The 56,892-nt window shown below is 72.5% G+C and carries 52 protein-coding genes (1 of these 52 cut by a window edge); 23 read left to right on the top strand and 29 right to left on the bottom strand.

Annotated features, from left to right (window positions below):
* Positions 1–68 precede the first annotated feature (68 nt).
* From ACI3ET_RS05775 to ACI3ET_RS05755, 5 genes are all read left to right on the top strand, one after another.
* A complete protein-coding gene (locus ACI3ET_RS05775) occupies positions 69–398 on the top strand; it encodes a PadR family transcriptional regulator (protein ID WP_405032025.1) in 330 nt (109 codons plus the stop codon).
* Between the two features lie 2 nt (positions 399–400).
* Entirely contained in the window at positions 401–787 is a 387-nt protein-coding gene (locus tag ACI3ET_RS05770; RefSeq protein WP_405032024.1) for a DUF1048 domain-containing protein, read from the top strand.
* Between the two features lies 1 nt (position 788).
* A complete protein-coding gene (locus ACI3ET_RS05765) occupies positions 789–1,571 on the top strand; it encodes an ABC transporter ATP-binding protein (RefSeq protein ID WP_405032023.1) in 783 nt (260 codons plus the stop codon).
* Positions 1,568–2,329, top strand: a complete 762-nt coding sequence (locus ACI3ET_RS05760) for an ABC transporter permease (RefSeq protein ID WP_405032022.1) — start codon at positions 1,568–1,570, stop codon at positions 2,327–2,329. The genes ACI3ET_RS05765 and ACI3ET_RS05760 overlap by 4 nt, the downstream gene beginning before the upstream one ends.
* Before the next feature lie 83 nt (positions 2,330–2,412).
* A complete protein-coding gene (locus ACI3ET_RS05755) occupies positions 2,413–3,063 on the top strand; it encodes a histidine phosphatase family protein (protein WP_405032021.1) in 651 nt (216 codons plus the stop codon).
* 9 nt (positions 3,064–3,072) lie between these two features.
* Here the strand turns inward: ACI3ET_RS05755 and ACI3ET_RS05750 are convergent, their stop codons facing one another.
* Entirely contained in the window at positions 3,073–4,455 is a 1,383-nt protein-coding gene (locus tag ACI3ET_RS05750; protein WP_405032020.1) for a glucose-6-phosphate dehydrogenase, read from the bottom strand.
* Between the two features lie 55 nt (positions 4,456–4,510).
* Positions 4,511–5,221 (bottom strand): VIT1/CCC1 transporter family protein, encoded by a 711-nt coding sequence (locus ACI3ET_RS05745; protein ID WP_405032019.1) that lies wholly within the window; start codon positions 5,219–5,221, stop codon positions 4,511–4,513.
* 81 nt (positions 5,222–5,302) lie between these two features.
* Between ACI3ET_RS05745 and ACI3ET_RS05740 the strand changes: the two genes are divergently transcribed.
* A complete protein-coding gene (locus tag ACI3ET_RS05740) occupies positions 5,303–5,818 on the top strand; it encodes a hypothetical protein (RefSeq protein WP_405032018.1) in 516 nt (171 codons plus the stop codon).
* 40 nt (positions 5,819–5,858) lie between these two features.
* On the opposite strand, the gene ACI3ET_RS05735 is transcribed toward ACI3ET_RS05740, so the two are convergent.
* The 3 genes from ACI3ET_RS05735 to ACI3ET_RS05725 form a co-directional block, all read right to left on the bottom strand.
* Positions 5,859–8,489, bottom strand: a complete 2,631-nt coding sequence (locus tag ACI3ET_RS05735; protein WP_405032017.1) for a DUF4153 domain-containing protein — start codon at positions 8,487–8,489, stop codon at positions 5,859–5,861.
* Positions 8,490–8,494: 5 nt separating this feature from the next.
* Positions 8,495–9,169 (bottom strand): response regulator, encoded by a 675-nt coding sequence (locus ACI3ET_RS05730; protein ID WP_405032016.1) that lies wholly within the window; start codon positions 9,167–9,169, stop codon positions 8,495–8,497.
* A 141-nt stretch (positions 9,170–9,310) separates the two neighbouring features.
* Positions 9,311–10,306, bottom strand: a complete 996-nt coding sequence (locus ACI3ET_RS05725) for a lactonase family protein (RefSeq protein WP_405032089.1) — start codon at positions 10,304–10,306, stop codon at positions 9,311–9,313.
* A gap of 69 nt (positions 10,307–10,375) precedes the next feature.
* Between ACI3ET_RS05725 and ACI3ET_RS05720 the strand changes: the two genes are divergently transcribed.
* Positions 10,376–12,094, top strand: coding sequence for an NAD-dependent malic enzyme (locus ACI3ET_RS05720; protein WP_405032015.1), 1,719 nt, complete (start codon positions 10,376–10,378; stop codon positions 12,092–12,094).
* 24 nt (positions 12,095–12,118) lie between these two features.
* On the opposite strand, the gene ACI3ET_RS05715 is transcribed toward ACI3ET_RS05720, so the two are convergent.
* The 7 genes from ACI3ET_RS05715 to ACI3ET_RS05685 form a co-directional block, all read right to left on the bottom strand.
* Positions 12,119–13,093 (bottom strand): hypothetical protein, encoded by a 975-nt coding sequence (locus ACI3ET_RS05715; RefSeq protein WP_405032014.1) that lies wholly within the window; start codon positions 13,091–13,093, stop codon positions 12,119–12,121.
* A gap of 151 nt (positions 13,094–13,244) precedes the next feature.
* Positions 13,245–14,447, bottom strand: coding sequence for an MFS transporter (locus tag ACI3ET_RS05710; protein WP_405032013.1), 1,203 nt, complete (start codon positions 14,445–14,447; stop codon positions 13,245–13,247).
* Between the two features lie 61 nt (positions 14,448–14,508).
* Positions 14,509–15,096 (bottom strand): class F sortase, encoded by a 588-nt coding sequence (locus ACI3ET_RS05705; RefSeq protein WP_405032012.1) that lies wholly within the window; start codon positions 15,094–15,096, stop codon positions 14,509–14,511.
* 55 nt (positions 15,097–15,151) lie between these two features.
* The gene (locus ACI3ET_RS05700) at positions 15,152–15,817 is read right to left on the bottom strand and encodes a hypothetical protein (RefSeq protein ID WP_405032011.1); all 666 of its coding nucleotides are present in this window, start codon (positions 15,815–15,817) and stop codon (positions 15,152–15,154) included.
* A gap of 206 nt (positions 15,818–16,023) precedes the next feature.
* Positions 16,024–17,988 carry a cation:proton antiporter gene (locus tag ACI3ET_RS05695; RefSeq protein ID WP_405032010.1) on the bottom strand — a complete coding sequence of 655 codons (1,965 nt, stop codon included), beginning with the start codon at positions 17,986–17,988 and terminating at the stop codon, positions 16,024–16,026.
* Between the two features lie 94 nt (positions 17,989–18,082).
* A complete protein-coding gene (locus ACI3ET_RS05690) occupies positions 18,083–18,343 on the bottom strand; it encodes a hypothetical protein (protein ID WP_405032009.1) in 261 nt (86 codons plus the stop codon).
* Positions 18,340–19,161: a hypothetical protein gene (locus tag ACI3ET_RS05685; protein ID WP_405032008.1), complete on the bottom strand. Its 822-nt coding sequence runs from the start codon at positions 19,159–19,161 to the stop codon at positions 18,340–18,342. The genes ACI3ET_RS05690 and ACI3ET_RS05685 overlap by 4 nt, the downstream gene beginning before the upstream one ends.
* Before the next feature lie 43 nt (positions 19,162–19,204).
* On the opposite strand from ACI3ET_RS05685, the gene ACI3ET_RS05680 reads away from it, so the two are divergent.
* Entirely contained in the window at positions 19,205–20,197 is a 993-nt protein-coding gene (locus ACI3ET_RS05680) for a hypothetical protein (protein ID WP_405032007.1), read from the top strand.
* 27 nt (positions 20,198–20,224) lie between these two features.
* Here ACI3ET_RS05680 and ACI3ET_RS05675 read toward each other — a convergent pair whose 3' ends face one another.
* Positions 20,225–20,842: a biotin transporter BioY gene (locus ACI3ET_RS05675; RefSeq protein WP_405032006.1), complete on the bottom strand. Its 618-nt coding sequence runs from the start codon at positions 20,840–20,842 to the stop codon at positions 20,225–20,227.
* A 295-nt stretch (positions 20,843–21,137) separates the two neighbouring features.
* Here ACI3ET_RS05675 and ACI3ET_RS05670 point away from each other — a divergent pair, with 295 nt between their 5' ends.
* From ACI3ET_RS05670 to ilvA, 3 genes are all read left to right on the top strand, one after another.
* On the top strand, positions 21,138–22,157 hold the full coding sequence (locus ACI3ET_RS05670; RefSeq protein WP_405032005.1) for a 6-phosphofructokinase: 1,020 nt from the start codon (positions 21,138–21,140) through the stop codon (positions 22,155–22,157).
* Positions 22,158–22,228: 71 nt separating this feature from the next.
* Complete coding sequence (locus ACI3ET_RS05665; RefSeq protein ID WP_405032004.1) at positions 22,229–23,419, top strand: M20 metallopeptidase family protein; 1,191 nt, start codon at positions 22,229–22,231, stop codon at positions 23,417–23,419.
* On the top strand, positions 23,416–24,690 hold the full coding sequence (gene ilvA, locus ACI3ET_RS05660) for a threonine ammonia-lyase IlvA (protein ID WP_405032003.1): 1,275 nt from the start codon (positions 23,416–23,418) through the stop codon (positions 24,688–24,690). The genes ACI3ET_RS05665 and ilvA overlap by 4 nt, the downstream gene beginning before the upstream one ends.
* 129 nt (positions 24,691–24,819) lie before the next feature.
* Here ilvA and ACI3ET_RS05655 read toward each other — a convergent pair whose 3' ends face one another.
* Positions 24,820–26,997, bottom strand: a complete 2,178-nt coding sequence (locus tag ACI3ET_RS05655; RefSeq protein WP_405032002.1) for an MMPL family transporter — start codon at positions 26,995–26,997, stop codon at positions 24,820–24,822.
* 62 nt (positions 26,998–27,059) lie between these two features.
* Between ACI3ET_RS05655 and ACI3ET_RS05650 the strand changes: the two genes are divergently transcribed.
* The 3 genes from ACI3ET_RS05650 (at position 27,060) to moaA (ending at position 29,359) form a co-directional block, all read left to right on the top strand.
* The gene (locus tag ACI3ET_RS05650) at positions 27,060–27,536 is read left to right on the top strand and encodes a MarR family winged helix-turn-helix transcriptional regulator (RefSeq protein ID WP_405032001.1); all 477 of its coding nucleotides are present in this window, start codon (positions 27,060–27,062) and stop codon (positions 27,534–27,536) included.
* A 299-nt stretch (positions 27,537–27,835) separates the two neighbouring features.
* Positions 27,836–28,360 carry a MogA/MoaB family molybdenum cofactor biosynthesis protein gene (locus ACI3ET_RS05645; RefSeq protein WP_405032000.1) on the top strand — a complete coding sequence of 175 codons (525 nt, stop codon included), beginning with the start codon at positions 27,836–27,838 and terminating at the stop codon, positions 28,358–28,360.
* The gene (moaA, locus tag ACI3ET_RS05640; RefSeq protein WP_405031999.1) at positions 28,361–29,359 is read left to right on the top strand and encodes a GTP 3',8-cyclase MoaA; all 999 of its coding nucleotides are present in this window, start codon (positions 28,361–28,363) and stop codon (positions 29,357–29,359) included.
* Between the two features lie 6 nt (positions 29,360–29,365).
* Here moaA and ACI3ET_RS05635 read toward each other — a convergent pair whose 3' ends face one another.
* From ACI3ET_RS05635 to ACI3ET_RS05585, 11 genes are all read right to left on the bottom strand, one after another.
* Complete coding sequence (locus ACI3ET_RS05635) at positions 29,366–29,605, bottom strand: MoaD/ThiS family protein (RefSeq protein WP_405031998.1); 240 nt, start codon at positions 29,603–29,605, stop codon at positions 29,366–29,368.
* 57 nt (positions 29,606–29,662) lie between these two features.
* Complete coding sequence (locus ACI3ET_RS05630; RefSeq protein WP_405031997.1) at positions 29,663–30,088, bottom strand: TA system VapC family ribonuclease toxin; 426 nt, start codon at positions 30,086–30,088, stop codon at positions 29,663–29,665.
* On the bottom strand, positions 30,085–30,342 hold the full coding sequence (locus ACI3ET_RS05625; RefSeq protein ID WP_405031996.1) for a CopG family transcriptional regulator: 258 nt from the start codon (positions 30,340–30,342) through the stop codon (positions 30,085–30,087). Before ACI3ET_RS05625 ends, ACI3ET_RS05630 begins: the two co-directional genes overlap by 4 nt.
* Positions 30,343–30,405: 63 nt before the next feature.
* A complete protein-coding gene (gene mobA, locus ACI3ET_RS05620) occupies positions 30,406–31,023 on the bottom strand; it encodes a molybdenum cofactor guanylyltransferase (protein WP_405031995.1) in 618 nt (205 codons plus the stop codon).
* Between the two features lie 48 nt (positions 31,024–31,071).
* Positions 31,072–32,208 carry a ThiF family adenylyltransferase gene (locus ACI3ET_RS05615; RefSeq protein WP_405031994.1) on the bottom strand — a complete coding sequence of 379 codons (1,137 nt, stop codon included), beginning with the start codon at positions 32,206–32,208 and terminating at the stop codon, positions 31,072–31,074.
* 16 nt (positions 32,209–32,224) lie between these two features.
* Complete coding sequence (locus ACI3ET_RS05610) at positions 32,225–32,611, bottom strand: cupin domain-containing protein (RefSeq protein WP_405031993.1); 387 nt, start codon at positions 32,609–32,611, stop codon at positions 32,225–32,227.
* Positions 32,608–33,345: a respiratory nitrate reductase subunit gamma gene (narI, locus tag ACI3ET_RS05605; protein WP_405031992.1), complete on the bottom strand. Its 738-nt coding sequence runs from the start codon at positions 33,343–33,345 to the stop codon at positions 32,608–32,610. Before narI ends, ACI3ET_RS05610 begins: the two co-directional genes overlap by 4 nt.
* Complete coding sequence (gene narJ, locus ACI3ET_RS05600; protein ID WP_405031991.1) at positions 33,342–34,121, bottom strand: nitrate reductase molybdenum cofactor assembly chaperone; 780 nt, start codon at positions 34,119–34,121, stop codon at positions 33,342–33,344. Before narJ ends, narI begins: the two co-directional genes overlap by 4 nt.
* A complete protein-coding gene (narH, locus tag ACI3ET_RS05595) occupies positions 34,121–35,812 on the bottom strand; it encodes a nitrate reductase subunit beta (RefSeq protein ID WP_405031989.1) in 1,692 nt (563 codons plus the stop codon). Before narH ends, narJ begins: the two co-directional genes overlap by 1 nt.
* Positions 35,813–35,850: 38 nt before the next feature.
* The gene (locus ACI3ET_RS05590; protein WP_405031988.1) at positions 35,851–39,597 is read right to left on the bottom strand and encodes a nitrate reductase subunit alpha; all 3,747 of its coding nucleotides are present in this window, start codon (positions 39,595–39,597) and stop codon (positions 35,851–35,853) included.
* Positions 39,590–40,465, bottom strand: a complete 876-nt coding sequence (locus tag ACI3ET_RS05585; RefSeq protein WP_405031987.1) for a helix-turn-helix transcriptional regulator — start codon at positions 40,463–40,465, stop codon at positions 39,590–39,592. Before ACI3ET_RS05585 ends, ACI3ET_RS05590 begins: the two co-directional genes overlap by 8 nt.
* Before the next feature lie 269 nt (positions 40,466–40,734).
* On the opposite strand from ACI3ET_RS05585, the gene ACI3ET_RS05580 reads away from it, so the two are divergent.
* The 6 genes from ACI3ET_RS05580 to ACI3ET_RS05555 all read left to right on the top strand — a co-directional run bounded on the left by ACI3ET_RS05580 (position 40,735) and on the right by ACI3ET_RS05555 (position 48,025).
* The gene (locus ACI3ET_RS05580) at positions 40,735–42,105 is read left to right on the top strand and encodes an MFS transporter (protein WP_405031986.1); all 1,371 of its coding nucleotides are present in this window, start codon (positions 40,735–40,737) and stop codon (positions 42,103–42,105) included.
* Positions 42,102–43,499, top strand: a complete 1,398-nt coding sequence (locus tag ACI3ET_RS05575) for an MFS transporter (protein ID WP_405031985.1) — start codon at positions 42,102–42,104, stop codon at positions 43,497–43,499. Before ACI3ET_RS05580 ends, ACI3ET_RS05575 begins: the two co-directional genes overlap by 4 nt.
* A 78-nt stretch (positions 43,500–43,577) precedes the next feature.
* Entirely contained in the window at positions 43,578–43,880 is a 303-nt protein-coding gene (locus ACI3ET_RS05570) for a DUF2249 domain-containing protein (RefSeq protein WP_405031984.1), read from the top strand.
* Complete coding sequence (locus tag ACI3ET_RS05565; RefSeq protein ID WP_405031982.1) at positions 43,880–44,317, top strand: hemerythrin domain-containing protein; 438 nt, start codon at positions 43,880–43,882, stop codon at positions 44,315–44,317. Before ACI3ET_RS05570 ends, ACI3ET_RS05565 begins: the two co-directional genes overlap by 1 nt.
* A 10-nt stretch (positions 44,318–44,327) precedes the next feature.
* Complete coding sequence (locus tag ACI3ET_RS05560; RefSeq protein WP_405031981.1) at positions 44,328–45,242, top strand: hypothetical protein; 915 nt, start codon at positions 44,328–44,330, stop codon at positions 45,240–45,242.
* Entirely contained in the window at positions 45,239–48,025 is a 2,787-nt protein-coding gene (locus ACI3ET_RS05555; RefSeq protein WP_405031980.1) for a multicopper oxidase domain-containing protein, read from the top strand. The genes ACI3ET_RS05560 and ACI3ET_RS05555 overlap by 4 nt, the downstream gene beginning before the upstream one ends.
* 7 nt (positions 48,026–48,032) lie before the next feature.
* Here ACI3ET_RS05555 and ACI3ET_RS05550 read toward each other — a convergent pair whose 3' ends face one another.
* Positions 48,033–48,899 carry a glycosyltransferase family 2 protein gene (locus ACI3ET_RS05550; RefSeq protein ID WP_405031979.1) on the bottom strand — a complete coding sequence of 289 codons (867 nt, stop codon included), beginning with the start codon at positions 48,897–48,899 and terminating at the stop codon, positions 48,033–48,035.
* 129 nt (positions 48,900–49,028) lie between these two features.
* Between ACI3ET_RS05550 and ACI3ET_RS05545 the strand changes: the two genes are divergently transcribed.
* Positions 49,029–49,727: a response regulator transcription factor gene (locus tag ACI3ET_RS05545; protein ID WP_405031978.1), complete on the top strand. Its 699-nt coding sequence runs from the start codon at positions 49,029–49,031 to the stop codon at positions 49,725–49,727.
* Positions 49,728–49,758: 31 nt separating this feature from the next.
* Here the strand turns inward: ACI3ET_RS05545 and ACI3ET_RS05540 are convergent, their stop codons facing one another.
* A complete protein-coding gene (locus ACI3ET_RS05540) occupies positions 49,759–51,501 on the bottom strand; it encodes an alpha-amylase family glycosyl hydrolase (RefSeq protein ID WP_405031977.1) in 1,743 nt (580 codons plus the stop codon).
* Between the two features lie 114 nt (positions 51,502–51,615).
* Between ACI3ET_RS05540 and yczE the strand changes: the two genes are divergently transcribed.
* Positions 51,616–52,317, top strand: coding sequence for a membrane protein YczE (gene yczE, locus ACI3ET_RS05535; protein WP_405031976.1), 702 nt, complete (start codon positions 51,616–51,618; stop codon positions 52,315–52,317).
* Positions 52,314–53,540: a multidrug effflux MFS transporter gene (locus tag ACI3ET_RS05530; RefSeq protein ID WP_405031975.1), complete on the top strand. Its 1,227-nt coding sequence runs from the start codon at positions 52,314–52,316 to the stop codon at positions 53,538–53,540. Before yczE ends, ACI3ET_RS05530 begins: the two co-directional genes overlap by 4 nt.
* A 181-nt stretch (positions 53,541–53,721) precedes the next feature.
* Here ACI3ET_RS05530 and ACI3ET_RS05525 read toward each other — a convergent pair whose 3' ends face one another.
* Both ACI3ET_RS05525 and fdhF read right to left on the bottom strand, forming a co-directional pair.
* Positions 53,722–54,117 carry a formate dehydrogenase subunit delta gene (locus tag ACI3ET_RS05525; RefSeq protein WP_405031974.1) on the bottom strand — a complete coding sequence of 132 codons (396 nt, stop codon included), beginning with the start codon at positions 54,115–54,117 and terminating at the stop codon, positions 53,722–53,724.
* Positions 54,114–56,892, bottom strand: the 3' portion of a protein-coding gene (gene fdhF / locus ACI3ET_RS05520; RefSeq protein ID WP_405031973.1) for a formate dehydrogenase subunit alpha. Its footprint extends 80 nt past the window's final position; 2,779 of the gene's 2,859 nt are visible here — the last part of the coding sequence; its start codon lies off the right edge, out of view; its stop codon occupies positions 54,114–54,116. Before fdhF ends, ACI3ET_RS05525 begins: the two co-directional genes overlap by 4 nt.

Raw genomic sequence — 56,892 nt, 5'->3', positions numbered from 1 at the left:
CGCCCTCGCGCTGCTGAGCGTTACCGTGGAGCAGTAGTCACTGTCACTGAGTAGCAGGAGGACGGCCCGTGGGCAAGCAGGCGACGGAGATGCTCAAGGGAGTCCTTGAAGGCATCGTCCTGGCCCTCCTGGCCCACGCGCCCACCTACGGCTACCAGATCACGGCGTCGCTGCGCGACCAGGGGTTCTCCGACATCGCGGAGGGCACCGTCTACGCCCTGCTCGTGCGGGTCGAGCAACGTGGACTGGTCGACGTGGAGAAGGTCCCGTCGGGGAAGGGTCCGCCGCGCAAGGTGTACTCCCTCAACGCTCAGGGGCGCGACTACCTCGACGAGTTCTGGAGGACCTGGAGCTTCCTCACAGAGCGTCTTGACCAGCTCCGCGAAGGAGGCGGGTAGACATGGCCGCAGGGTGGATCGAGCAGCTCACGGGGTCGCTGCAGGACAAGAGGCGCTACCGGCAGTACCGGGAGCGCGTGAAGCAGCTCCCGGGGAGCGACCGCACGGCGGTCGAGGCGCTGGAGCGCTACCTCACCTACCGGGGGGCGATCACCAAGGGGAACGTCCTGATGTCGATGCTGGACGACCTCGTCGACCTGTTCGAGCAGAGCGCGGCAGACGGACGCACGGTGCGCGAGGTCGTCGGGCAGGACCCCGTCGAGTTCGCCGAGACGTTCCTCCGCAACTACGAGGAGGGTCAGTGGATCGCCAAGGAGCGGGAGCGGCTGACGAGAGCCATCCAGGGCGCCGAGGACACCGAGCCCGACCGCGGCGAGGACGGGCGGTGAGATGACGGCCACCCAGCTCTCCCAGCCCGCGATCAGCGTCCGGGCTCTGGAGAAGTCGTTCAAGGAGCTGGACGTGCTGCGCGGGGTGGACCTCGACGTGGCTCGTGGCAGCATCGTCGCCCTGCTGGGCTCCAACGGGGCCGGCAAGACCACCCTGGTGAAGATCCTGTCGACGCTGCTGCGGGCCGACGCGGGGACAGCCCGGGTCAACGGTCTCGACGTCGCCGCGCAGGCGGCCGACGTGCGGAGGTCCATCAGTCTCACCGGCCAGTTCGCGGCGGTCGACGAGATCCTCAGCGGACGGGAGAACCTCGTCCTCGTCGCCCGGTTGCGGCACCTCAAGGACCCGGGCGCGGTCGCGGACGAGCTGCTCCGACGCTTCTCCCTGACCGAGGCTGCCGCGCGGAAGGTGTCCACGTACTCGGGCGGCATGCGCCGCCGGCTCGACATCGCGATGAGCCTGATCGGGAACCCGCCCGTCGTCTTCCTCGACGAGCCGACGACGGGCCTCGACCCCCAGGCGCGCAGCGAGGTGTGGCAGACGGTCAAGGGACTCGCGGAGAGCGGCACGACGGTGCTGCTGACGACGCAGCACCTCGAGGAGGCCGAACAGCTCGCCGACCGCATCGCGATCCTCCACGACGGCCGGATCATCGTCGACGGCACCCTCAGCGAGCTCAGGCGGCTGCTCCCGCCCGCCAGGGTCGAGTACGTCGAGAAGCAGCCCACCCTCGAGGACGTCTTCCTCGCCCTCGTCGGGAACAACCTGGAGGAGGGACGATGAGCACCCGCTTCGTCGGAGACACGGCCGTCCTGCTGGGACGGTCCCTCCGCCACATCACGCGCAGCGTGGACACCATCATCACGACCGCGATCATGCCGATCGCCTTCCTGCTGCTCTTCGTCTACGTGCTCGGTGGCGCGATCGAGACGGGCACCGACTCGTACGTGACCTACCTGCTGCCCGGCATCCTGGTGATCACGATCGCCTCGGGCATCTCCTACACCGCCTTCCGTCTGTTCCTGGACATGAAGAGCGGCATCTTCGAGCGGTTCCAGTCCATGCCGATCGCCCGGTCGTCCGTGCTGTGGGCGCACGTGCTCACGTCGCTGGTCGCCACCCTGATCTCGCTCGCGGTCGTCGTGCTCGTGGCCCTGCTCATGGGGTTCCGCACCGGGGCAGGAGTGCTGGAGTGGCTCGCGGTCACCGGCATCCTGGTCCTGCTCACCCTGGCGCTGACGTGGGTCGCCGTCATCCCCGGCCTCACCGCGAGGTCCGTGGACGGCGCGAGCGCGTTCTCCTACCCGCTCATCCTGCTGCCGTTCGTCAGCTCGGCCTTCGTGCCCACCGACACCATGCCCGGGCCGGTGCGCGCCTTCGCCGAGCACCAACCGGTCACGTCCATCGTCGACACGGTCCGCAACCTCTTCGCCCAGCAGCCCGTCGGCACCGAGATCTGGACCGCCCTCGCCTGGTGCGTCGGCATCCTCGTCGTCGCCTACAGCCTGGCCATGATCACGTACCGGCGCCGGGTCTCCTGACGCCCCGCTCTGCGGAGCCCGGCCCCCCGACGAGGGTTTCCCCGACCCAGCGGTCCGGAACCCGACGGGCACGTACTGTGCGGATGGTGACCGACACCCCCTCCCCCGCCAAAGGACCGACGCCGCCGCTCGTCGGCCCGGCGATCCCCCGCGGTCGGCTGGTCCTCATGCGTCACGGCGAGACGGCGTGGTCACGCACCGGCCAGCACACCGGCCTCACCGACCTCCCCCTGCTCCCCGAGGGCGAGGAGGCGGCCCGCCAGATCACGCACGTCCTGGAGGGTATGCAGTTCGTGCACGTCCGGTCCTCGCCGCTCCAGCGGGCACGGAGGACCGCCGAGCTCGCCGGCCTGGAGGTCGACGAGCTGGACCCGGACCTCGTGGAGTGGGACTACGGCGCCTACGAGGGGCGCTCCACCAGTGACGTCCGCGCCGAGCTGGGCTACCACTGGACCGTCTTCGAGCACGGCGTCCTGCCCGGCGAGACACCCGGGGAGACGGTCGAGGAGGTGTCCGCCCGCGCCAGCCGCGTGCTGGACCGCATCTGGCCACGACTCTTCGACGGGGACGTCTGCCTGGTGGGGCACGGCCACGCCCTGCGCGTCCTGGCCGCGGTCTACCTGCGGCAGGCTCCCCGCTTCGGGGCGCACCTGACCTTCGAGGTGGGTGCCGTGGCGATCCTCGCCCACCACCACGAGGACCCCGTCGTCGAGGCGTGGAACCGCCGCCGGTGAGCTGGCGCCTCAGCGGCGCGGCACCCGACCCCAGCCGTCCGGACCGGCCGAGCCCGCGGCATACTCCTGCAGCGGCACCTCGTGCGCGCGCCAGGCGGCGAGCACCGGCTCGACGATCCGCCACAGCTCCTCCGCCTCGTCGCCACGGATCGTCAGCAGCGGGTCGCCGTCGAGGATCGCGCCCAGCACCTCGCCGTAGGGCAGCATCCGTGGTTTGCCGAGCTCGGCGTGCAGCTCCTTCTGCTCCAGCTCGAAGGGGTTGCCCTCGGCGTTCATCGACAGCCCGACCGTGACGGCGCCCGGCTTGAGCTCGAGCACGAGGGTGTCGGGGTCGCGCGTGTCCTCGAGCCCGACCGGCACGTGCGACGGGGGCCGGAAGGTCACGACGACCTCCTTGCGCGGGCTGCCGAGCGCCTTGCCGCTGCGCAGCACGAACGGCACGCCGGCCCAGCGCGCGTTGTCGAGCTGGACGACGAGCTCGGCGAGCGTCTCGGTGTGGCGCGTGGCGTCGACACCCTCCTCGGCGGCGTAGTCCGGCACCTGCCGGCCCTCGATCGACCCTGCGGTGTAGCGCGCCCGGCGCGAGGCGTGCGCCGGGTCGTGCCCCCACGGGTGGACCGAGCGCAGCACCTGGGCCTTGAGGGAGCGGACCTCCTCGGCGGCCATCGTCGCCGGCGCCTCCATGGCGAAGAACGCGAGGATCTCCAGCAGGTGGGACTGGATCATGTCCAGCAGCGCCCCCGCCCGGTCGTAGTAGCCGGCGCGCCCCTCCAGGGCCAGGCTCTCGTCGTAGACGATCTCGACCTTCTCGATGTGGTCACGCGTCCAGATCGGCTGCAGCAGACGGTTGGCGAAGCGGATGCCGATGAGGTTGAGGATCGTGTTGACGCCGAGGAAGTGGTCGATCCGGAAGATGTCGTTCTCCGGGACCACCCGCAGCAGCTGGCGGTTCAGCTCGCGCGCGGTGGTGAGGTCATTGCCGAACGGCTTCTCCAGCGCCAGCCTCGTGCCCACCGGGACCCTGATCTTCTCGAGCAGCGCGCAGACCTGCACGGTGACCGCCGGCGGCAGCGCGAAGTAGAGCACGGCCGGCGCGCCCACCTCGGCGAGCAGCGCCCGCAGCTGGTCCTCCTGGAGCAGGTCGGTCTGCAGGTAGCGCGAGTCCTCGACGACCGGCCGCGCGACCTCCTGGTCGAGCTCGGCCTCGGCGAAGGCCTCGCGCACCTTGCCCTGCCAGTCGTCCTGCCCCAGCTCGACCCGGTCCGCGCCGACGACGCGCACGCGCCTCCCGGGCTCGGCCGCGAGGAGGGTCCCCAGCCCGGGCAGCAGGAGTCGACGGGTCAGGTCGCCGGAGGCGCCGAGGATGACGAGGGTGGTGGGTGCGTCTGCCATGGCGCCAGTGTGTCAGGCACCGTGCGGGTATGCCGTGCGCGCCGGCCCGTGCGCGTCAGACGACGGCCACGCCCACGAGCGTGCCGATCCCGTAGGTGATCGCCATCGCCAGCGCCCCGCCCAGCATGTTGCGCGCGATCGCCGGCAGCTTCGCGGAGGCGCCGAGGTGGGCGCTGACGGCGCCGGTGAGCAGCAGCGCCACCAGGACCGCGGCGACGGTCACCGCGACCTGCCACGCCGCGGGCGGCAGCAGGATCGCGAGCAGGGGCAGGACGGCGCCGAGGGTGAACGCGACCATCGAGGCCCAGGCGGCGTGCCAGGGGTTGGTCAGGTCGTCCGGGTCGATGCCCAGCTCGGCCTCCGCGTGGGCGGCGAGCGCGTCGTGGGCGGTGAGCTGCTGCGCGACCTCGTGCGCGAGGTCGTCGCTGATCCCCTTCGCGCGGTAGATCCCGGCCAGCTCCTCCAGCTCCTCCTCGGGCTTCTCCTCGAGCTCCCGGCGCTCCCTCTCCAGCAGCGCCCGCTCGCTGTCGCGCTGGGTGCTGACGGAGACGTACTCACCCACCGCCATCGACATCGCGCCGGCCGCCAGGCTCGCCAGACCGGCGACGAGGACGGCCGTGCGCGAGGGGGTCGCTGCGGCGACGCCGAGGACCACGCCGGCCGTGGAGATGATGCCGTCGTTGGCGCCGAGCACTCCCGCCCGCAGCCAGTTGAGGCGGGCGGACGTCGTCCCGGTCGGCTCGTCGTGGGTCAGGTCAGCGGTCACCTCTGCAGTCTGCCGCTGCGGGGGGAGCGCCGGCCAGTGCGGGCAGGCTGCCCTGACCCCCACGGGTAGGCTCGAGGGGAGATGCAGGAGCTGTGGACGGTCCGGAGCGAGTTCTTCTGGGAGGCACGCGGCTTCGTCGTCGCCTACCTCTTCCTCTTCGTCGTCGCGATGCTGCGCGGCCAGGCGACCTACTGGCTCGCGCGGGTCGTCACCCGGCAGACGCTGCGACGGACCTCCCCGACCGTCGGCTGGCGGGCCTCCGTGCACCGGTGGCTCAGCGGTGAGGGGGTCGCCCGCGGCACGACGTCGCTGCAGCGCTGGGGCGTGGGGATGGTCCCGCTGTGCTACCTCACCGTCGGCTTCCAGACGCTCGTGCTGGCGGGGGCCGGGGTCCTGCAGATCCGGTGGCCGGTCTTCACCCTCGCCCAGGTGCCGGGCGCGCTGGCGTGGGCGCTGATCTACAGCACGATCGGGTTCGCGCTCTGGGGCGCGGCGCTGGCCGCGCTCGCGGGGCAGCCGCTGGCGCTCGCCGCCGTGGCCTCGGTCGCCGTGGTGGTCGTCGCGACCCGTGCGGTCCTGCGGCGCCGACGCGCCTGACACCCGGCCGCGAGGGCCAGCCCTCCTCGCCGACCCCGCGCTACTCGCCCACCTGGGCCGGGCACCCGTCCGGCAGCCCGGGCGGACCCGCGTCGCCCCCGCCCACGGTGCCCACCCCATACCCGCCCGCCTCGCCCGCCTCGTGAGCCCGCGCCCGGCCGAGGTTCCACGCCAGCCAGTCGTCGGGGTCGGGCAGGCCCTGCCCGGCGACCACGCACTCCGCGAGGTCGGGGGGCAGCCGCTCCACGACCACCGGGGTGGCGTCCGGCCCGAGGGTCGAGAGGTAGGCGAGGTCGAGTCGCCCGGTGGCCTCGTACCGCTCGACGTTCTGCCGCGCCACCCACGCCTCCGGGTTCGCGAGCCCGACACCCAGGAGCAGCGCGGCCCCTGTCGCCAGGGCCGCGCGCGGCAGCCAGCGGCCCGACAGCCGCACCCCGGCGACCATGACGAGGACGACGAGCACTCCGAGCCACACCTCGAACGCGTCGACGAGGACGCGCAGCACCGTGAACCCGTAGGCCTGCTGGTAGACGGCCATCCGGTAGAGCGCCGAGGCCACGACGACGAGCGTGAGGACGCACAGCGTGCCGAGCACGGCGCGCAGCACCAGCCGGTCGCGGGGGGTGGTCCGCGGCGCGACCCGCACGGCGATCGCGATCGTCGCCAGCGTCAGCGCCGTCGCGACCGTGAGCTGCGCGAACCCCTGGTGGACGGACTCCGCGTAGCTCATCCCCGTGGTCCGGCGGACGTAGTCGTGCCCGCCCCACATGGCCGACGCCTGCGCGGCGAGGAAGACGACGTACACCGCTACCACCACCCCCACCGGCACCAGCCACTCCCACGCCCGGGAGACCGGCCGCCCCGCGGGCAGGGTCACCCGCTCGACCCGCGGCGGGTTGAGCGCGAGGTAGCAGGCGGCGAGCACGACACCGCCCACGAAGAACCAGACGAACGCGCGCAGGACGAGGCTGTCCGCGAGCTGCACCTCGGGCACCACCCGGGAGACCCACGACCCGAACACGGCGTCGCCCGAGGCGAACAGCCCACCGAAGACGACCAGCGCGACGAGCGAGACCGCCGCGGTGCGCAGCACGGGCCAGAGGGTGCGGTGCCGGCTGGTCGCGGCCAGCGTGCGACCCAGCAGCGGCAGCCCCCGCAGCCCGCTCAGCACCCACGAGGCCGCGCCGGCGACCATCGGCAGCACCCCGCGGGCGTCGGTGAGCGACGTGGTCACGAGCGCCGCGACCGCCAGCAGCGCGAGCACCGGGAGCCACTCCGCGGCCCGCAGCACGACCAGGGAGCCGAGCCCGACGCTCAGGACCGTGGCCAGGGCGGTCCAGCGGCGGTGCCGGTGCACGGACAGCGACAGGACCAGCGCCCCCGCGACGAGCAGCACGAGCAGGGTCCCCAGCCCCGGGTTGCGGTACGGGAAGACCGCTGCCGCGAGCGCCCCCACCGCCACCGAGGCGAACAGCGGCACCGGGGCCGTGCGCGGGCCCCGGTCCGGCCACCAGTCGCCCAGCGGGTCGGTCGCCGCCGGCGCGGTCCGGGCGGCGGGCGTCGCCGGCACAGGCACCTCCGGGTATGTCGTACTCGCCGGGTCGGGGGTGGCCGCCACGGCCCGGCCGACGGTGGTGGGGACGGGGCTCGCCACCTCCCGTGCGGCGGGGTCCACGGGCAGCAGGGCCCGGACACGGGCGCCCGGGGCGCCGTCCTCGCGGGCGACGGCGGCGATCGAGCCGCCGTGCAGCCGGCACACCCAGCTGGCGATCGCGAGCCCGAGGCCGGTGCCGCCGCTGCTGTCGTCGCCGACGCCGAACCGGGTGAAGAGCCGCTCGGCCTGCTCCGGGGGGATGCCGGGGCCGTCGTCCGAGACCTCCAGGGACCAGCGCCCGTCCGCCTCCGTGGCGGCGCGCACCCGCACGAGGCCCCCGGCAGGACTGTGCCGCACGGCGTTGTCGAGGAGGTTGGCGACGAGCTGGGCGATCCGCGCCTCGTCGGCCTGCACCTGCAGGTCGGGAGGCTCGGCGACGCGCTCGACGCGGACCGGCCGGCCACCGACCGTCACCTCGGCGACGAGACGGTCCAGGAGGCTGCCGACGTGCACGGTGGCCAGGCGCAGGGGTTCGGCGCCCCCGTCGACGCGGCTGAGGTCGAGCAGGTCGGAGACCAGGGAGCTGAGCCGCTCGGACTGCTGCAGCGCGGTCTGCAGGGCCTGGTCGTCGGGGCGCACGACGCCGTCGACGAGGTTCTCCAGCAGGGCCCGCTGCGCCGCCAGCGGCGTGCGCAGCTCGTGCGAGACGGTGGCGACCAGCTGCCGCCGCTCCTGGTCGGCGGTGCCGAGGTCGGCGGCCATCGTGTTGAACGCCCGAGCCAGCCGACCGACCTCGTCGGGAGAGGTCGCCGTCACCCGCGCGGAGTAGTCACCGGTGGCCATCCGCCCGGCCGCCCGCGTCATCTCGCGCAGCGGCGAGGTCATCCCCCGCGCCAGCCACAGCGTGACGAGCAGGCTCGCGGCCAGCGTGACGGGGAGGGTGAGCCAGCCGGGCACCCCGGCGCGTGACCCGACCTGCATCGTCACGACGGCGGCCAGGATGCTCCCTGCGACGAGGAGGCCGATCTTGACCCTGATCGAGGCGATGCCGTCGAGGGGAGGGGACGTGTGCGGCATACCCCTCAGCCCTCCAGCGCGTAGCCGACGCCGTGCACGGTGCGCACCCGGTCGGCCCCGGTCTTGGCGCGCAGCGACTTGACGTGGCTGTCCAGGGTGCGGCTGCCACGGGCGTCGGCCCAGCCCCAGACCTCGGTCATCAGGGCCTCGCGGGTGTGGACCTCGCCGGGCCGTTCGGCCAGCACCGCGAGCAGGTCGAACTCCAGCGGCGTGAGGTGCACCTCGGCGCCGGCGACGTGGACGCGGCGGGTGGCACGGTCGACGACCAGGTCGCCGGCGACGAGACCGCCCTGCGGGGTCGCGGCCAGCTCGGCGGCCCGGTCGACGCGGCGCAGCAGGGCGCGGACGCGGGCCACCACCTCGCGCATCCGGAACGGCTTGGTCACGTAGTCGTCGGCACCGACGCCGAGACCGACGAGCACGTCCGTCTCCTCGACGCGGGCGGTGAGCATCAGGACGGGGACCGGCCGGCGCGCCTGGATCCGCCGGCACACCTCCAGCCCGTCGAGCCCGGGCAGCATGACGTCGAGGACCACGAGGTCGGGCTCGTGCTCGTCGAAGGCGGTCAGCGCACCGGGTCCGTCCACCGCTCGGACCACGGCGAAGCCCTCGGCGGTGAGACGGTCGGTGAGCGCCTGGTTGATCGTCGGGTCGTCCTCGACGACCAGGAGCGTGTGCATGCTCCCGAGCCTAGGAGCGCGGGCGGGGGGACCGTGCGCCGCCGGTGTGGAGATCCTGTGAAGGTCCGGGTCAGGAGCACGGCGGTGAGAGTGTGGGGTCAGCGGCGGCGGGGGAACGCGGTGGGCGTGGCAGAACGCGGGTCAGACCACGCAGGTCGGTGCCGCCCAGGCCAGCGAGTGACCGGTCTGCTCCAGCTGGCCCTCGTCGACGGCCAGGACGTCGACCGAGCCCTCCCGCTCCGCCGCGACGAGCAGCCGATGGCCCTCGTGGCCCGGGACCCAGCCGACGAACCGCGGCCAGTGCGCGGTGACGACCTGCTGCCGCATCGTGAGCGTGCCGTCGTCGGCGACGGCGTAGACGGAGACCGTGTCCGCGCCGCGGGTCGAGACGTAGAGGTGCGAGCCGTCGGGCGACACCACGACGCCGGCGGTCGTCTCCTCCGGCTCGGGCCCGTCGGGGTCGGTCGTCACCGACTGCACCACCTGCCAGCCCGAGCCGTCGTGGCGCAGCACGTGCACCAGCTGGTCGAGCTCCCCCACGACCCACGCCAGGTCGTCGCGACCCGGCGCCAGCGCCAGGTGGCGCGGCCCGGTGCCCGAGAGGAGGACGACGTCACCCGTGTGCCGGAGGGTGCCGTCCTCGATGCTCACCTCGTGGACCCTGTCGGTGCCGAGGTCGCACACCAGCAGCCGCCGCGCGTCGAGGAAGACCGCCTGGTGCGCGTGCGGCGCGTCCTGCCGCTCGTGCGGCCCGTCGCCCTCGAACTCCAGCGAGTCGACCAGCTCCAGCAGGTCCCCGTCCGCCGCTACCAGCCCGATGCTGCCCCCGACGTAGTTGCTCACCACCAGCCACCGTCCGTCCGGGCCCACCGCCACGTGGCAGGGTCCCTCCCCGCCGCTGGCCGCGCTCGCGACCACGCCCTGCCCGGGACGCACCCGCGCGACGGCACCGCCGCCTCCCTCGGAGACGGCATACAGCACGGGGTCCTCGCCCTCCCCCCGCACCAGCCAGGACGGGTCCGGAGGGCCCGCGAGCGGCTCGGCGTCGCCGAACCCGCGGACGAGGTCGTAGCTGACGCGGGCCAGCCCGGAGGATCCCTCCGGCTGGTCGGTGGTGTAGCCGCCGAGGTAGAGCATCACCCTGCTCACCCTGCCACACGGCGCTGCGGTTGCCGCCGGGCCGTCCGACCCGCGAGAGTGGACCCCATGGTCAGCGCCGAGTACGAGCAGGACACCACCCAGGGCAGTCCCACTCTGCGGATCCGGTCGCGCGGACGTGCGGTGCTGTCCAACCCGATGACCAACCGCGGCACGGCCTTCACCGCCGAGCAGCGCCAGGCCCTGGGCCTCGACGGGCTGATGCCGACGGGCTTCACCACGATGGAGAGCCAGACCCGGCGCGTCTACGAGCAGTACCGCAGCACCAACACGATGCTCGGCAAGTTCCTCAACCTGCAGGCGCTGCGGGACCGCAACGAGATCCTCTTCTACCACCTGCTCTCGGCGCACCTCGAGGAGATGCTGCCGGTCATCTACACGCCCACCATCGGCGAGGCGATCGAGCGGTTCAGCCACACCTACAACCGGCCGCGCGGCGTCTTCCTGTCGATCGACCGGCCCGAGCTGATCGAGACGTCGCTGGGCAACTACGGCCTCGGCGCCGACGACGTCGACCTCGTCTGCGTCACCGACTCCGAGGGCATCCTGGGCATCGGCGACCAGGGCATCGGTGGCATCCAGATCGCGATCGGCAAGCTGTCGGTCTACACCGCCGCCGCCGGGATCCACCCCCGCCGCGTCATCCCGGTCGTGCTCGACGTGGGCACGGACAACCTCGGGCTGCTCTCCAGCGACTTCTACCTGGGCGAGCGGCACAGCCGCGTGCGCGGGCAGCGGTACGACGACTTCGTCGAGGACTTCGTCACCGCGGTCAAGGAGCTCTTCCCCCGGGCGATGATCCACTGGGAGGACATCGGCACCGCCAACGCGCACCGGATCCTGCACCGCTACCGCGACGAGGTGTGCAGCTTCAACGACGACATCCAGGGCACCGCAGCCGTCGTGCTCGCGGCCATCCTCGCGGCCGTCGACGTCACCGGCATCGACCTCGACGACCACCGGATCGTGGTCTTCGGCGCCGGGAGCGCGGGCATCGGCATCGCCGGGCTGGTGCGCGACCAGATGCTGCGGACCGGGGCGTCCGAGACGTTCGAGGAGGCGTGCGCACGGTTCTGGCCGATCGGCATCCAGGGCCTCTACGTCGACGACGACCCGCGCCTGCTCGACTTCCAGAAGCCCTACGCCCGCACCCGGGCCGAGGTCGACGCGTGGGACGTCACCGACCCGAGCCACATCGGGCTGCTCGACGTCGTGCGCAACGTCAAGCCGACGATCCTCATCGGCACCTCGACCAGGGGCGGCGCCTTCACCCGCGCGGTCGTCGAGGAGATGGCCCGCAACAACGCCCGGCCGATCATCTTCCCGCTGTCCAACCCGACCAGCCGGGCCGAGGCGACGCCGACCGACGTCCTGGAGTGGTCCGACGGACGCGCGCTCATCGCGACCGGCAGCCCGTTCGGTCCGGTGGACCACGCCGGCATCCGGCACACCATCGCGCAGTCCAACAACGCCCTGATCTTCCCGGGGCTCGGTCTGGGCGTGGCCGCGTGCCGCGCCACCCGGATCACCGAGGCGATGATCGCCGCCGCGGCCGAGGCCCTGGCCGGGCTGGTCAACGCCTGGCGCCCCGGCGCACCGCTGCTGCCCGGCATGAGCGACCTCCGTCTCGTCTCGGCGACGGTGGCGATCGCGGTGGCCAAGCAGGCGACCGCGGACGGGGTTGCCGAGCAGCCGCTGACCGACCCGATCCAGCAGGTCTACGAGCGCATGTGGCAGCCCCGCTACCCCGAGGTCGAGGTCATCTGAGCGTCCGGCGGTCCCGACCGGCCCTCACTCGTCGCCCAGCGTCGTCTGCTCCCACTCCTCCATGGCCATGACCGTCGACGGGTCGGGGGGAACGAGGTTCAGCGACCGGCCCCACGCGTCGATCGTGGCCACCATCGTGGCCTCGTCGCCGGACGCCTCGACGCGGCGCATCCGGCCGGCCGCGTCGAGCCACACGTGGTAGAAGAGGGCCTCGGGCCACAGGCTGGAGAAGGAGGACGTCTCGCCGTCGGTGCCGCCCAGCGAACTCTCCTCGAGGGTCACGAGATAGCGGTCCAGCTCGACGCCGTTCCTCTCCTCGGACTCGACGAACGACACCGCCTCCCCGTTGCGGTCCCACTCGCCCCACAGCGTCTCCACGAAGGTCAGGGGGCTGTCAGGACCGAACATGCCCGGCTGGTAGAGGCCCAGGTCCGCCAGGGCGAACTCGACGTACTCCACGCCCCCCGCCGGCGCCGGGAGGCCCGCCTCCTGGAGGGGCACCGTGCTGTAGACGACGCCGTCGAGCACGACCATCCGCATCTCCGCGACGCCTGTGCCGTCGTCCATCTCCAGGGTGGCGTCCAGCTCGGGGTCCTCGCCCCGGAAGTCCGCCCTGACCGTGGCCCTCTGGCGGCCCGCACCCATCGGCATGCCCCTTCCGGAGGTGACGTCCAGGACCACCACCTGCGAGCCGAGCACGTCGTCACCCGGCGCCCGCAGCATCTCCAGGAAGCCCGCCACCGACAGCTCCTCGGTGTCCCCCGGCCCGACGTCGTCGGAGGTGGCGCCGACGTCGTCGGACGGGGAGCCGACGTCCGCGGACGGGGCGCCGACGTCCGCGGACGGGGCGCTGGACGTGGTGACCGACGCCGCGGTGGGGCCCGCGTCGGGACTGAGCTCCGCCCCCTGGGTGTCACAGCCTCCCAGCACCGCCAACGCGGCACCGGTCAGACCGGTCAGACACACCCTGCGCCACGTGCGGCTCGCTGCCTTCTTCACGCCCGTCGCCTCCTCGCGTGACGTCCGGGTCCGGTCGTCGGGCGGGGTGCAGGACGGCCGGGCTCCCGCACCTCCATTGTGCTCGTCCACCCCCCCCGTGGCAGGGCGTGATCTCCGACACGACGTCGTGCACCAGGTCGGCGACGGGCCGTCAGGCGGTGCGGTGCCTCGTGCGGCGGTGCACCAGGAGCGAGACGCCGAGCACGAGCAGCCCGCCCAGCGAGAGACCGGCCCCGACGAGCGACGGCGAGCGGTAGCCCCAGCCCGCGGCGATCACCAGGCCGCCCACCCAGGCCCCGAGGGCGTTGGCGACGTTGAGCGAGGAGTGGTTCATCGCGGCGCCCAGGGTCCGGGCCGGACCGGCGACCGACATCAGGCGGAGCTGGAGGGCGACGACCCAGGACGAGCCGGCCAGGCCGATGACCGCCACGGTGAGCAGCGCCGGCACCAGCCAGCGGGAGGTCTGCCAGAACGCCAGCAGGGAGCCGGCCGACGCCAGCCCCATGATGAGCAGGGTCCGCAGCACCGACCAGTCGCCCAACCGGCCGCCCAGCCAGGTCCCGACGACCGACAGCGCGCCGTAGACGAAGAGGAAGACCGGCACCCACGCCTGGTCCATCCCGGTGACGTCGGTGATGGTGGGCGCGATGTAGGAGTACATCGCGAACATGCCGCCGAAGCCGATGGCGCCGATGAGCATGGTGAGCCAGAACTGCAGGTTGGCGAAGGCGGCCAGCTCGGTGCGGAACGACTGGTCGCGCTCGCCGGGGAAGTGCGGCACCCAGGCGCGCACGAGGACGACGGTGAGCACGCCGATGACGGCGACGGCCCAGTACGCCACCCTCCAGCCCAGCTCCTGCCCGGCCCAGGTCCCCAGGGGCACGCCGGCGACCATCGCGACCGGGATGCCGAGCATCACCGTGCCGACCGCGCGCCCGCCCCTGCCCGGCGGCGCCATCGCGACCGCGACCAGCGCGGCCAGCCCGAAGAAGGCTCCGTGCGGCAGACCGGCGAGGAAGCGTGCGGCGAGGAGGGTGCCGTAGGTCGGGGCCAGCGCGCTGAGGGCGTTGCCCACGGCGAAGACGGCCATGAGCACGACGAGGACCGCCCGACGCGGCAGCTTGGCCGCCCCGAGCGCGACGAGGGGGGACCCGACGACCACACCCCCGGCATACGCCGAGATGGTGTGCCCCGCCGTCGGGATGTCCACCCCCACGCCCTCGCCGATCTGCGGCAGCAGCCCCATGGTGACGAACTCGGTGATCCCGATGCCGATGCCGCCGGTCACCAGTGCCAGCGAGGCCAGTGTGCGGGTGCGGGGTTCGGCGACGTGGGTGCCTGCGGGCAGGGTCAAGGAAGGAGCCCTTTTCTCAAGGGTGCGCGACGGTGGGGGTCCCTCCAGGGTAGGGCCTCGCTCAGCCGTCGACCGCCTCCGCGATCGCGACGAAGTTCGCGCGGCGGTGCCCGTCCTGCCGCTCCCCGAGGGAGTCGTCGCAGGTGATGAGGGCGAGGCGCGCCACGTCGTCCTGGTCGCCCCACACCTCCGGCGAGGTCTGCAAGCCCTCCTTGGACAGCTGCTCGGTGTGCGTGACGACGAAGTCACGGCTCTGCCCGTTGCCGTAGCCCACCGTGACCACGTCCCCCTCGACGACCTCCCCCAGGTCGTAGAAGACGTCCGGCTCGTCGTAGTAGTCCATGTGCGCCGCGACGACCGCCGTGCCCAGCTGGCCGGGGACGACGCGGTCGGTGCCCGTGTACCAGATCAGGTCGCCCTGGTCCGGGTTGATCGTGCCCTGCGGGGTGAGCCCCTCGGCCGCGACGGGCTGCTCGTCGATGTTCGCGGTCTCGACGCTGACCCAAGCCGGGGCGTCGGGACCGTCCGCCTGGACGTCACGACCCGAGGTCCCCTCGAGAGCCCCGACCGCCTGCACCGCCAGCGTGCTCACCCCGAGCGTGGCGACGAGCAGTGCGGTGGGGACGAGGAGGCGAGGACCTCGGGTCATGACGGTTCCTGCAGCTGAAGGAGGGTGGCTCACGATATGGCGTGCGCCGCGCCGGTCAGCGCGCGTCGGGACGACGGCGCATCGCGTAGCCGGCCGCGCCGGCACCAACGAGGACCAGGGCGGCTCCGCCCAGCAGACCCATGTTGACGCCGTCGCGCGAGGACGGGCCGTCGGTCTCGACGGGCGGACCGGTCGGGTCGTCGGTCCCGGTCGGGTCGTCGGTCTCGGTCGGGTCGTCCGTCTCGGTCGGGTCGTCCGTCTCGGTCGGGTCGTCCGTCTCGGTCGGGTCGTCCGTCTCGGTCGGGTCGTCCGTCTCGGCGGGCGGGGTCTGGTCCACCGGCGCCTGGCAGACGATCGCGTGGGTGATGTTGCCCTCGGCGCCGCCGGGGGCCTCGAGCCCGTAGTCGTACGTGCCGTACCCGGTCCAGGCGTGGACGTCGTAGTCGTCGGCGACCTTGATCACGACACCGATCCAGTCGTTGCCCTCCTGCAGCAGCGGGCTCCACACGCCCTCGGCCACGTCGAGGCTGAGGACCCCCGGGGCGCCGCTCACGACGGAGACGGAGCAGGCGACATCGGCATGGCCCTGGGTGGTGAAGTACTCCTCCCAGAACTCGCCGGTCGGCTGACCGGGGAGGGCGGTGGCCGAGGAGGCCCCGGCGAGCAGGACAGCGGCGGCGCCGGCCCCGGCGGCGAGACCACGGAAGGTCAGGGTGCGCATGTGCGGTTCCTTTCGGGCGACGCGTGGGCTGTTCCCACTCGTCCTGGACAACTGCCCCTCGAGTCACACGGATCACAAATGACACATGTGTAACTCCAGACGCTCTGGCACCATAGCGGGGCCGTCGCGTCAGCGCACCATCCGCCCCGGCGTGTCCGGCGTGTCGCCCTCACCCCCACGGTCGCGCGGGGCGCCCTTCGCCCTTCTCACAGCCCGGCGCGCGGCCGGACGAGCGCGACGAGCGTGGCGCCGGTCTCCGGGACCGTGGTCCCCCGGTCGACGACGGTGGCCCGTCCGTCCTGGACGACGAACATGAGGACGGCGTCCGGCTGGCGCTCGCGGAAGTCCGAGAGCGTGTGGTGCGACGTCAGCCTGGTCTGTCGGACCTGCATCCCCTGGCGGACCCGGTCCTCCAGCTCCGGCGCGGACAGCGCCGGCTGGAAGGCCACCTGGGCGGTGAGCTTGGGGGCGGTGCGCCTCTTGGCCTGGGTCGTGGTGCGGGCAGCGGTCCCCTCCTCCTCGCGGGCCTTCCGGCGACCGGCCCGACCGGCCGGCGGCGCCCCGCCCTCGGCCACCTCCCGGTCCGACAGCCCCTCGCCCTGACGGCGCAGCTGGAAGGTCCGCGACGTGCCGAGGGTGTGGGAGAACTCCCGCGCCGCGGTCGAGTTCGTGTCGTCGTCGAAGGTGGCCGCGACCAGGGACCCGATCCCGGCCAGCTCCATGTCCTCCACGGCATACTCCGACAGGATGTGCGTCCGCTCGACCCGCAGGCCCGCCAACCGCGCCTGGGACACCTCGCCGGGCGACAGCGAGACCAGCAGGGTCGGCACCTTCAGGCCCTGGAGCACGGCTGCCGCCTGGCGTGCCCACGGCGGTGCACCGGCGATGAGCACCCCGTTGGGCACCGTGGTCGCCAGGCCGAGACGCTCCGCCAGCCTGCCCACGCCCAGGCCGTAGACCGCGACGGTGACCACGATGGTGACGAACACCAGAGGCACCAGGTCGGCGGACTCGACGACGAGCGCGCTCAGTCGCTCGGCCTGCGCGTCGAGCAGCAGCGCCTCCTGGGGGGAGCGCCCGCCCACGGCGACCTCAGCCGCCGCCTCCTGGGCGGCCTGCTCGATCTCGAGGGCGAAGATGCTGGTGACCGCGGCCGCGACGATGCCGCGCGGTGCCATGAACGACAGGAGGGTTCGCTCCTCACGGGTGGCGGAGGTGCCCAGCAGCCCGAGCCAGATCGAGGCCGGCCGCACGACGAGGATGAGCAGGGTCACGAAGACGAGGGCGGTCGGGGCCACGGCCACCACCTCAGCGGGGCTGACCCGGCCGGCGAGCAGGACGAAGAGCGCCCCGACGATGAGCACCTGCAGGTGCTCCTTGAACTCCCGCACGTGGTCCAGGCGCAGGCCGGGCCGGTTGGCGAGGTAGATGCCGAGCATCGTGACGGTGAGCAGGCCGCTCTCGGCCTGCAGCTCGTTGGAGACCACCAGCGCACCCACGGCGGCGGCGAGGAACACCACGCCCTCGAGGTAGTCCGGGAGCAGGTGCCGGCGCATCGCCACCTCCAGCACCACCCCGAAGACGACCGTGAGCACCGTCGCCACCAGGAGGGTCCGTCCGAGGGTGAGGGCTGCGCTGCCCAGCGCCGGCTCGGGGCCGGCGATGATGACGGCCTGGAAGACGAGGACGGCCAGCACCGCCCCGATCGGGTCGACGACGATCCCCTCCCACCGCAGCATCGAGGAGACGCGGCGCGTGGGGCGCAGCTGCCGCACGATCGGCGCGATGACGGTCGGACCGGTCACGACGAGCAGCGCACCGATGAGGAGCGCGAGCTGCCACCCGACGCCGGCCAGCATCGCCGCGGCGGTGATCATCGCCCACGCGATCGCGACGGTGACGGTGCAGAGCCGCACCACGGTCTGCCCCAGCCCGCGCAGCTCACGGAACCTCAGCGACAGCGACCCCTCGAAGAGGATGATGCCGACCGACAGGCTGACGGCGGCGAAGAGGACGTCGCGGCCCAGCACCGACTCGGGCGTGACCACCTGGCCGAGCAGGAAGCCCGCCAGCAGCAGGAAGAGGATCGAGGGCACCCGAAGCCGGTAGGCGACGAGCTGGCACACCGCCCCCAGGGCCAGGACCAGTGCGAGGTAGGGGGCTGGAGACACGCCTGACAGTGTGCGTCATGACGGCGCGCTGCTGCGCAGGAGGACCCCGCAAGGAAGACCCTGGGCACCGTCCCCACCCCGACGGGACCGACCCCTACTCCTCCGGCGCCAGCAGACCCACATCGAGCAGCGTCTGGACCGCACCGGTGGTGAGCTCGAGGGCGGTCCCCCCGGTCGGCCGACCGAACTCCTCCTCCAGCGCCGCGGCCAGCTCCTCGACGCTGGCGCCGTGGCGCGCCCGGTCCCGGATCATCGTCCCCAGCGCCGACACCCGGTGCACCTGCCCGTCGAGGAGGACGAGCGACTCCCCGTCCCGGTGCAGCTCGTCGTGGGCCACGACCGCCCTTACCCTCATGCCCGCTCCCGCCCGCAGATCTCGGCGACAAGGGGCTCGAGCCCCTCCACCTCGGCATACACCGCACGTCGCGCGCCCCCGGTGCGCTCCAGGACCTCCGCGAGCCACCGCAGCGGGCCGTCGGTCCCCATGAAGCCGGAGGACTCGGGGGTCAGCTCGAGCACGGCGTCGAGCAGGTCCAGCTCCTCCACGACCGGTCCGCCCGTCAGCCGGGCGTCGCGGCGCAGGAGCACGACCCCCGCGATCCACGGGGTCGCGACCGGCGCGGTCAGCCCGACCTCGCCGGGGGCCTGCTCGTCCTTGACGTGGGCCCAGTCGGGTCGGCGCGTCGACAACGGCTTCAGGTATGGCGTGATCGTCCCGTCGCGCCGGATCCCGACCGTCTCGTCCGAGACGTAGGCGCGGGTCCCCCCGAGCGTGCGGCACAGGGTCGTCTTGCCCGTGTTGCCGGGAGCGGCGAAGACCGCGGTGGCGCCGGTCTGCGGGTGGGCGAGCCCGGCGGCGTGCAGCATGAGGAGGTCGCCGGTGCGCGCGCCGATGACCTCGTAGGTGATCGACTGCGTCAGCCGCTGCAGCAGCCGGGCGGGGTCGGTGTCCTGCACCGTCGTCTCGGTGCGGCTCCACGGGGGCGGCTCCTCACCGGGGGCTCGGAGCGCAGCCCGCACCACGTGCGTGGTCTCGCCGCCCGGATCGTCGCGGAGGGCCAGGTGCCAGCGCTCGCGGACGGTCTGCGCCAGCCGTGCGGCCTCGTGCCCCGCGACGTGCACGTCCACGTCGGTGCCGAGCACGCGCAGCGGCACCACGGTCGACACGTCCACGCCCACACCCTAAGCGCGGCCTCCGACGTTAGGGTCCGGAGGCATGGAGGTCGGCGAGGATCCGGGCGAGGCGCTGCGCCGGGCGGTGTCCGCGCTGTACGCCGGAGAACCGGCAGGGTTCGTCGCCCGCCGCAGGGAGTGGGTGGCCAGGCTGCGGAGCGCCGGTCTGCGGGAGGTCGCCAAGGAGGTCGGGGGGCTGCGCCGGCCCAGCGTCGCCGCGGCAGCCGTGAACGCCGTCGTGAGGGCCGACCACGAGGTCGTCGACCAGCTCGAGGCCCTCGGTGCGCGGATGCGGGTGGCCCAGTCGGCCCTGGACGCGGCCGGCCTGACCGCGCTCCGTGGCGAGCGCGACCAGCTGCTCACGGCCTGGGTGGAGGCGGCGCGCGAGCACGCGCCCGAGGGCCTGACGGCGCCCGTCGAGGCCGAGGTGCGCGACACCGCGATCGCGGCGCTGGCCGACCCCGCCGCCAGCGAGGTCGTCACGAGCGGCAGCCTCACGCGGGCGCTGCACTACAGCGGGTTCGGCGAGGTCGACGTGGCCGACGCTGTCGTGCGGACCAGCACCGGCGTGGTGCTCACCCGGATCGAGGGTGGCCGGGGCGCTCAGGAGGACGACGGCGAGGTCGACGAGACCGAGGTCCACGGGGACGACGGCGAGGTCGACGAGACCGAGGTCCACGGGGAGGAGCCGGACGTCGCGTCCGCGACCGGGGCCGCTGCAGCGGCGGACGCCGAGCGCGTGGCGGCTCTCGAGCGGGAGCTCGACGAGGCCGAGAAGGACGTCGCCGCCGCCCGCGCGGCGCGCAAGGTGGCGGCCGCCGACGACGAGGCCGCCGAGAAGCAGGTCGCGGTCAGCACCGCCCAGGTCGAGCAGGCCGAGCGGCTGCTCGCGCAGGCTCGTGCGCACCTGGACTCGGCGACCGAGGAGCGGACACGCACGGTGGTCACCCTGTCGGAGGCGGACGAAGAGCTCCGAGACACCCGCGAGCGTCGCGACGCCGCACGAGCGGTGCTCGAAGAGGCCGAGGACGCCTGACGGGTCGCCGCGGACCCGCTGCGGCGGTCAGTCGCGGCCGCCGACGCTCCGGTCGTCGACCGCACGGATGAGGCGCCACGCCAGCGGGAACGCGGCCGCGGCGAGAGCGGCCTTGACCAGACCCGGCAGGACGAAGGGCGTGACGCCGTAGGCGGCGATCGTCGCCATGTCGGTCAGGCCGAGCACGGTGGCCATGTAGGGGACGCCGAGGAGGAACGGCATCACCGTCGCGGCGCAGAAGCCGAGCATCGCCAGCACCGGCCGACGGTCCCAGGCATGCTCGGCGCACCAGCCCGCGACGGCCGCCGCGAGGATGAACCCGACGACGTAGCCGAACGAGGGCGCCAGCAGCATCCCGGGCCCCCCGCCGCCCTCGGCGAACCACGGCACGCCGGCCAGCCCCGCGACCATGTAGGTGGTCATCGCTGCGGCACCGCGACGCATCCCGAGGGCGCCACCGACCAGCATGACGGCGAGGGTCTGACCCGTGATCGGGACGGGCCACATCGGGATCGTGACCTGGGCCAACGCACCGACGACGGCGGCGCCGGTGACGACCAGGGCGACGTCGGTCAGCGTGGTGCTGCGGGGGACGAGTCTGTCAACGAGGACACCGGGGCGGGCGGTGAGGGCGGCGGTCGACACGGGTGGGTCCTTCCGGATCGGTGAGGCGTCAGGGAAACGCGACCCCGGGGGGTACGGCGTGATCGGCACAGCCTCCCACAGCGCCTGGCCGCGTGGGAGGGGTGGTTCGTCGCGGGCAGGTCGGCGCACGGTGGCCTCCGCAGCGGGGGCGCGCAAGGGCGCCGTTGGCGAGAAGGTGACGTGACGTCATACCCTGGGAGCGCATCGACGCCGGCCAGCCGCACCACGGGTGGTCGGCGTCCCTCGTCCGGGGACCTCCGGGCGAGGACCCGACCGCGCACGCGAAGGATGTCCCATGAAGATCGGTCTGCTGACCGCCGGCGGCGACTGCCCCGGACTCAACGCCGTCATCCGGGGCGTCGTGCTCAAGGGTGACCGCATCTACGACCACGAGTTCGTCGGGGTCCGGGACGGCTTCCGCGGGTTGGTCGAGGACGACATCGTGCCCCTGCCTCGGCAGCGGGTCCGCGGCCTGTCCAAGGTCGGCGGCACGATCCTGGGGACCTCCCGGGTCAGCCCGATCACCAACGGGGGCACCGCGCGGGTCAAGGAGGTCATGGACCACCACGAGATCCACGCGCTCATCGCGATCGGCGGCGAGGGGACGCTGACGGTGGCGCGGATGTTCCACGACGACGGGATCAACGTCGTCGGCGTGCCCAAGACGATCGACAACGACCTGTCGGCGACGGACCGGACGTTCGGCTTCGACACGGCGGTGTCGGTGGCGACGGAGTCGATCGACCGCCTGCGCACCACCGGCGAGGCGCACAGCCGTTGCATGGTCGTGGAGGTGATGGGGCGCAGCGTCGGCTGGATCGCGCTGCACGCCGGCATCGCGTCCGGGGCGCACGCGATCCTGATCCCGGAGGTGCCGGTCTCCCGCGAGCAGCTGTGCCACTGGGTGCAGCACGCCTTCGACCGCGGCCGCGCGCCGACGGTCGTGGTGGCCGAGGGCTTCACGTTCGAGGGTGACGAGCTGGTCGAGAAGGACCAGACCGACGCCTACGGACGACCGCTCCTCGGCGGGATCGGCGAGCAGGTCACGCGGGTCATCGAGGAGCGGACCGGGATCGAGGCGCGCAACACCACCCTGGGTCACCTGCAGCGCGGCGGTGTGCCGAGCTCCTACGACCGGGTCCTGGCCACGCGGTTCGGCACCGCGGCCGTGGACGCCGTGAGCAACAAGGTCTGGGGGACGATGGTGGCGCTGCAGGGCATCGACATCGTCAGCGTCAACCTGCACGACGCGACCAGTGCGCTGAAGACCGTGCCGCGCGACCAGTGGGACGAGGCCGCGATCCTGTTCGGGTGACCGCTCCCGGCGCGAGGGTGGGGGCGAGACCGCCACACCACGCGCCCGACGGGGTGCCTAGGATCGGGCTCATGAGCCTGACCGACGACGCCCGCGCGCTCCAGGACGACCTCGTGACGCTGCGGCGCGAGCTGCACCGGTGCCCGGAGGTGGGCCTGGACCTGCCCCAGACCCAGCGCATCGTGCTGGACGCCCTGGCCGACCTGCCGCTGGAGATCACGACCGGCACCGCGACCAGCTCGGTCGTCGCCGTGCTGCGCGGCGGGAGGCCGGGACCGACGGTGCTGCTGCGCGGCGACATGGACGGGCTGCCCGTCGCCGAGGAGACCGGCCTGGACTTCGCGTCGACCACCGGCACCATGCACGCGTGCGGGCACGACCTGCACACCGCCGGGCTCGTCGGCGCGGCACGACTGCTCAGCGCGCGCCGGGAGGAGCTCGCCGGGTCGGTGCTCTTCATGTTCCAGCCGGGCGAGGAGGGCTACGGCGGGGCCAAGGTCATGCTCGAGGAGGGCCTGCTGGAGGCCAGCGGCGAGAAGCCGGTCGCGGCCTACGCCATCCACGTCTTCCCCGGGCCGCGCGGCCACTTCGAGTTCCGCTCCGGACCGATGCTGGCCGGCTCCAACGTCCTGCGCGTCACGGTCACCGGCAAGGGGGGCCACGGGTCCCAGCCGCACACCGCCCTGGACCCGGTCGCCGCCCTCGTCGCGATCGCCGCCGACCTCCAGACCATGGTCACCCGCCGCTTCAGCGTCTTCGACCCGGTGGTGCTCACGATCACCCAGCTGTCAGCCGGCGAGGCCGTCAACGTCATACCCGCCACCGCCTCGTTGGGCGCGACGGTCCGCACCCTCTCGCACGACAACGTCGAGGCGATGCGCCGCGAGACTCGTCGGGTCGCCGAGGGCGTCGCCTCGGCCCACGGGTGCACCGCCGAGGTGGAGTTCGAGGTGCAGTACCCCGTGACCGTCAACGACCCCGACGAGTCCGCGTGGGTCGGCGAGCAGCTGCGTGCCCGGTTCGGGGAGGAGCGGGTCAGCGAGCGCGCCGACCCGCTGATGGGCTCCGAGGACTTCTCCTTCGTCCTGCACGAGGTGCCCGGGTCGTTCATCTTCCTGCAGTGCAGCCCGCCCGACGTCGACCCGGACGACGCGGCCGTCAACCACTCGGCCCACGTGCTCTTCGACGACGCCGTGCTCGGCGACCAGGCCGCGGCGCTCGCCGGGCTGGCGGTCGAGCGCCTCGCCCGGGGGCAGGGGTGAGCGACGCGGGGCCCAGGAGCACAGCCGAGGACCTCCCCACCGCCGCCGACGTCGACGCCGCTGCGGAACGCCTGCGCGGCCGGGTCGCCCGCACCCCGCTGACCCACAGCGCCCGGCTCTCGGAGGTCGTCGGCGCGCAGGTCTGGCTCAAGCGCGAGGACCAGCAGCCGGTCCGGTCCTACAAGGGCCGGGGCGCCGCCAACCTCATCGCCCAGCTGGACAGCGAGCAGATCTGGGCCGGGGTGGTGTGCGCCAGCGCCGGCAACCACGCGCAGGGCGTCGCCCACGCGTGCGCCTCCCTCGGCGTCAACGCGCGGATCTACCTGCCCGGCAACACCCCCCGGCAGAAGCGCGAGCGGGTCGCGGCCATCGGCGGGGACTGGGTCGAGACGATCGTCGGCGGGCAGACCTACGACGAGGCCTGGGCCGGCGCGGTGCAGGACGCCGGGCGCACCGGCGCCACCCTCGTGCCGGCCTTCGACCACCCCCACACGATCGCCGGCCAGGGCACCATCGCCCGCGAGATCATGGAGGACATGCCGACGCCGCCGGACGTGGTCGTCGTCCCGGTCGGCGGCGGCGGGCTGCTCGCCGGCTGCCTGACCTGGCTGGGCGAGCGGCACCCCGGCGTGCGGGTCGTCGGGGTCGAGCCGGCCGGCGCGGCGAGCATGATCCGGGCGACCTGGAACGGTGGTCCGGTCGCGCTGGAGACCATCGACCGGTTCGTCGACGGCGCGGCCGTGCAGCGGGTCGGGGAGTGGACCTACCGCGTCGTCGCCGAGCACTCCCCCGAGCTCGTCGCCGTCGCCGAGGGCCGGGTGTGCACCGAGATGATCGCGCTCTACCAGACCGAGGGGATCATCGCCGAGCCCGCCGGGGCGCTGGCGTCGTCGGCTCTGGATGCCCTCGGCATCGAGCCCGGCCAGACCGTCGTGGCCGTCCTCTCCGGTGGCAACAACGACGTCCTGCGCTACCCCGAGGTGATGGAGCGCTCGCTCATCCACGAGGGCCGCAAGCACTACTTCCTCGTCGACTTCCCGCAGGAGCCGGGGATGCTGCGCCAGTTCCTGGACCAGGTGCTCGGCCCGGACGACGACATCGCGCTGTTCGAGTACGTCAAGCGCAACAACCGCGAGACCGGCCCCGCCCTCGTCGGCATCGAGCTGGGGAGCCGGCAGGACCTGCAGCCGCTCCTGGAGCGGATGGCAGCCTCGTCGATCGACATCGAGCCGATCCCGCACGACAGCCCGTTGTTCCGCTTCATCCTCTGACCGGGAGGCTCGCTCGCCCGGCCGCGCGTGCGCCACTCCTTACATCGTGCCGACGGGCGTGCACAGGCGCGCGGGAAAGCGGCCGCCTGTTCCGCCTCCTCCGGTGGGCGCGCCGCGTGGACGCGCCGCTCATCCCGTGAGGGCCCCGGCCTCCACCCGATCCTCGGCGTGCCGGGGACCGACGCCGGGCCCGACCCTGCGCGGCCACCAGAAGCGCTCCCCCAGCAGGCGCACGATCGCCGGCACCAGCACCGTGCGCACGACGAGGGTGTCGAGCAGGACGCCGATGCAGATGACCACGCCGATCTGGGCGAGGACCACCAGCGGCAGCACACCCAGCACCGCGAAGACCGCCGCCAGCAGGATGCCGGCGCTGGTGATGACCCCGCCGGTCGCGCCGAGCGCCCGCAGCACGCCCTCCCGGGTGCCGTGGACGCCGGCCTCCTCGAGGGTGCGGGTGATGAGGAAGATGTTGTAGTCCACGCCCAGGGCGACGAGGAAGAGGAAGGCGAGCAACGGCATACCCGCGTCGATGGCGCTGAAGCCGAGCACGCCGGTGAAGACCCACCAGGAGACCCCGAGAGCGGCGGCGAAGGTCGCGACGACGCTCGCGACCAGGATGACCGGGGCCATGACCGAGCGCAGCAGGGCCATCAGCGCACCGAGGACGAGCACGAGGATGAGCGGCATGACGACCCAGCGGTCGCGCACGCTCCCAGCTCTCTCGTCGACCGAGCTGGCGTCACCACCGGTGACGTAGGTGTCCGCGCGCCCGTCGAGGGTCTCGCGCAGCTCGGCGACCACGTCCCGGGACGCCTGGCTGCCGGGGTCCGCGTCGAGGACGACCTGCACCTGGCCGATCCCGTCGACGGGGGGCACCGCGGTGGCGCGGGTGAGGCCCTCGACGTCCGCGAGGCTGTCGGCGAGCTCCTCGACCTCGGCCATGTCGTCGGTGCGGGTGACGACGAGCAGCGGGTCCGAGGTGCCGGCCGGGAAGGACTCGGCGAGCCGCTGGGCGGCCGTGATCGCCTCGGGGGTCTCCAGGAACTGGTCCTCGGGAGCCAGCCCGCTCTGGATCTGGGTGAGGCCGAACGCCATCGCGGCGAGCACCGTGAGCGTTCCGGCGACGTAGACGGCGGGGGCCGTGGCGACGGCGTCCCCGATGCGCCGCCAGACCGAGCGCGACTCGCTGAGGACCTGCTGGCCCTCGCGCGGCACCTGCGGCCAGAAGATCCACCGGCCGAAGACGACGAGCGCGCCCGGCAGCAGGCCGAGCACCCCGACCGCCGCGACGACGACGCCCACCGCGCAGGCGAGGCCGAGGCCGCGGGTGGCCGGGAAGACCGACAGCAGCAGGCAGAGGACGCCGACGACCACCGTGCTGGCGCTGGCGAGGACCGCCTCGGACGCCCGCCGCAGCGCGACCGCCATGGCGTCGTGCCGGCTCGTGTGCGTGCGCAGCTCGTCGCGGTAGCGCGAGATGAGCAGCAGGGCGTAGTTGGTGCCGGCGCCGAACACCAGGACCGAGAGGATGCCGATCGTCGACTCGTCCCACGGGACTCCCACGAGCGCGAGGACGCGGGTGGCGACCGCCGCCGCGACCTGGTCGGCGATGCCGACGACCACGAGCGGGATCACCCACAGGACCGGGCTGCGGTAGGTCACGATGAGGAGCAGCGCGACGACGCTCGCGGTGGCCGCGAGGAGGGTGAAGTTGGCCCCGTCGAAGACCGAGGCGAGATCGGCCTGGATGGCCGCCGGACCGGTGACCTGCGCCGTCACGCCGTCGGGGACGGCCGCGGCCAGGTCGGCGCGCATCCCGGTGACGACCTCCTGGGCCTCCGTGGCCGACGGCGCCGTCACGGTGAGCGTGCTCAGCGCCGCGGTCCCGTCCTCCGACGGGATCAGGGGTATGCCGCCCTCCGTCACCCCGGGCGGTGGGCCGGCGCCCTCGGCGGGCGCGTCAGCGTCCGCGGGCGGGCCTCCGGCGGGAGACTGCGACGGCTCGCCGGTGCCGTAGGTCGCGGCGACCTCCTCCATCACGACGGCCAGCTCCGGGAGCAGCGCCTCGATCTCGTCGCCCTCCTGGGTGAACAGCACGATCGCGGTGCTGCTGCCCTCGTCGGGCAGCTCCTCCAGCAGCGCCTGCCCCTGGGTGCTCTCGAACCCGGCCGGCAGGGTGGACAGCGGGTCGGGCTCGCGCTCGGCCGGGCCGAGCCCCGCGATGACCCAGGCGCCGAGGAGAAGGCCGACGAGGGCGATCGCCCAGCTGCGGCGGCCGGTCAGCAGCGCGACGAGTCTGGTCATGAGGTCCTCCGGAGTATCCTGATCATGTTGTTCACCGGCTAACTAACCAAGTGAGATAGTTCGTGACGGAAAATACCATGCAGGGCGGCCCCGCGCACACCGCGTGGGTCGACTCCTGGCAGCGCAGCGACACCCTCGACGCGCTGCGCAGCCTGCTCGACACCAGCGCCCGGGCCACGCCAGCGCTGGCCAGGCGGGCGCAGCTGACCCACACCGAGGTGGCCGTCCTCGAGCACGTCATGGAGCACGTCGCCGGCCCCAGCGAGCTGGCGCAGCGGCTGGGCGTCACGACCGCCGCAGCGACCGGCATCGTCGACCGGCTCGTCGCCCGCGGTCACGTCGAGCGGCAGTCGCACCCCAGCGACGGACGGCGCACCATCGTCGCGGCCACCCCGTCCGGCCGCGAGGAGGTGCTGGGCCACCTCATGCCGATGTTCATGGAGCTGGCGCAGATCGACTCCCGCCTCACTCCCGACGAGCGCGAGGTGGTGCTGCGCTTCCTGCGCGACGCCGAGCGCGCGGTGCAGCGGCTGCTCTGAGCCGGCGCACCACCGCCACCGCCACCGCCACCGCCACCGCCACCGCCACCGCCACCGCCACCGCCACCGCCACCGCCACCGCCACCGCCACCGCCACCGCCACCGCCACCGCCACCGCCACCGCCACCGCCACCGCGGAGCATCCGGGCTGTTGCGGAGCATATGGGTCGTTCTGGCAGCCCAGATGCTCCGCGATGACCAGGATGCTCCGCGGTCAGGGACGTCTGGTCGCGGCCGCCGCAGATGGAGGCTGGGGCGACCGAACGTTCTGCTTAATCCTCTGAACGTAGACTGGGGCGATGACCGCCACCCCCGGCCCTGCCGCCAGCCGCACCGCCGCTGCGATCACCGTCTCGGACCGCAGCTCGGACGGTCGGCGCGAGGACACGGCCGGTCAGGTCCTGGTCTCCGCCCTCCACACCTTCGGGTATGACGTGGCCGCTCCGGTCGTCGTGCCGGACGGCGTCGGGTCGGTGGCCGGTGCGCTGCGCGACGCCGTCGCCCAGGGTCATCGGCTGGTCGTCACCACGGGCGGCACCGGCATGGGTCCCCGCGACCTGACCCCGGAGGGCACCCGCGAGGTCATCACCCGGGAGAACCCGGGCCTGGCCGAGCTGCTCCGCCGCGAGGGCGCACGGCATACCCCCTATGCGGCCGCGTCGCGCGGCGTGGTCGGGGTCGTCGACTGGCCGTCCGAGCGAGGAGCGGGCGGGACGCTGGTCGTCAACCTGCCGGGCCGTCCGTCGGCGGTGCAGGAGGGGATGGACGTCATCGGTCCGCTCCTGGGGCACCTCGTGGACCAGGTCGCCGGGGGCGACCACTAGATGGTGCGTGAGCCGCTCGTCGACAGCTACGGCCGGGTGCACCGTGACCTGCGGATCTCGGTGACCGACCGGTGCTCGCTGCGCTGCACGTACTGCATGCCCGAGCAGGGGGTGCCCTGGCTGCCGCGCGACACCATGCTCTCCACCGAGGAGGTCGTCCGCCTCGCAGGGGTCGCCGTCGCGATGGGGATCGAAGAGGTCCGGCTGACCGGCGGCGAGCCGCTGCTGCGGCGCGACCTCGTCGACGTCGTCGCCGGGCTGGCGGCGCTGGACCCGGCTCCGGAGATCTCGATGACGACCAACGGCGTCGGCCTGGCCCGGATCGCCGCAGACCTGCGTGCCGCAGGGCTGACCCGGGTGAACGTCAGCATCGACACGCTCAGCCGCGAGACGTTCATCGAGATGGCCAAGCGGGACCGACTGACCGACACCCTCGCCGGCATCGAGGCCTCCGCGGCCGCCGGGCTGCTGCCGGTCAAGCTCAACACCGTGCTCATGCGCGGCGTCAACGACCACGAGGCCGTGGACCTGCTCGGTTTCGCGCTCGCGCACGGCTACCAGCTGCGGTTCATCGAGCAGATGCCGCTGGACGCCCAGCACCAGTGGGACCGGACCCAGATGGTCACCGGCGAGGAGATCCTCGGGCGGCTGCGCACGGCCTACCGGCTGGACCCGCTGCCCGACGAGACGCGCGGCAGCGCACCCGCCGAACTCTTCCTCGTCGACGGCGGACCCGCGACCGTCGGCGTCATCGCCTCGGTGACGATGCCGTTCTGCGGCACCTGCGACCGGGTGCGGCTCACCGCCGACGGCATGATCCGCAACTGCCTGTTCGCCACCGGCGAGACCGACCTGCGGGGACCCTTGCGCGCGGGGGCGTCCGACGACGAGCTCGCGGTCCTGCTGCGCACCTCGATCGGCGCCAAGCTGCCCGGGCACGGGATCAACGAGCCGGGCTTCCTCCAGCCGCCGCGGCCGATGAGCCGGATCGGCGGCTGAGCGAGCTCAGCCGCCGGCGAACGGCGGCAGCACGTCCAGCACGGCGTCGTGCGCGATGGCCAGGCTCCGGTCGCTGACGTACTGCCCCTCGTGCAGCACCGAGCTGAGCCCCAGCACCCGACCGAGCTCCGCCCCGTGGAGCTCGACGAGGCGGTCGAGCAGGCTGCCCAGGTCGTCGGCGTGCACCTGCTCGGACTCGGTGCCGGCCGCCTCTGCGGCGGCGGCGAAGTAGCGCACGGTGGCCATCGTCGTCTCCTCGTCGTCTCGCTGTGCCCATCCTCGCACCTGCCCGGAGCGGGGCCGTCATCCCAGCGGGTTGATCCACCGCACCTCGGGGAAGCGGGCGAAGTCGCTGTCGCCGGAGACCACGGCAACCCCCAGCTCGACCGCCAGCGCCGCGAGCTGGGCGTCGGGGACGAGGTTGCCGGTCACGTGGTGCCGCCGTGCGAGCGTGTCGAAGGCGTGCCAGGTCCGCTCGGTCGCCGGCGGGATCCAGGCCGGTCCGGCTGCCAGCCAGCCGTCGACGTGCACCTGCGCCTCCGCGGCCGAGAGAGGGGTCGCGGTGACGCGCGGATGCGTGGCGATGCGCACGAAGGCACCCAGGCTCTGCCAGGGCAGGCCCACGCGCTCGTCGCCGTTGAGGGCGGCGGTCAGCCAGGATGCGGCCCGCTCGTGGTGGACCGACCCGGAGTCCACCGCGTGGAGGAGGACGTTGGCGTCGACGATCACGTCGGGCGTCCACCCCGGTGTCCGGCTGCGGGATCGTCGTCGAGCAGGTCGAGGACCTCGGCGACGTTGGTGACGTCCACCAGAAGACCGATGGGTGCGGAGTGGTGCACGTAGTCGGCGTGCTGCAGGCCGCGGCTGGCCATCCCCCGGCGAGCCAGGACGTTCAGCGCCTCGCTCGGGCCCAGGCCCTCCTCGCGGCGGAGCCGCTCCATCTCGGCGGCCACGTCGTCAGCCACGGTGATCGTGGTTCGCATGCACCCACGGTAGCATCATGATGCGGCCACCAGATCGTCATGATGCCCTCCCTCGGCCGTTGATCAGGGATCTCGCTGCCAGCGCTCGAGGTCGCCCCAGGTGTCGATGTCACCCAGGTGATCTGCTCCGGACGGGACCTCGTGCCACCTCAGGGGACCGACGAGCCGGCGGACCGACACGTCCCGTGCCTGCGGCAGGGCCGCGAGCGCCGCGTCGAGGGCGGCCCGGCGGTAGAGGGCGAGCAACCACTGCCGGTGGCCGGTCCCGTCGACGTGGCTGAGCGCGTCCACCCCGTCGGTGGGCAGCGACCCCAGCGCGGTATGCAGTGCCACCAGGGCGGGGGTGGCGCCGGGTTGGTCGACCGCCACGACCGCGACCCAGTCCGCGGCGGCGGGTCGGGCAGCAGCGGCGTCGGAGGAGGCGGGGTCCGCGTCGTCCAGGGCAGCCAGGCCGGCGGCGATCCCGGCCACCGGTCCCCCGTCGGGCGGGTCCTCCAGGGTGCGGACCACCCCGGCAGGGACGGGGCCGTGCCCGACGACGACGGTCCGGCCGCCGAGGGTCTGCGCGGCGTCGAGCACGCGGTCGAGCAGCGTCCGCCCGGCGACGACGATCGCCGCCTTGTCCTGCCCCCCGAGCCGTTCACCGCGGCCGCCGGCGAGGACGAGGAGGTCGACGGTCACCACGCGACGCCGCCGGTGGGGCTGCGGAGCGCCACCCGACACCCCCGGTCAGTAGGGGGGCAGGGTGGGGTCGACACGGTCGATCCAGGCCAGGATGCCGCCGGTCATCACGGTGACCTCGAGGTGCCCGAGGCGGCTGAGGTGGGCCGCTGCGCGCCGCGCGCGGGGACCGGTCTTGCAGTAGACGACCAGCGGCCCCTCGGGCAGGGCCGCCAGGTCCTCCCAGGTCAGCACCTCGCCCACCGGCACGGTCAGCGCCCCGGGGACGATGCCGAGCGCGTGCTCGGCCGGCTCGCGGACGTCGAGCAGCACCGGCGCGACGGCACCGGCGAGCGCGTCGCGGACGTCCTCCGCCGAGTGCTCGACGAGGGGCACGAGCTCGCGCACCGGTTCGTGGACGGGGGGCTGGACGACCTCGCCGACCGGGCGCAGGGGCACCTCGCGCGTGCGCTGGGTGAGCGCGTCGACGAGCAGGACGCGGTCGACCAGCGGCTCGCCGAACCCGCAGACCAGCTTGACGACCTCGGCCGCCATGATCGAGCCGACCTGGCCGGCCAGGGCGCCGAGCACCCCGGCCTCGGCGCACGAGGGCACGTCCTCCGGCCGGGGCGGCAGCGGGAAGAGGTCGCGCAGGCTCACCGCCCCCGGCCGCCCGGGGACGAAGGTCGAGAGCTGGGCGTCGAAGCGGAGCACCGCCGCCCAGACCACGGGGAGGCCGAGCGCGACCGCGGCGTCCGAGACGGCATACCTCGTGGGGAAGTTGTCCGCCCCGTCGAGGACGACGTCGTGGCCGGCGAGCAGCTCCTGGGCGTTCTCCGCGGTGATGCGGGTGTGCCGGACCTCGACCGACACGTCCGGGTTGAGCCCGGCGACGAACCGCGCCGCCGACCCGACCTTGGGCCGGCCGACCGCGTCGAGCCGGTGGATGACCTGGCGCTGCAGGTTGGTGGCGTCGACGTCGTCGTCGTCGATGATCGTCAGGTGCCCGACCCCTGCCGCGGCGAGGTAGGCGATGGTGGGGCTGCCCAGCCCGCCGGCGCCGACGACCACGACGCGCGCGGCCAGGAGCCGGCGCTGCGCCTCGATCCCCATGCCCGGCACGAGCAGGTGCCGCGAGTAGCGCGACACCTGCGTCGACGTCAGCTCGGGGCCGGGCGCGACGAGCGGCGGCAGGGGGGAGGGCATGGTCGGCAACGCTACGTCAGCGCATGGAGACGACGAGCACGCAGACGCTGTCGACGGCCGCGTGCACCTCGTGACGGGCCTGGGGGATGGCGCAGGCCGTGCCGGGCGTCAGGCGCCAGGCGGCGTCTCCCGCCGAGAGCAGCACCTCCCCGCTCAGGCACAGCAGCGACGCCGGGCCGGGGGCGTCGTGGTCGGGCAGACCCCCGCCGGCGGGCAGCGCCAGCAGGATGAGGTGCTGGCCCCGTTGGCGCACGACCGCCCGGACGGCACGCCCTGTCCCCCGCTCCCGGGCCCGCGCCAGCAGCCGTTCGCCCTCGACCTGCAGGTCGACGACCCGTTCGGGGTCGGCCTCCACCGGGGTGAGGGTCAGGCTGCCCAGGATCGGATGGTCCTCGTCGGTCACTGCACCCGCTCCCAGCCGCGCTTCTGGGCGCGGCTGCCGGTGGCGGTGCCGGGACGCTCGTCGCGGCTGCGGTAGACGATGTAGGGCCGCGTGACGTAGCCCAGCGGGGCCGAGAAGACGTGCACGAGCCGCGTGAACGGCCACATCGCAAACAGCAGGAAGGCGAGGAAGGCGTGCAGCTGGAAGCCCAGCGGTGCGCCCGCCATGAGCGAGGCGTCGGGCTGGAACCAGAAGATCTGCCGGAACCAGGGCGAGACGCCGTCGCGGTAGTTGTACTCCCCGCCGATGGTCAGCAGGCTGCCGGCGATGGTGTTCCACATCCCGAGCACGATGATCGTGCCGAGCACGGCATACATGACCTTGTCGTTGACGGTCGTGGCCCGGAACACCGGTCCGGTCGTGCGCCGCCGGTAGACGAGGATGATCAGCCCCGCGAGGGTGGCGACGCCGGCGGGGATGCCGCCGGCGAGCGCGACGAAGTGGTAGAGCTCGTGGCTGATCCCCACCCCGTCGGTCCAGTCCTGCGGCACGACGAGGCCCATGAAGTGGCCGACGGCGACGCCGAGGATGCCGAAGTGGAACAGCGGGCTGCCGATCCGCAGCAGCTTGTCCTCGTAGAGCTGGCTGGAGCGCGTGGTCCACCCGAACTTGTCGTAGCGGTAGCGCCAGAAGTGACCGACCACGAAGGTCGCCAGGCAGATGTACGGGAAGATCACCCAGAGGAAGGTGCTCATCGGGGGGCTCCTACGGGGATGGTGAGGCCGAGGGTATGGGGTGCGGCGGCGGGGGCGCCCGCGTCGCCGCAGGTGCTGCCCGAGGGGGGCGCGGTGCGAAGGTGGTCCAGGGCGGGGTCGATGGCGTAGGGCGCCTCCATCTCTTCGCCGATGCCGACCGTTTCTTGTGGAGGGCCCTCGGCGATGAGGCGGGCGAGCGCCTGCTCGTCGTCACCCGCGAGCTGCGGCAGGGTGGCCCGCAGGGCGTCGACGACGTCCAGCCACGGCGAGGACCTCTTGAGCAGCGCGCGGCGGAGCAGCTCGATCCCGACCCGGTGGTCGTTGAGCAGCCGCCAGCCGGCGTCGGGGTCCACGGTCGCGCCGAACTCCAGCACCACCGACAGATGGTCCGGCAGCTCGGCGTCGGGGTCGGTGAGCTCGGCACCGTGCTTGCGGTAGGCCTGCTTGAACTGCACGAGGGCCACCCCGCGGTTGCGGGTGTCGCCGTGCAGGAAGTAGGTCAGGTGCAGGCAGCACTTGCGCGTGACGTCGAAGGTGTCCACGTAGTCGACCTGCAGCAGCCGCAGGTCGGTCGTCTCCACGTGGTCGAGGAAACGGCCGAGCCGGTCGGCCACCTCGGGGGGCAGTCCGCTCACCACCTGCCGCAGCACCGGGAGGCGCTCGACGAGCTCGGTGCCGGGGTAGTCCAGCAGCAGGGAGACGACCTGCCAGGCGTCCGCCTGGTCGTGGGGGTCGAGCCCCGGCCCGCTGCGGCGGTGCCGTCGCCAGGGCAGCATCAGCGCTTCTCCCCCGCCCCGGCTCCGTCCATCTCCTGCGCACCCGGCGGGAACATGCCGTCCGGCACGCCCTTGCCGTCCCAGTTGAGCAGGTTGACCCGGCCCCGCTTGGTGCCGCCCGAGACGAGCGACTCGCTGGTCTGGCGCTGCTGGAGCATCTTGAAGTTCTCCACCGCCACCGGGGTCGTCGAGCCGCGGCCGGAGCCCTCGCCGAACGGCCCGGACTCGTCGAGCAGCTCGTCGTCGAAGCCGGTCACCGGGCAGTCCGTGGCCAGCTCCTCCAGGGAGTGCGCCTGCTCGCTGTGCGCGGTCGGGATGACGTAGCGCTCGTTGTACTTCGCGATCGCGAGGAGGCGGAACATGTCGTACATCTCCTCCTCGGTCATGCCGACGGCCTCGGGGATGGAGGCCTGCGGGTCACGGCCCAGGTTGATGTCGCGCATGTAGGAGCGCATGGCGGCCAGCTTGCGCAGGACGTCGTTGACGGGGCCCACGTCTCCGGCCGTGAAGAGGTTGGCGAGGTACTCCACCGGGATGCGCAGCGCCTCGATCGCGGCGAACAGGTTGTCCTTGTCCTCCGCGTCGTAGCCGGTGTCCTTGATGACGTCGACGACCGGCGACAGCGGCGGGATGTACCAGACCATCGGCATGGTGCGGTACTCCGGGTGCAGGGGCAGGGCCACGCGGTACTTCTCGATGAGGGCGTAGACCGGGGACTTCTTCGCCGCCTCGACCCAGTCGCCCGGGATGCCGGCCCGCTCGGCCTCGCGCTGCACCACCGGGTCGTTCGGGTCCAGGAAGACCGAGCGCTGCGCCTCGTAGAGGTCGTGGTCGTCCTCGACCGAGGCGGCCTCCAGCACCTTGTCCGCGTCGTAGAGCATGAGGCCGATGTAGCGCAGCCGGCCCACGCAGGTCTCCGCGCACACGGTCGGGATGCCGACCTCGACGCGTGGGTAGCAGAAGGTGCACTTCTCGGCCTTGCCGGTCTTGTGGTTGAAGTAGACCTTCTTGTAGGGGCAGCCGGTGACGCACATGCGCCAGCCGCGGCACTTGTCCTGGTCGACCAGGACGATGCCGTCCTCCTCGCGCTTGTAGATCGCGCCGGAGGGGCAGGACGCCGCGCAGCTGGGGTTGAGGCAGTGCTCGCAGATCCGCGGCAGGTAGAACATGAAGGTCTGGTCGAACTCGAACTTCACCTTGTCCTCGATGCCCTTGAGCATCACGTCCTTGACGGCGTGCTCCATCGAGCCGCCGAGGTCGTCGTCCCAGTTGGCCGACCACTCGATGTTGATCTGCTTGCCGGAGATCAGCGAGTAGGGCTTGGCGACCGGGAAGGTGTCCTGCGCCGGCGCGTTGAGGAGCGTCTCGTAGTCGTAGGTCCAGGGCTCGTAGTAGTCCGAGATCTTCGGCATCTTGGGGTTGGAGAAGATGTTGAGCAGCTTGTTGAGCCGCCCGCCGGCCTTGAGCTTCAGCCGCCCGGAGTCGGTGCGGATCCAGCCGCCCTTCCACTCCTCCTGGTCCTCGTAGCCGCGCGGGTAGCCCAGCCCGGGGCGGGTCTCCACGTTGTTGAACCAGACGTACTCGGTGCCCTGCCGGTTGGTCCACGCCTGCTTGCAGGTGACCGAGCAGGTGTGGCACCCGATGCACTTGTCCAGGTTCATGACCATCGCCATCTGTGCCATGACGCGCATGTCGTCGCTCCTACTGGTATGAGGTGTCGTCGGGTGGATCAGTACGTGACCGGGACGGTCCGCTTGCGGATCATCGTGACCTCGTCCCGGTTGTTGCCGGTCGGGCCGATGTAGTTGAAGAAGTAGGACAGCTGGGCGTAGCCGCCGATGATGTGGCTGGGCTTCATGAGGATGCGGGTCAGGCTGTTGTGGATGCCCCCGCGCTTGTTGTCCGTCTCGGTCAGCGGGACGTCGATGAGCCGGTCCTGGGCGTGGTGCATGTAGACCGTCCCCTCCGGCATCCGGTGGCTGACGATCGCGCGGCAGGCCACGACGCCGTTGCGGTTGACCGCCTCGATCCAGTCGTTGTCCGCGACGCCGATCTTGACGGCGTCCAGGTCGGACATCCAGATCGTCTGGCCGCCGCGCGAGAGCGAGAGCATGAACAGGTTGTCCTGGTACTCGCTGTGGATCGACCACTTGTTGTGCGGCGTCAGGTAGCGCACCGACACGCCCAGCTCGGTCTGCTCCCCCAGCGGCGTCTCACCGAACAGCGTGCTCATGTTCAGCGGGGGCCGGTAGGTCGGCAGCGACTCGCCCATCCCCTGCATCCAGTCGTGGTCCAGGTAGAACTGCTGGCGACCGGTGAGGGTGTGGAAGGGCTTGGACCGCTCGATGTTGATCGTGAACGGGCTGTAGCGCCGCCCGCCGCTCTCCGATCCCGACCACTCCGGGGAGGTGATGACCGGGACGGGGGCCGCCTGGGTGTCGGCGAACGTGATCTGCTTGCCCTCGTGCTCGGCCGCCAGGTCGTGCAGGAGCGTTCCTGTCCGCTTCTCCAGGGTCTTGAAGCCCTGGGTCGAGAGGTGGCCGTTGCAGGTCGCCGACAGGTGCATGATGCCCTCGGCGACGTGCACGTCGGTCTCCAGCTTCGGCTGGCCGGCGGCGACGCCCGTGCGGACCGTCCCGTTGTGGTGCCGCAGGATGTCGATCTCCCGCTTGACGTCGTAGGCCACGCCCTTGGTCAGCATGCCGACCTTCTCCAGCAGCGGACCGATCGCGGTCATCTTCTCGAAGACGGCAGGATAGTCGCGCTCGACCTCGACGATGACGGGCATCGTCCTGCCGGGCACCGGCTCGACCTCGCCGGTCCTCCAGTCCTTGACCCGGCCGTGCACGGTGGCCATCGCCTCGGGCGTGTCGTGCCACAGCGGCTTGGCGACGACGTCCTTGCGGGTGCCGAGGTGCTCGACGGACAGCTCGGAGAACTTCTTGGCGATCGCCTTCCAGGCGTCCCAGTCGGTCTTGGCCTGCCACGGCGGGGCGATCGCGGGGTTGAAGGAGTGCACGAACGGGTGCATGTCGGTGGTGTTGATGTCGTGCTTCTCGTACCAGGTGGCCGCCGGCAGCACCACGTCCGACAGGAGCGTGGAGCTGGTCATCCGGAAGTCCAGGGTCAGCAGCAGGTCGAGCTTGCCCTCGGCCGCCCGCTCGGGCCAGCGCACGCCGACCGGGCGCTGGGCCTCCGAGGCCTCGGCCGCCCTGACGGCGTTGTCGGTGCCCAGGAGGTGCTTGAGGAAGTACTCGTTGCCCTTGGCCGAGGAGCCGAACAGGTTGGCCCGCCACAGCGACAGGATGCGCGGGTGGTTCTCCTCCGCCTCGGGGTCCTCGACCGCGAAGCTGAGCTCGCCCGCCTTGAGCTGCTGCACGACATACTCCGGCGCGCTGAGCCCGGCCAGCGCCGCCTCGTCCGCGACCTCCAGGGAGCTGCGGTTGAACTGCGGGTAGGAGGGGGTCCAGCCGAGGCGCACGGACTGCGCCAGCAGGTCCATGGTGCCGCGGCCTGCGAACACCCCGGTGCTGCCGTTGATCGCGTCGGCGTCGAAGGTGTCGTAGCGGTACTGCGAGGTGTTGACGTACCAGTACGCCGTCTGGTTCATGTGCCGAGGGGGACGGACCCAGTCGAGCGCGAACGCGAGGTGCTGGAAACCCATGATCGGGCGCACCTTCTCCTGGCCGACGTAGTGCGCCCAGCCGCCGCCGTTGCGGCCCTGGCAGCCGGTGATCGTGGTGAGCACGAGCATCGCCCGGTAGATCTGGTCGGAGTGGTACCAGTGGTTGGTGCCGGCGCCCATCAGGATCATGCCGCGACCCTGGGTGTCGATCGCGTTCTGCGCCCACTCGCGCGCGATCCGGATGATCTGCTCGGCGGGCGCTCCGCTGATCTCGGCGGCCCAGGCGGGGGTGGCCGGCACCGACGCGTCGTCGTAGCCGGTGGGCCAGGCGCCCGGGAGCCCGTGGCGACCGACGCCGTAGTGGGCGAGCATGAGGTCGAGCACCGTGGTGACGAGGTGGTCGCCGACGCGGCGGACCGGCACGCCGCGACGCTCGCGCACCTGGTCCCCGTCGACGTTGTCGAACCGGGGCAGCAGGACCTCCACGGCCTCGCCGGTGTCGCCGTGCAGGCTCAGGACGGGTCGGACGTCGCCGAGCTCGAGGTTCCAGCGGCCCACGCCCTCCTCGCCGAAGCGGTGGCCGATCGAGCCGTTGGGGATGACGACGCGGTCGGTCGCCCCGTCGAGGACGGCCGGCTTCCACACCGCGTTCTCCGAGCCCTGCTCGTCGTTGTCGAAGTCGCCGGCGGTGAGGAACTTGCCCGGCGTATAGACCAGGTGCTCGCTGCGCTCGCCCTGCTCCCCCTGTTCCGTCGAAGAAGCTCCTTCGTCGCCTTCGACAGGGTCCAGGGTGATGAGGTAGGGCAGGTCGGTGAAGCGCTGGTTGTACTCGGTGAAGAAGTCGACCTGCTGGTCGACGAAGAACTCGCGGAGCACGACGTGGCCCATGCCCATCGCCAGGGCGCCGTCGGTGCCGGGCCTGGAGGCCACCCACTCGTCGGCGAACTTGACGTTCTCGGCGTAGTCCGGGGCGACCGCGATGACCTTCTGGCCGCGGTAGCGGGCCTCGGTCATCCAGTGCGCGTCCGGGGTGCGGGTCAGCGGGACGTTGGAGCCCCACATGATGAGGTAGCCCGCGTCCCACCAGTCGCCGGACTCGGGCACGTCGGTCTGGTCCCCGAACATCTGCGGGGAGGCGTTCGGCAGGTCGGCGTACCAGTCGTAGAAGGACAGCATCGGGGCGCCGATGAGCTCGAGGAAGCGGGAGCCGGAGGCGTAGCTGACCGGCGACATCGCGGGGATGGGCGAGAAGCCGGCGATCCGGTCCGGGCCCCAGCGCTTCACGGTGTAGACGTGGGCGGCCGCGATCATCTCCACGGCCTCCTCCCAGGTGGCACGGACCAGACCGCCCTTCCCGCGGCCGGACTTGTACCGTCGGGCCTTCTCCTCGTCCTGGACGATCGAGGCCCAGGCCACGACCGGGTCGCCGAACTGCCGCTTGGCGTCGCGGAACATCTCGAGCAGGGTGCCGCGCACGTAGGGGTAGCGCACCCGGGTGGGGCTGTAGGTGTACCAGGAGAAGGCGGCCCCGCGGGGGCACCCGCGGGGCTCGTACTCGGGGCGGTCGTCTCCGGTGGAGGGGTAGTCGGTCTGCTGCGCCTCCCAGGTGATGATCCCGTCCTTGACGTAGACCTTCCACGAGCAGGACCCCGTGCAGTTGACGCCGTGCGTGGACCGCACGACCTTGTCGTGGGCCCACCGGTCGCGGTAGAAGGAGTCGCCGCTGCGCCCGCCCTGCAGGCTCAGCGTGCGCCGGTCCTCGGACACCTCCCCCCGGGTGAAGAACCGGCGGGTGCCGACCAGCGCGTCGCTCAGCCGACCGTCGAGGCGGGACGTGGTGCGCTCACTCATGGGTGCTCTCCTGGGTGCTCGGCGTTCGGGTCGGGTCCGGGTGGGATCGGGCGGTCGGGTCGGGGTCGCGCCCGGCGGCCGGCAGGTCGAGGGGCGGTCGGGTGCCGTGGCCCCTGCGGACCAGCGTCGCGTGGCACGTGCGCTCGGCGACGAACGGCCGCAGGCTCACGGTGGCCTGCTCCTCGCCGGCCACCTCCAGCGCGCCCCGCAGCAGTCCCCGGTGGACGCCGCAGACCACCTCCGGGTGCACGCGGGCGAGGTCGAGGAACGGGCAGTCCTGCAGGGTCAGGGTGACGTCCCCCTCGCGGCCCCCCAGGGCCAGGTCGGGGCTGTAGCCCCACTCCTGCAGCAGGTCGACGACGCCGCCCACCTTGGCCACCCACTCCCCCGTGGTGACGGCCGGCACGGCGGACGGGTCGTCCGCGCGCCCCTCCTGCGCGAGCCGGTTGCGCACCCACTGCACCCCGGCCTCCTCCGGCGTGAGCCGGTCCCGGTCCGCGGGGTCGAGCGCCTCGGCGAGGAGGGTGGCGAGCACCTGGTAGGGCCCCTCGACCGCCTGGTGCGGGACCGACCCGAGGGTGCCCTCGACCACGACATACCGCTTGGCGGGCCGTCCGGCGCCCCCGCTGCGCACGAAGTGGCTGGCGAGCAGTCCGGCCGACACCAGCTGGTCGAGGTGGAAGCGCACCGTCGTGCTGTGCAGCCCCAGGACCTCACCGAGCTCGGCCGCCGTCAGTCCCGTGTCGCGGGTCCGACGACCCTCCACGGCCAGGCGCGGCAGGGCAGCCAGGTGGTCGACGATGGCCCGGCGCACCGTGGAGGCCAGCAGGGACGCGCCGTCGTGCCCCGTCTGCTCAGCAGCGCCCATGCTCCACCTTTTGTCGGATACGGATCACGTATATCTAAGCCTACGACGCGCGGTTTCCGCAACCACCCCGGCCGACCCCGTGCCGACCCCGTGCCGACCCCCTTCCGACCGGGACCACCGCAGGTCAACGGCCTCATTTGCACACATCTTCATGACCTAAACAAGGGGAGTTGTGCGCCCCACCCCGTGACCGTCGCGCGGCCCCGTGGCGCGGGTGTATGGTCGTGCCTGACATATTGCGATGAACGGTTCCTCTAATCGGAGTGCTGATGACGACCACCGCCCCCGCGGTCGCCACCCCGGAGTCCCCCCGCACCTCGGGCGCCAACCGCGTCCTGTGGACCTCCACCGTGGCGTTCACCCTCATGTTCGCCGTCTGGCTGATGTTCGGCATCCTCGGCAAGCCGATCAGGGAGGAGTTCGGGCTCACCGACACCCAGCTGTCCTGGGTCTCGGCCTTCGCCGTCCTCAACGGCTCGATGTGGCGGCTGCCTGCCGGCATGCTGACCGACCGCATCGGCGGCCGCAAGGTGATGACGGCGATGCTGGCGGCGACGGCCGTCCCCGCCTTCCTCGTCAGCCGCGCCGACAGCTACGGCATGCTGCTGGTGCTGGCCTTCCTCGTCGGCTTCGCCGGCAACTCCTTCAGCGTCGGCATCGCCTGGAACGCCGCCTGGACCCCGCGCGAGCGCCAGGGCTTCGCGCTCGGCCTCTTCGGGGCCGGCAACGTCGGTGCCTCGGTGACCAAGTTCATCGGCCCGCCGATCATCCTCGCCACCGCCGGCACCACCTTCGCCCTCGGCATCCAGGGCGGCTGGCGCCTGATCCCCGTGGTGTACGCCGTGCTCCTGCTGCTCATGGCCGTCGCGGTCTGGTTCCTCACCCCCTCGGTCGACCGCAAGCCCGGGGCGAGCACGTCGCTCGGCGAGATGCTCCTCCCCCTCCGGCAGCTGCGCGTGTGGCGGTTCAGCCTCTACTACGTGGCCGTCTTCGGCGCCTACGTCGCCCTGGCGGCCTGGCTGCCGCTCTACTACATCGACAACTTCGACGTCTCCCTCACCACGGCCGGCCTGCTCACCGCGCTGTTCATCTTCCCCGCCTCGCTGCTCCGCCCGGTCGGCGGCTGGTTCTCCGACCGGTGGGGCGCACGCCGGGCGATGTACGGCACCTTCCTGGTGATGCTGCTGGCCACCGGGATCCTCATGATGCCCAACGGTCACATCGTCATCAACCACGCCGACGGCACGCAGACCGAGCACCTGGCCTACGCCATGAACATCGTCCCGTTCACCGCCCTGCTCTTCCTGCTCGGCTGCGCGATGGGCGTGGGCAAGGCGGCCGTCTACAAGCACATCCCGGAGTACTTCCCCGGCAACGTCGGGGCGGTCGGTGGGCTCGTCGGGATGCTCGGCGGGCTCGGCGGCTTCTTCCTGCCCCCGATGTTCGCCTACACCAAGCTCTGGTCCGGCTTCCCGACCTCGACCTTCTTCGTCCTCTTCCTGCTCACGGCCGTGTGCCTGATCTGGATGCACCTGACCATCGTGCGCATGCTGCACGACCGCTCGCCCGAGCTCGCCGACAAGCTCGAGCACGAGCCGACCACCGCCACCGCCACGCCCTTCCAGGAGGCCCGCGCATGACCACCGCCGATCCCCGCCGCACCGGCAGCCGCTGGCTGCAGGACTGGGACCCCGAGAACGAGGAGACCTGGGACAGCAAGATCGCCTGGCAGACGCTGTGGATCACCACGTTCACGCTGACCCTGGCCTTCGTCACCTGGTTCCTGCCCAGCGCGATCGTCCCCAAGCTCAACGACATCGGCTACTCCTTCACCCAGACCCAGCTCTACTGGATGGCGGCGATGCCCGGCCTGGCCGCCGGTCTGCTGCGCATCGTGTGGATGGTCCTGCCGCCGCTGATGGGCACCCGCACGATGGTCTCCCTGACGACCGCCCTCCTCGTCTTCCCGCTGCTGGGCTGGGGCGTCCGCGTGCAGGAGCCGACCGCCCCCTACTGGGAGCTGATGGTGCTGGCCTTCCTCGCCGGCATCGGCGGCGGCGCGTTCTCCGGGTTCATGCCGAGCACCTCCTACTTCTTCCCCAAGCGCATGCAGGGCACGGCCCTGGGTCTGCAGGCGGGCCTGGGCAACTTCGGCGTCTCCCTGGTGCAGCTGCTCACCCCGTGGCTCATCGGCTTCTCGATGCTCGGCTTCCTCGGCAACAGCCAGATGATGCAGCTGGCCGGCCAGGAGAGCCAGGAGGTCTGGTACCAGAACGCCGCCTTCTTCTGGATCCCGTTCGTCCTGGTCGGCGCGGCCTGGGCGTGGATGGCGCTGAAGTCGGTGCCGGTCAAGGCCAACGTCCGCCAGCAGTTCGACATCTTCTCCAACCCCGACACCTGGTTCATGACGCTGCTCTACATCATGACCTTCGGCACCTTCTCAGGGCTCGCGGCGCAGTTCGGTCTGCTCATGAAGAACCTCTACGGCGCGGGGAACCCGGAGATCGTGCAGGGCGCGGGCGCGAGCGCCCAGCTGCTCATCGACGGGTACGACGTGCCCGAGGTGGTCAAGTTCGTCTTCCTCGGCCCGCTCATCGGCGCCGGAGCCCGGGTCCTCTTCTCCCCGCTCACCGACAAGATGGGCGGGGCGATCTGGACGCTGATCTCCGGCCTCGGCATCATCGCCTCGATCTCCTTCACGCTGACCGCGCTCGTACCGGACACCACCTCGGCCGCCACCCTCGACGCCGGGTTCGACCGGTTCCTGTGGGGCATGCTCGCGATCTTCCTGTTCGCCGGCATCGGCAACGCCTCGACCTTCAAGCAGATGCCGATGATCTTCGAGCGGCGCCAGGCCGGTGGTGTGATCGGCTGGACGGCGGCGATCGCGGCGTTCGGACCGTTCTTCTTCGGCATCGGCCTGACCCTCATGACCCCGACCATCTTCTACATCATCGGCCTGGTCTTCGCCGTGATGTGCGTGGCGATCACCTGGATCCGCTACGCCCGCCCCGGCGCCCCCAAGAAGAGCTGACCCCACCGACGACCACCGACCACCGACCACCGACCACCGACCACCGACCACCGACCACCGACCACCGAAGGACACACCATGACCGACCACCGCACCGAGCTGCCCGTCACCCAGGTCCGCGAGAGCGGCTGCGCCTGCGGCTGCGTCGACGAGGGCATCCCCGCCCTCGACGCCCGCGAGATCCCGCACGCCATCCGGCACGCCACCATCTTCGGCGCCCTCGGCGGCCTGCGCCCGGGTCAGCAGATGGACCTCGTCGCGCCGCACGACCCGCTGCCCCTGCTCGCGCAGCTGGCCGACCGCGAGGGCGACGCCCTCACGCACACCTACGTCGAGAGCGGCCCCGAGGCCTGGACCCTGCGCTTCACCCGCCAGTCCTGATGTGCACCTACTGCGGCTGCGAGTCGATCGAGGTGATCGGCCGCTTCATGGCCGAGCACACCGAGATCGTCAACGCCGCAGGGGTGCTGCGCCGGGCCGTCGAGTCCGGCGGCCGGCGCGCGGTCGAGCAGGCGAGCGACGGGGTGGCCGACCTGCTCCACCCGCACACCAGGGCGGAGGAGGTCGGGCTGTTCTCGGTGATGCGCCGCCAGGAGGAGTTCACCGACCACATCGACAGCCTCTGCGCCGAGCACACCTCCCTCGACGAGCAGCTCGCGGCGGTGCGCTCCGGCCGGCACGACCGGCTCGACGAGTTCATCCACGACCTGCGCCACCACATCGACCGCGAGGACAACGGGCTCTTCCCGGCCTCCGCCATCGCGCTCGACGGACCGGACTGGGCCGAGGTCGACGAGATCACCCCACCCGCCCCGTGAGGGGTATGCCGTGAACGCGCGCCTGCGCGGTGCCCCGCTCCTGCTCGTCCCCGGAGGGCTGGCCCTGCTGACGGGCCTGGACGCGGCGCTGACGCTGGCCGGGCTCCCCGCACCCGCGGGCAGCCCGAGCCTCGCGGTGCTGCACGGCCCGCTGATGGTGATGGGCTTCCTCGGCACGGTCATCGCCCTGGAGCGTGCGGTGGCCCTGCGCCAGCCGTGGGGCCTGCTCGTCCTGGTCCTCGTCTACGTCGCGCTGCACCAGCGCAACTCCGACCCGGTGGTCGCCGTCGAGGGGCTGGGGGCCGTCCTGGCGGCGGCCGCCGCACTCCTGATGACCCGGGTCGACGTCCTGGTCACCGTCCCCCTGCTGATCGCCTTCGTGGTGCTCACCATCGGCGCCGAACGCGTCGAGCTCGCCCGCCTCGCCATGCCCCGGGACGCCACGACGACGCTCACCGGCTTCTCGGTGCTCGTCGCCGGCGCGGCCGTCGCCGCGACCCTCTGGCCGACCACGGGCGGCCGAGCGCTCGGCGGCGTGCTGCTGCTCCTCACCCTGTGGCTGGTCCGGCACGACGTGGCCCGCCGCCTCGTGCGGAGCAGCGGCCTGCCGCGCTTCGCCGCCGCCGCACTGCTCGCCGGCTACCTGTGGCTCGCCGTGGCTGCCACCACCCTCCTCCTGGTCGGCCGCCCGGTCGGGGCCGCCTACGACGTGGTGGTCCACGCGACCTTCCTCGGCTTCGCGATGTCGATGGTCCTGGCCCGCGTGCTCGGCGCGGCCCTGGAGGCTGTCCGCCTGTGGGAGGGCGCCCTCGTCCGCAACGTGGCCGCCCTGCTCCTCTTCGTGCTCACCGCTGCCGCGACAGCCGTCTCTGCCACGCGCCCCGGCACCCGCCGGACCCGTCCGCTCCCCGAGGTGACCCGATGACCCTGTCCTCCCGTCCGGCCGCGCCGGACGGCGCCGGCCTCCCCCGACCCAGCGCGCCCGTGGGGGCCCGCGGACGCTGGGCCCTGCGTGACTACCCCGGGCTGCTGTGGATGGTGCTGGCCGTCGCGGTCACCCTCGCCCACCCGTTCGTGCCAGGCTCGCGCTGGCTCATGGTCCACCTCGTCCTCCTCGGTGCCCTGACCCACTCGATCATGGTCTGGAGCACCCACTTCACCCAGGCGCTCCTGAAGACACGGCCCGGCCTCGACGACCGGAGGGCGCAGTCGCGCCGCCTCGTCCTGCTCCTCGTAGGGACCGCGACGACCGTCGTCGGCGTGCCCACCGCGCAGTGGTGGCTGACGGTCCTCGGCGCCACGCTGGTCTCCGTCGCCGTGGTCTGGCACGGGGTCCAGCTGCTGCGCAGGTTGCGGGTGGCGCTGCCGGGAAGGTTCCGGATCACGATCCGCTACTACCTCGCGGCAGCGGTCTGCCTCCCCGTGGGCGCCACCCTCGGGGTGCTGCTGGCCCGCGGGCTCGACGACGGCACCCACGGACGGATCCTGCTGGCGCACAGCATGGTCAACGTGCTCGGTTGGGTGGGTCTGACCGTCACCGGCACCCTGCTCACGCTGTGGCCCACGATGCTGCGCACGCCGATCGGCCCCCGGGCCGAGGCCCGGGCCAGCACCGCCCTGCCCGGCTTCGCCGTCGCCCTCATCCTCCTGGTCGCCGGTGCTCTCGCCGACCTGCGCTGGTTGACCCTCGTCGCCGTCGCCCTCTACGCAGCCGCCCTGCTGTGGTGGGCCTCCGCGGTGCTCACCCCGGTCCGACGCTCGTGGCCTCCTCGCGAGTTCGCGCCGGCCTCGGTCGGGCTGTCCCTCGTGTGGTGGGTCGTGGGGCTGGGCCTGGTCCTCGTCCGCCTGGCCACCACGCAGACCTGGGCCGAGTTCGCCGGCGGCCTCGGCACCACCACCGCCGTCCTCGTCGTCGGCTTCGCCGCCCAGCTGCTCCCCGGCGCCCTGTCCTACCTGGTGCCCTCGGTCATCGGCGGCGGCAAGACGGTGGTGCGTGCCGGGCAGGCGTGGTTCGACCGCTGGGCCACGGCGCGGCTGGTCGTCGTCAACGGCGGGCTGCTCCTCGCGCTCCTGCCCGTCCCGAGCCTCGTGCGGGTGACCGTCACCCTGCTCGTCCTCGTGGCCCTGGCCACCTTCGTCCCGCTGATGCTGCGCGGCATCGCCGCCTCCGCCGCCGCCAAGCGCGAGGTGGAGGCCGCGCGGGCCCGCGGCGAGCGCCCGGCAGGTGCGGTCCCCACCCCGGGCCTGCGCGACGGCGAGCCCGACCGGATGCCCTCCATCTGGTCGCCCGGACAGGTCGTCGCCGCCGTCACCGCGCTCGTCCTCGCGGCGTCGGTCGGCGTGGCGATGGACCCCGCCGCCGCGGGACTCGCGCCGGGCAGCAGCACGTCCGCCGGACGCACGGGCGCACCCGCCGGCGAGGCCGTCGCCACCGGCGAGACCACGACGGTCCGCGTGCTGGCCCAGGACATGCGTTTCGAGCCCTCCAGCATCGAGGTCCCGCGGGGCGACAGGCTGGTCGTCGAGGTCGTCAACGTCGACCCGACCAACGTCCACGACCTCCAGCTCCTCGGCGAGCGCACCCCCAGACTCGCGCTCGACGAGAGCGCCACCCTCGACCTCGGCGTGGTGGGTGGGACCGTGCAGGGCTGGTGCACCATCGTCGGGCACCGCCAGATGGGGATGGTCCTCGACGTCGTCGTCACCGGTGACGTACCAGACGCCACCGACCACCCCACCCACGACCCGACCGACCCCGCCGACCCCGCCGGCACAGCCACGCCATACCCCGCGCCTGTGCACCTCGACCCCGACGCCCGGGTCGAGCGGCCTGTCGACCCCGTGCTGCTCCCCCTGACCACCCCCGCGGGCACGGTCCACCAGCTGACGCTGACCGCCACCGAGGAGGAGCTCGAGGTGGCGCCCGGCGTCACCCAGACCCGGTGGACGTTCGACGGGCAGGTGCCGGGGCCCACCCTGCGCGGGCGGGTCGGCGACGTCTTCGAGATCACCCTGGTCAACGACGGGACGATGGGGCACTCGATCGACTTCCACGCCGGGGCCCTGGCGCCGGACCGGCCGATGCGCACGATCCCGCCCGGCGAGACGCTGGTCTACCGGTTCACCGCGACGCGGGCGGGCATCTGGATGTACCACTGCTCCACGATGCCGATGTCCAGCCACATCTCGGCCGGCATGCACGGCGCGGTGGTCGTCGAGCCCGAGGAGGGGCTGCCGGAGGTCGACCGCGAGTACGTCGTCGTCCAGTCAGAGGTGTACCTCCGGCCCGGCACCGGGCACGGCGGCACCGCCCCGGCGGAGGTGGACCCGGAGGCCATCGCGGCGGAGCGACCGACGTTCGTGACCTTCAACGGCATCGCCCACCAGTACGACGCACCGGACCAGATGTTCGCGGCCCGGGTGGGCGAGCGGGTGCGCTTCTGGGTGCTCGACGCCGGCCCCAGCCGGCCGACCTCCTTCCACGTCGTCGGCGAGCAGTTCGACACCGTCTACCTCGAGGGCGCCTACCGCCTCGGCGGTCCGGACGGCCCCGCGGAGGGGGCGGGCGCGCAGGCCCTCGGGCTGCAGGCTGCGCAGGGCGGGTTCGTCGAGCTGTCGTTCCCCGAGCCGGGGCACTACCCGGTCGTCTCGCACATCATGGTCGACGCGGAGCGAGGCGCGCACGGCGTCGTGCACGTCACCGAGTAGCGCTGCGCTACGCGGCTCCCCAGCGTCCCTCGTCGAGCCGCAGCAGGCCCTCGCCGCGCAGCCGCTGCAGCCACGGGTGCGCCGGCTCGGCGCCCCAGCGCCCGCGCCACACCTCGGCGTGGCGCAGCGCGATCCTCGTCTCCTGCGTGCGGTCGAGGTCGGCGCGGGGCTGCACGTAGGCCGTGGCCCCGCCCACCCAGACCAGGGCACCGCCCGCGTTGTGCACCACGTGGGCGAAGTCGGCGTCCTCGAGCCCGTGACCGGTGTAGTCCTCGCAGAAGCCCCCCGTGGCCCGGAAGTCCTCGGGCGACATGGCGAAGGCCACCGCGTGGAAGTAGTCCCAGCGGGTCTCGGGTCGCAGCTCACCGGGCGAGAGAGCGGGGGTGCCGGGGGTGCGCACGCCGTACTTGTGGAGGTGGCCGAGGGGGTAGCCGACGTGCTCGTCGGGCGGTTCCGGCAGCTGGAGCACCGGCCCTGCCCAGACGACGGGGCCGTCGGGCCGCGCGAGGTCCCTCAGCGCGGGGGAGACCCCGGTGACGGCGTCGGCATACCTCTCCAGCGTCCGGCTCCCGGGGATCACGTCACCGTCGAGGAAGATCAGCACGTCGGCGCCGACCTCGAGGGCCTCGCGCGCGGCACGGTTGCGGGCGGCTGCCAACGGAAGCGCGCGCCGGTCGGTGGGGACGGGGCAGACGACGGTGGTCCAGCGGTCGGTGCCCAGCGGGAGCCGTCCACGGGTCAGGTCGCGGTCGCCCATGGAGACGACGACGTGGAGGTCCGGGGGGACCGACCCGACGGAGAGGCCGTCGACCTGTCGGAGCAGCTCCTCCGGTCGCCCCTTGGACATGGTGAGCACCGCGATCGTCCCTGGCACCGCCGTAGCCTACCGAGGGCACCTGACCACCGGCTACCCCCCTGCGGGTGGTCCCGCGCGCCGTCCCACCGGGCCGGTGGGCGTCGATCCATGCGACCGTGGCGGCCGGACGGCGGTACCGTGGTCGCTATGGATGCCACACGGCCCGTGACCGTGGCCATCGCGAACGACTACGAGGTGGTCGTGCGCGGTGTCCTCGCGATGCTGACCCCCTTCGCCGACCGCGTCGAGATCGTGGAGCTGGACGCCCAGCTCCAGGTGCTGACAGCGGTCGACGTCACGCTCTACGACACCTTCGCAGCGGGGCAGGTCGACGACACCAAGTTCGACCAGGTGCTGGGCGACCAGGCCCGCCACGTGGTCGTCTACTCATGGAACATGCACCCGCAGCTGGTCGAGGTGGCGCTCTCGAAGGGGTGCCGGGGCTACCTGGACAAGACGATCGACGCAGAGTCGCTGGTCGACGCGCTCGAACGGGTCGCCGACGGAGACATCGTGGTCTCTCCCACCCGGCTGCCGGTCGAGCCGCTGCGGGAGGAGGCCGAGGCCCTGCCCTACCAGGGGGACTGGCCGGCCCGCACGCACGGTCTCTCCCCCCGGGAGGCGGAGGTCCTCGCCCTCATCGCGCAGGGGCTGACGAACCTGGACATCGCCTCCCAGACCTACCTGTCGATCAACTCGGTCAAGACCTACATCCGCAGCGCCTACCGCAAGATCGGGGTGACCCGCCGGTCGCAGGCCGTGCTGTGGGGCATCCACCACGACCTGCTGCCCGACGTCATGCGGGACACCGACCCCGAGGGCGCGCCGGCCGCAGCCGGGGCGTAGTCCCTCCGACCGTCCGGGGCGCCTCCCCGCCTCACTCCGGGACGTAGACCACCGCAGAGTAGGGGCCGAGGTCGAGCACCGAGACGCCGTCCTCGACGACGAGGTCCGGCGTGGCGTGGTCCCCGAAGAGCTGGCTGTAGCGGCGCGCGTCGCTGTTGAACACCACCCGCCAGTGCCCGTCGGGCAGCTCCACGCGCCGCTGCACCGCGTGGGCATCCATGTTGAGCGCCACGAGCACGTGCTGGTCGTCGTCGGTCGAGCGCATGAACGCGATCACGTTGGCGTCGTCGTCGAGCGTGACCAGCGCCGTCCTGGGGCCCGAGAGCCCGGGGGTCTCGCCGTCGAGGTTGCGCCGCATGCGGATGAGGTCGCGGAACATCTGGGTGATGTCCCGGAAGGCCCACGCCCGCTCCCAGTCCAGCGGCACGGTGTCGCGGAACCACTCGTCCTCGAGGAACTCCTGCCCCTGGAACAGCATCGGCATACCCGGTGCGGTGAGGACGAGCGCCGCCCCCAGGGTGGCGCGCTTCTGCGCGTCCCAGCCGCTGGGGTTGTCGCCCCTGACCTCGGAGGTGACGCGCGCCTTGCCGTTGGCGACCTCGTCGTGGGACTCGATGTAGATGACCCGGTCGAAGGCGTTGTGGTAGGCGTGCAGGACCGCCTTGGCGACGTCCGGGATCGAGCGGTGCTCGTCCGAGGGGTGGATGAGCGCCTCACGCACCGGGTGGACGAACTGGTTGTCCCACTGCGCGTGCATCGCCGCGCCGCCGTCCGTGGTCGAGGTGACGGCGGCGTCGTTGTGCAGGTCCTCGGCGATCACCAGGTGCCCGGGGTAGTCGCTGCGGACCATCTGCCCGATCGAGCGCATCATCGCCCAGCCCTCGGGGATGTCCCCGGTGAAGCCGTCGACGTGGCGCATGTAGGGCGTCATGTCCAGGCGCAGACCGTCGACGTGGTAGTGGTCCAGCCACATCCGCGCGTTGTCCAGGATGAAGTCGCGGACCTCCTGACGGCCGAAGTCGGGGCGGGTGTCGCCCCACGGGGTGTGGGAGCGCCAGTCGTTGTAGAAGTAGATGCCTCCCTTGCCCTCCTCGCTCCACCCGTCGAACTGCCACAGCGAGAGGTCGCTGGGGCCGAAGTGGTTGTAGACGACGTCGACCAGGACGGCGATGCCGTGCTTGTGCGCCTCTCGGACGAACGTCTTCAGCGCGTCCGGGCCGCCGTAGGTGTGCTCGACGGCGAAGATGTGCGCCGGGTTGTAGCCCCAGGAGTAGTCGCCGGCGAACTCCATCAGCGGCATCAGCTCGATGGCGTTGACGCCGAGCCCGACGAGGTAGTCGAGCCGGCCGACCAGGTCGTGCAGGTCGCCCGGGCCACCGTCCTGGCTGACCATGAAGGAGCCGATGTGCGTCTCGTAGATGACCAGCTGGTGCTGGGCCGGCGTGAGGAACTCCTCGTGCTCCCAGTCGAAGCGCCGGTGGTCGTAGAGGATGCCGTTGCCCACCGAGTTCGTCGTGGCGTAGGCACGCGGGTCGATGCGGTAGAAGCTGCGGTCCCCGTTGGTGATGACGAACTGGTACTCCTGGCCGTGCTCGGCGCCCTCGACGTCGGTCGACCAGTTGCCGTTGCCCTCCGCCTCCAGCAGGTGCGCACGCTCGTCCCAGCCGTTGAAGTCGCCCACGACCCTCACCGCGTCGGCGTGCGGCGCCCAGACACGGAAGGTGAAGCCTTCGTCGTAGGCGATGGCGCCCATGCCGGGGTGGGACGAAGTCACGGTGGCCTCCAGGGTCGGTCGAGCGGACGCGGGCGCGCCATCGCTCAATGCTAGGGCTCCCCCCGCAGGGGGTGCGAAACGGCAGGTGGGCAGGTATGCCGCAGACTTGTCGCCGTGACCTCGCCCTCCTCCTCGAGCCCGCCCTCGACCTCCCGGCCCCCGAGGGCTGGACGTCAGCTGGCGGACCTGGGGCCTGTCGAGCAGCTGCGGGCCGGTCGGCTGGTCCCCCGGCTGTCGCTGTTGCTGGTCGGTCTCTTCCTCTACGGCGCCTCGATGGCGCTCGTCGTGCGCAGCGTGCTCGGGCTGATCCCCTGGGACGTCCTGCACGTGGGCCTGCAGCAGCACGTGCCCCTCAGCTTCGGGACGGTCGTGGTGGCCGTGTCGGTGCTCGTCCTGCTGCTCTGGGTCCCGCTGCGGCAGAAGCCGGGCCTCGGGACGCTGGCCAACGCCTTCCTCATCGGCCCGTCGGCGGACCTCGTGCTCGCGGTGCTGCCGCAGACCGAGGACCTGGGCTGGCGGGTCGTGCTCCTCGTCGCCGGCATCGTGCTGAACGGGGTGGCCACGGGGATGTACATCGGCTCCCAGTTCGGCCCCGGTCCCCGCGACGGGCTGATGACCGGGCTGGCCCGGGTGTCCGGCCGGTCGATCCGGCTGGTGCGCACCCTCCTCGAGGTCACCGTCGTCGCGGTCGGCTGGCTGCTCGGCGGCGTCGTCGGGGTGGGCACGGTCCTCTACGCCCTGGCGATCGGGCCCCTGGCGCACGTCTTCCTGCCGCTGTTCACCGTCGACCTGCCACCGCGGGACCGGGCCACGTGAGCCCCGCCGCGCCCGAGGGGGCCGGCGCGGTGCGGCCAACCCCGTCCGGGTGGGTCCTGACGCTGACCCTGGCGGCGCTGTCGATGATCGGGCCGTTCACCATCGACACGATCTTCCCCGGCTTCGCGGAGATGGGCGAGGAGTTCGGCTCGAGCCCGGCGGCGCTGCAGCAGGTGACGAGCGTCTACCTGCTGGCGTTCGCGCTGATGAGCGTGGTGCACGGACCGCTGTCGGACGCGCTCGGGCGACGGCCCGTGATGCTCGTGGGACTGGGCGGGTATGTCGTGGCCTCCGCCGCGTGCGCGCTCGCCCCGTCCCTGGGCTGGCTGCTGGTGGGCCGGGTGGTCCAGGGGCTCTTCGCCGGTGCCGCGACGATCGTCAGCCGGGCGGTGATCCGCGACCTGTTCTCCGGTGCGGAGGCCCAGCGGCTGATGAGCCAGGTGATGGTGATCTTCGCGATCGCGCCCGCGATCGCCCCGGTCGTGGGCGGATGGATCCTGCAGTGGGGGCGGTGGCCGTGGATCTTCTGGTTCGTCGGGGCCTACGGGGTCCTGGCCGTGCTGCTCGTCGTCCTCGTCCTGCCGGAGAGCCTGCCGCCGCAGGACCGGCAGCCGCTGCGCCTGCGGTCGGTCGTCGGGGGTCTGCTGCACGTGGCGCGGTCGTGGGCGTTCGAGCGCCTGGCGCTGGCGGCGGCGTTCGCCATGTCGGCCTACTTCGTCTACGTCGTCGGGGCGCCGATCGTGGTCCTCGACCTGCTCGGGCTGGGCGAGCAGGACTTCTGGGTGCTCTTCGTGCCGCAGATCGGCGGGTTCGTGCTCGGTTCCTGGCTGACGGGTCGGTTGGCCGGGCGGGTGGACGAGCAGCGCCTGGTGGATGTCGCGATGGGTGGGCTGCTCGTGGCGGCGGCGGTCAACGTGGTCCTCGCCGGGGTCGCTCCGTCGTTGCCGTGGGCGGTGGTCGGGCCCACGCTGATGGGTGTCGTCATCGGCATCGTCTTTCCGCTCCTCCAGCTGAAGATGCTCGACCTGTTCCCCGCGCACCGGGGCTCGGCGGCGTCGATGGCCTCGTTCGCCACGCTGACCTTCAACGCCCTGCTGGCCGGGGCGATCATCCCGCTGGTGTCCGCCACCCTGCTGACGACCGCCCTGGCCAGCGCGGCCCTGGGGCTCGCGGGGGTGGCGATGTGGGTGTGGCACCGGCGCGCGGTGGCCCCGGTTCCCTAGCTGTTCAGTCCACGGAGGTCGGGTACACGGTCGACGCGGGGAGCGGAAGCGTGGCCCTCGGTGACGGACGAGCCGTCCTCAAGCCGGGGACCTGTGGCCGTTGGAGGGGCCACAGGTCGCATTCTTGTGGGGACCTGGGGCTGACGGACATGACCGGACGCCCGGCCTGCTCGTCGCCCGCTCAACCACCGGAGGGCTTGCGCACCTCCGACGGGTCGATCTCTCCCTCGCGGAGGAGCTCGACACCGGCGCGCAGCAGCTCGTCCATCGGCTCGCCGCGGTCGGCGCGGGCCAGGATGCTGGCACGCATCCGGGGGTCCCAGAACTTGCGCAGGTGGGTGGCGATCTCCTCGGCGGCACGCCGCGGCGGGTGGTGGGCCATCGCCCGGGCGATGTCGTGACCCATCCGCACGTCCGCCGGCTCGTGCTGACGCTGCTCGGCGTCGACGTCCGATCCGCTGGCCGGTCCCTGGGTGGGCACGGGCTCGGCCCGGGTCGGGGCGTCGAGGTCGGGCGTGCCGTTCTCCCGGTGGGCGTCCGCCCCGGACCCGGTCCGGACCTGCGGCCGCTCGTTCATCCACCCACCCCCGCGGGCTCCGACCGCCGCGGCACGGCGGAGTTGGCGACCATCACCTGGACCGCCGTCACCTTGTACTCCGGGCAGTTCGTCGCCCAGTCCGAGTTCTCGGTCGTGACCACGTTGGCGCCCGTGACCGGGTGGTGGAAGGTCGTGTAGACCACGCCCGGCTGCATCCGCTCCGACACCTCCGCCATCAGCGTGGTCGCCCCGACCCGGCTCGACAGCTCGACCCGGTCGCCGCTGGAGATGCCCCGCACCTCAGCGTCGGCGGGGTGGATCTCCAGCACGTCCTCGGGGTGCCAGGTGTTGTTGGGCGTGCGCCGCGTCTGTGCGCCGACGTTGTACTGGGACAGGATCCGGCCCGTGGTCAGGATCAGCGGGTAGCGCCTGGTGGTCTGCTCGGTCGTGGGCACGAAGACGGTCGGCACCAGCCGGCCGCGCCCGCGCACGAACTCCTCGACGTGCATCGTCGGCGTGCCGGTGGGTGCGGCCTCGTTGACCGGCCACTGCATGCTGCCCTCGGCGTCGAGGCGGGCGAGCGAGACGCCGGCGAAGGTCGGGGTCGTCGCCGCGATCTCGTCCATGATCTGCGCCGCGCTGTCGTAGTGCATCGGGTAGCCCATCGCCGTCGCGATGTCGCAGACGATCTGCCACTCGTCCTTGCCGACCTTCGTCGGCATGACCGGGCGCACCCGGCCGAGCCGCCGCTCGGCGTTGGTGAACGTGCCGTCCTTCTCCAGGAAGCTGCTCCCGGGCAGGAAGACGTGGGCGTAGCGCGCCGTCTCGTTGAGGAAGAGGTCCTGGACGACCACGAGCTCCATCGAGGTGAGCGCCGCGCGCACGTGCTGGAGGTTGGGGTCGGACTGGGCGATGTCCTCCCCGTGCACGAACAACCCCTTGAAGGACCCGCCCAGGGCCGCGTCGAACATGTTCGGGATCCGCAGCCCGGGCTCGGGGTCCAGCTGCACTCCCCACAGGTCCTCGTAGATCGCCCGCACCTCCGGCCGCGAGATGTGCCGGTAGCCGGGCAGCTCGTGCGGGAAGGACCCCATGTCGCAGGAGCCCTGCACGTTGTTCTGCCCGCGCAGCGGGTTGACGCCCACCCCCGTGCGCCCGATGTTGCCGGTGAGCATCGCCAGGTTGGCCAGGCCCATCACCATCGTCGAGCCCTGGCTGTGCTCGGTGACGCCGAGGCCGTAGTAGATCGACGCGTTCCGCGCGCTGGCGTAGAGCCGGGCGGCGGCGCGCACCTGCTGCGGGTCGAGGCCGGTCGCGCCGGCGGTGGCCTCGGGCGAGTTCTCCTCGCGGGCGATGAACTCCAGGTAGGTCCCGACGTCCTCGCACCGGGCACGCAGGAACTCCTCGTCGTGCAGCCCCTCGGTGACGACCGTGTGCGCCATCGCGTTGATGAAGGCCACGTTGGAGCCGGGCAGGAGGGGCAGGTGGTATGCCGCCTCCACGTGGGGGGAGCGCACGAGGTCGATGCGTCGTGGGTCGGCCACGATGATCTGGGCACCGGCGCGCAGCCGCTGCTTCATGCGGGAGCCGAACACCGGGTGGGCGTCGGTCGGGTTGGCCCCGATGAGCAGCATCACGTCGGTGTGGTCGACGGACTCGAAGTCCTGGGTGCCGGCCGAGGTCCCGAACGTCTGGTTGAGGCCGTAGCCGGTCGGGCTGTGGCACACCCGCGCGCAGGTGTCGATGTTGTTGTTGCCGAACGCCGCCCGCACCATCTTCTGGACGACGTAGACCTCCTCGTTGGTGCACCTGGAGGAGGAGATCCCCCCGACGGCGCCCGCGCCATACCTGGCCTGGATGTCCCGGAAGCCCTCCGCGACCCGCGCGATCGCCTCGTCCCAGCCGACCACGCGCCAGTCGTCCTCGAGGGAGTCGCGCACCATCGGGTGCAGCTGGCGGTCCGCGTGGTCGGTGTAGCCGTAGGCGAACCGGCCCTTGACGCAGGAGTGGCCCTCGTTGGCGCCGCCGCTGCGCGCCGGGACCATGCGGACGACCCGCGTCTCGACCTGGTTGTCGGCCGTCGGCACGTCCTTGACCTCGGCCCGGAAGGTGCAGCCCACGCCGCAGTAGGCGCACGTGGTGTCGACCACGCGGGTCGGCATCCCCAGGCTGACCAGCGACTTCTCGGTCAGAGCGTCGGTAGGGCAGGCCTGCACGCAGGCTCCGCAGCTGACGCACTCGGAGCTGAGGAAGTCGGTCGGACCCGGCGCGACCCTCGAGTCCAGACCCCGGCCCTCGATGGTGAGCGCGAAGGTGCCCTGGACGCGGTCGCAGGCGCGGACGCAGCGGGAGCAGACGATGCAGGCCTGGGGGTCGTAGTCGAAGTAGGGGTTGGACAGGTCGGGGGTGCCGCGGGCGTCGGCCGGGTCCGGGAGCCCGTAGCGGACCTCGGCGAGGCCGGTGCGCCGGGCCAGCTCCAGGACCTCGCAGCTCCCCCGCGCGCAGCCGGCGCAGTCCGCCGGGTGGTCGGAGAGGTAGAGCTCCATCACCCCGCGCCGGAGGCGCTGCACCTCCTCGGTGCGGGTGCTGACGACCGCTCCGTCGGCGCACGGCGTCGTGCAGGAGGCGGGGGCGCCCCGGGCGCCCTCGACGTCGACCAGGCACAGCCGGCACGAGCCGAAGGCGGCCAACGAGTCGGTCGCGCACAGGCTGGGCACGTCGATGCCGAGCTCGCGGGCCGCGCGCATCACCGAGGTGCCCTCGGGGACGGTGACCTGCTGCCCGTCGATCGTCAGGGTGACGGTCCGCGGCTCG

Source organism: Ornithinimicrobium jinqii, assembly GCF_045032595.1.
Taxonomy (GTDB): domain Bacteria; phylum Actinomycetota; class Actinomycetes; order Actinomycetales; family Dermatophilaceae; genus Ornithinicoccus.
Note: the sequence above shows the minus strand (reverse complement) of the source record. Positions and strands in the feature narration are given on the sequence as shown.

Bases quoted from the DNA above. Each gene is read 5' to 3' on its own strand.
- ACI3ET_RS05770 (WP_405032024.1), top strand. From the start codon at position 401: ATGGCCGCAGGGTGGATCGAGCAGCTCACGGGGTCGCTGCAGGACAAG.
- ACI3ET_RS05765 (WP_405032023.1), top strand. From the start codon at position 789: ATGACGGCCACCCAGCTCTCCCAGCCCGCGATCAGCGTCCGGGCTCTG.
- ACI3ET_RS05760 (WP_405032022.1), top strand. From the start codon at position 1,568: ATGAGCACCCGCTTCGTCGGAGACACGGCCGTCCTGCTGGGACGGTCC.
- ACI3ET_RS05755 (WP_405032021.1), top strand. From the start codon at position 2,413: ATGGTGACCGACACCCCCTCCCCCGCCAAAGGACCGACGCCGCCGCTC.
- ACI3ET_RS05750 (WP_405032020.1), bottom strand. From the start codon at position 4,455: ATGGCAGACGCACCCACCACCCTCGTCATCCTCGGCGCCTCCGGCGAC.
- ACI3ET_RS05740 (WP_405032018.1), top strand. From the start codon at position 5,303: ATGCAGGAGCTGTGGACGGTCCGGAGCGAGTTCTTCTGGGAGGCACGC.
- ACI3ET_RS05735 (WP_405032017.1), bottom strand. From the start codon at position 8,489: ATGCCGCACACGTCCCCTCCCCTCGACGGCATCGCCTCGATCAGGGTC.
- ACI3ET_RS05730 (WP_405032016.1), bottom strand. From the start codon at position 9,169: ATGCACACGCTCCTGGTCGTCGAGGACGACCCGACGATCAACCAGGCG.
- ACI3ET_RS05725 (WP_405032089.1), bottom strand. From the start codon at position 10,306: ATGCTCTACCTCGGCGGCTACACCACCGACCAGCCGGAGGGATCCTCC.
- ACI3ET_RS05720 (WP_405032015.1), top strand. From the start codon at position 10,376: ATGGTCAGCGCCGAGTACGAGCAGGACACCACCCAGGGCAGTCCCACT.
- ACI3ET_RS05705 (WP_405032012.1), bottom strand. From the start codon at position 15,096: ATGACCCGAGGTCCTCGCCTCCTCGTCCCCACCGCACTGCTCGTCGCC.
- ACI3ET_RS05700 (WP_405032011.1), bottom strand. From the start codon at position 15,817: ATGCGCACCCTGACCTTCCGTGGTCTCGCCGCCGGGGCCGGCGCCGCC.
- ACI3ET_RS05690 (WP_405032009.1), bottom strand. From the start codon at position 18,343: ATGAGGGTAAGGGCGGTCGTGGCCCACGACGAGCTGCACCGGGACGGG.
- ACI3ET_RS05680 (WP_405032007.1), top strand. From the start codon at position 19,205: ATGGAGGTCGGCGAGGATCCGGGCGAGGCGCTGCGCCGGGCGGTGTCC.
- ACI3ET_RS05670 (WP_405032005.1), top strand. From the start codon at position 21,138: ATGAAGATCGGTCTGCTGACCGCCGGCGGCGACTGCCCCGGACTCAAC.
- ACI3ET_RS05665 (WP_405032004.1), top strand. From the start codon at position 22,229: ATGAGCCTGACCGACGACGCCCGCGCGCTCCAGGACGACCTCGTGACG.
- ACI3ET_RS05655 (WP_405032002.1), bottom strand. From the start codon at position 26,997: ATGACCAGACTCGTCGCGCTGCTGACCGGCCGCCGCAGCTGGGCGATC.
- ACI3ET_RS05645 (WP_405032000.1), top strand. From the start codon at position 27,836: ATGACCGCCACCCCCGGCCCTGCCGCCAGCCGCACCGCCGCTGCGATC.
- moaA (WP_405031999.1), top strand. From the start codon at position 28,361: ATGGTGCGTGAGCCGCTCGTCGACAGCTACGGCCGGGTGCACCGTGAC.
- ACI3ET_RS05635 (WP_405031998.1), bottom strand. From the start codon at position 29,605: ATGGCCACCGTGCGCTACTTCGCCGCCGCCGCAGAGGCGGCCGGCACC.
- ACI3ET_RS05625 (WP_405031996.1), bottom strand. From the start codon at position 30,342: ATGCGAACCACGATCACCGTGGCTGACGACGTGGCCGCCGAGATGGAG.
- ACI3ET_RS05615 (WP_405031994.1), bottom strand. From the start codon at position 32,208: ATGCCCTCCCCCCTGCCGCCGCTCGTCGCGCCCGGCCCCGAGCTGACG.
- narI (WP_405031992.1), bottom strand. From the start codon at position 33,345: ATGAGCACCTTCCTCTGGGTGATCTTCCCGTACATCTGCCTGGCGACC.
- narJ (WP_405031991.1), bottom strand. From the start codon at position 34,121: ATGCTGCCCTGGCGACGGCACCGCCGCAGCGGGCCGGGGCTCGACCCC.
- narH (WP_405031989.1), bottom strand. From the start codon at position 35,812: ATGCGCGTCATGGCACAGATGGCGATGGTCATGAACCTGGACAAGTGC.
- ACI3ET_RS05590 (WP_405031988.1), bottom strand. From the start codon at position 39,597: ATGAGTGAGCGCACCACGTCCCGCCTCGACGGTCGGCTGAGCGACGCG.
- ACI3ET_RS05585 (WP_405031987.1), bottom strand. From the start codon at position 40,465: ATGGGCGCTGCTGAGCAGACGGGGCACGACGGCGCGTCCCTGCTGGCC.
- ACI3ET_RS05580 (WP_405031986.1), top strand. From the start codon at position 40,735: ATGACGACCACCGCCCCCGCGGTCGCCACCCCGGAGTCCCCCCGCACC.
- ACI3ET_RS05575 (WP_405031985.1), top strand. From the start codon at position 42,102: ATGACCACCGCCGATCCCCGCCGCACCGGCAGCCGCTGGCTGCAGGAC.
- ACI3ET_RS05570 (WP_405031984.1), top strand. From the start codon at position 43,578: ATGACCGACCACCGCACCGAGCTGCCCGTCACCCAGGTCCGCGAGAGC.
- ACI3ET_RS05565 (WP_405031982.1), top strand. From the start codon at position 43,880: ATGTGCACCTACTGCGGCTGCGAGTCGATCGAGGTGATCGGCCGCTTC.
- ACI3ET_RS05555 (WP_405031980.1), top strand. From the start codon at position 45,239: ATGACCCTGTCCTCCCGTCCGGCCGCGCCGGACGGCGCCGGCCTCCCC.
- ACI3ET_RS05545 (WP_405031978.1), top strand. From the start codon at position 49,029: ATGGATGCCACACGGCCCGTGACCGTGGCCATCGCGAACGACTACGAG.
- ACI3ET_RS05525 (WP_405031974.1), bottom strand. From the start codon at position 54,117: ATGAACGAGCGGCCGCAGGTCCGGACCGGGTCCGGGGCGGACGCCCAC.